This window comes from Limnohabitans sp. (genome assembly GCF_044361985.1).
Lineage (GTDB): Bacteria > Pseudomonadota > Gammaproteobacteria > Burkholderiales > Burkholderiaceae_C > Limnohabitans_A.
Window position 1 is genome coordinate 1 of sequence record NZ_JBIKHV010000004.1, and the last position, 55,392, is coordinate 55,392.

Sequence of the window (55,392 nt, forward strand, 5' to 3'; positions counted from 1 at the left end):
CGGCCCATGGCCAGCATTTGCTGCTCGCCACCGGACATGGTGCCCGCCAGCTGGTCCTTGCGTTCACGCAAACGCGGAAAGATGGTGAACATCTTCTCGATGTCATTGGCAATCTCTGCGGTGTCCGAACGGATGTAAGCACCCATCTGCAGGTTTTCGGTGATGGTCATCCGTGTGAACACACCACGGCCTTCAGGCACCATGGCCAGCCCTTGTTTGACCAGGTCCCAGGGGCCCTGGCCCTGGATGCTCTTGCCCATGTACTCGATGTCTCCCGCTTGCAGAGGCAAAGTGCCGGTGATGGCTTTCATGGTGGTGGTTTTGCCTGCACCGTTGGAGCCGATCAGCGACACCAGTTCGCCTTCGCGCACTTCGAGGCTCACGCCCTTGACTGCCTGGATGCCGCCGTAGCCAACTTGCAGATCTTTGACTTTCAAAAGGATGTCGGCCATCTCAGTGTCCTCCCGTGCCCAGATAGGCTTCAATCACTTTTTCGTTCTTCTGCACATCGGCAGGCGTGCCTTCGGCAATTTGCTTGCCGTAGTCGAGCACAGTCACACGGTCACACAAACCCATGACCAGCTTCACATCGTGCTCGATCAGCAAGATGGTCCGGTTGTCCTTGCGAATCTGGTCAATCAGTTCGCGCAGTTGCACTTTCTCAGTCGCATTCATCCCCGCAGCAGGTTCGTCCAGGGCGATCAATTGCGGATCGGTGGCCAGCGCACGTGCGATTTCCAGACGGCGCTGGTCACCATAGGACAAAGTACGGGCCTTGTAGTCGGCGTACTTGCCGATGCCCACATAGTCGAGCAACTCTTGCGCACGCTGGGCGATCGCGGCTTCTTCAGCCTTGAAACTCGGTGTGCGAAAAATCGCGCCCAGCAAACCCGAATGGGTGCGCACATGCCGGCCCACCATCACGTTTTCGAGGGCCGTCATTTCTGCAAAAAGTCGGATGTTCTGGAAAGTGCGGGCGATGCCCGCTTTGGCCACTTCGTGCACAGCCGTGGGCTGGTAGGGCTTGCCTGCCAGCTCAAAGCTGCCGCTGTCTGGGGTGTAAAGGCCCGTGATGACGTTGAAGAAAGTGGTTTTGCCCGCTCCGTTAGGACCGATCAAGCCATAAACCTGGCCCCGCTGGATGGTGATGCCCACATCAGAGAGGGCTTGCAGGCCGCCAAATTTTTTGGAGATGCCCCTGACGTTAAGAACGGTGTCTTGGTTGGATGATGGATTCAAGGTGGGCTCCTTCATTTCGTCGTGAGCGATTTGCCATGCTCAGGCGAAGGCCACAAGCCGCGAGGGCGCATCAACATGATCACGATCATGGCCAATGCCACCAACAGCTGGCGCATGATGGAGGCGTCCAGGCGTCCTCCGGTGATCTCCTGCAAAGGTCCGGCCACATACCGAAGCACCTCCGGCAAGGCGGACAACAGAATGGCGCCCAAAATGACACCTGGCAAATAGCCCAGACCACCCAACACCACCATGGCGATGATCATCACCGACTCCATCAGGCTGAAGGACTCGGGCGAGATGAAACCCTGGAAGCCAGCAAACATCGCGCCGGACACCCCCCCAAAAGTGGCCCCCATGCCAAACGCCAGAAGCTTGAGGTTCCGGGTGTTCAGGCCCATGGCCTTGGCCGCGATTTCGTCTTCACGGATCGCCATCCAGGCGCGACCAATGCGGGAAACTTCAAGTCGATGCGAAATCAAGATGGTGACCAGCACCAAGCTGAGAAACAGGTAGTAGTAGAGCGAGACCGAGGCAATTTCAAAATCACCGATCATCAGTTTCTTGCCCAGATTCAGGCCAAAAATGGAGATCGGATCGATCTGATCGAGACCCTTGGGACCGTTGGTGATGTTCACCGGGTGGTCCAGGTTGTTCATGAACACGCGGATGATTTCACCAAACCCCAAGGTGACGATGGCCAGATAGTCGCCTCGTAACTTGAGCGTGGGCGCTCCCAACAACATGCCGAACAAACCCGCCAGCGCGGCCCCCACAGGAACGATCAGCCAGATGGGCATGTGCATGCCAGAAGGAAACATGGCTGCAATCCACTCGAACGTATTGGTCAGGTGGGGTGACGACAGCAGGCCATACATATAAGCGCCCACTGCAAAGAAGGCGACGTAACCCAAGTCCAGCAAGCCGGCATAGCCCACCACGATGTTCAGACCAATGGCCAACAAGATGTAAAGCAAGGCCATATCGGCGATGCGCACCCAGGCGTTGCCAAAAATCTGAAGGACCAAGGGCAGGGCAATGAGGGCGGCCCCAATCAGAATGTATTGAAGTGTTTTGTTGTGTTTCATGGCTGTTTCACCTCCATCAAGCGCGATCGGCCACACGTTCACCCATGAGGCCCGAAGGGCGCAGGGTCAACACGATGATCAACACAATGAACGCAAAAATGTCGGTGTAGTGACTGCCCAGCACACCGCCCGTCAGTTGCCCGATGTAGCCCGAACCAATGGCTTCGATCAGACCCAGCAAAATGCCGCCAATGACCGCACCTGACAAATTGCCGATGCCGCCAAAAACCGCCGCAGTAAAGGCCTTCAGGCCAGGTAAAAAGCCCATGGCATGTTGCGCTGTGCCGTAGTTGGAAGCGTACATCACGCCCGCAATGGCCGCCAGGATGGCACCAATCACAAAGGTGGCAGAAATCACCATATCGGGCTTCACACCCATCAAGCCTGCTACGCGCGGATTCTCAGCGGTGGCACGCATGGCACGGCCCAAACGTGTGTAGTTGACCAACCACATCAAGATCGCCAAGGAAACGGCTGTCACAGCCAAAATCATGATCTGTGTGGGCGTGATGACCACACCGCCCATGTTGATGGGCGTGCTCGACAGCAATGTGGGATAAGCCTTGTAGTTGGGCTTCCAGATGATCATGGCCAGCGTCTGAAGCAAGATACTCACACCAATGGCCGTGATAAGAGGGGCCAGCTTGGGGCTGTTGCGCAATGGCCTGTAGGCAATTTTTTCTATCGAAAAATTCAGAATGACGGCCACCACGCAGGCGATCAGGGTGGCCAAGATCAGGATGATCCAGCCCGGCGCACCGGGCATGGCGTCTCGCATCATGCCGATGGCTGTCCAGCTTGTGAGAGCCCCCACCATGAGCACTTCTCCGTGCGCAAAGTTGATCAGGTTGATGATGCCGTAGACCATGGTGTAGCCCAGGGCCACCAAGGCGTACATGCTGCCCATGACCAGGCCGTTGATGACCTGCTGCAAGAAGACGTCCATATATTTCTCCGTGTTTTGACCTGCTCTTAGCGGGTCTTGGCGTCGGTTGTTGTTGTCACACCGGGAATCACCTTGTGAGTTTGTCCCGATCACTAGCAAAAAACCCGCCAGAAAAGCGCAGTGTCTGGCGGGGTGGCCGGATTGTAGTGAAAGAAAGTGCCCTGTCCCGTTTGAATAAGCTCAGGACTTACCCTGTGGATGAATTTCGTTTTCGCAGTTCTAACAGTCTGTTCGCAATTTTTATTTCCAGACCCCTTTGCACCGGCCTGTAAAAGCCGGGTTCGGCCATGCCATCGGGCAAGTAGCGCTCCCCCGCAGCAAAGCCATCTTCTTCATCGTGGGCATAGCGGTAGCCTTTGCCGTAGTCCAGGTCTTTCATCAACCGGGTCGGGGCATTGCGCAGGTGCATCGGCACAGGGCGAGTGCCGTCTTTTTTGACAAAGGCCTTGGCCTCGTTGAAAGCCTTGTAGGCTGCATTCGATTTGGGCGCCATCGCCAGGTAGATGACGCACTGCGCCAAAGTCAACTCGCCCTCGGGACTGCCCAGGCGCTCATAGACATCAGCGGCATCGAGGGCCATGCGCAAAGCACGCGGATCGGCCAGGCCCACATCTTCACTCGCCATTCGGATCAACCTGCGCGCGAGGTAACGCGGGTCTGCACCACCATCGAGCATGCGGACGAACCAATACAGCGCGGCATCTGGGTCAGAACCCCGTACGGACTTGTGCAAGGCGCTGATGGTGTCGTAGAACTGCTCTCCGCCTTTGTCGTAGCGGCGCATGCGTTCGCCCAGCACACGCATCAGCCAAGCGTCGGTCACGGGGTCGACGCCCTCTTGCTTGGCCGCCATCGACAAAGTTTCCAGCGTGTTGAGCAAGCGCCTGGCGTCACCATCGGCATAAGCCAGCAAGCGTGCCAAAGCCTCCGGCTCTAGGTCAGGAATCGCGTTGATGGCGCGCACACGAAGCACGATGTTTTGCAAGTCTTCTTCAGACAAAGGCTGCAGCACATACACAGCAGCCCGCGAGAGCAAGGCCGAGTTGACTTCGAAAGAGGGGTTTTCCGTGGTGGCGCCGATGAAAGTGAACAAGCCACTTTCCACATGCGGCAAAAATGCGTCCTGTTGACTTTTATTGAAGCGGTGCACCTCGTCCACAAACATGATGGTGCGCTGAGGGTGCAACCCGGTGCGCACGGCCTCGGCTTTGTCGACGGCCTCACGGATGTCTTTAACGCCACCCAGCACCGCGCTGATGCTCAGAAATTGGGCATCAAAGGCATCTGCCATCAAGCGGGCGATGGTGGTTTTGCCTACGCCTGGAGGACCCCACAAAATGCAGCTGTGCGGCTGACCCGACTCAAACGCCAGGCGCAAAGCCATGCCCTCGCCCAATAAATGCTGCTGGCCAAACACCTCTCCCAGGTGTCGCGGGCGCAAGCGCTCAGCCAAGGGGGCATGGGGCGACAAGTTAACCGCTTTCATCCAACCCTTTCGTGCTTCAGGGCCTGATCACATCAACGCCCGCTGGGGCCTTGAACAAAAATGTGCCTGCGGGTAAAACCGGGTTGATTTCAAAGGCCGAAAACGTCAGCACCGAACGCTGTCCCAGGCTGTCCTGCACGTCCAGCACGGCCAGTTCGGGTCCTGCGGCGGTAGCTCGCAAGCCCACCAACACCGAGCGAATTTGTCCGTCTGGCGATTGTGGTGTGGCACGTACCCACTGCAACCCATCCCGCTCGGGCTCTGGCGCGAATTGGAAATCGGCTTTCAGGGCCTGTAAGTCAGCGGCTGCCGTCAACAAGGCAGCCGGGGTTGAACCCAGCACCAGAGATTGCTTGCGTGCCGTGACTTGGTTCAGCTCCACATCGTGCAACCAAAGGGTCTGACCATCGGCAACCAAGGTTTGCACAAAAGGCTTGCGGTAATCAAAACGGAATTTTCCAGGCCGATGAAACTCAAAACTGCCACTCGATGTTTTAGCCCGAGGCGTCTGCCCAGCGCGGCTGGGCGAAGTGACGACCTGGACGAACTGCGCACGCCCACTGCGGGCCTGCTTCATGAACTGCGCCAACAGGTCCAGTCCATCGGCTTGCACCGGAACCATAAAGACCAAAGCCCCACAAACCAAAAAGCACCTGCCCAGAAATGCCATCGCGGTGCGACGCACGCAGAAAATTAAATGCATAGTGGTCACTCGGCCCTTGCAGGGACCAGAATTTCTCGTTGGCCGCTGCCGCTCATGCTACTGACCAAGCCGGCTTTTTCCATGTCCTCTACCAAGCGGGCTGCGCGGTTGTAGCCGATCTTGAGGTGTCGCTGCACCAGTGAAATACTGGCTTTTCGGTTTTTCAGGACCACTTCAACTGCTTGGTCATACATCGGGTCTTTTTCATCATTTTCGCCCTCGCCGAGCATGCCGCCATCGTCGTCCGCTGTGCCGCCTTGCAACACGCCCTCGATGTAATCGGGCTCGCCCTGGCTTTTGAGGTAACTCACCACCCGATGCACTTCTTCGTCGCTCACAAAAGCGCCGTGCACACGGATCGGAAAACCTGTCCCAGAGGGCATGTACAGCATGTCACCCATGCCCAGCAGGGCTTCGGCCCCCATCTGGTCCAGGATGGTGCGGCTGTCGATCTTGCTGGACACCTGGAACGCGATCCGGGTCGGAATATTGGCCTTGATCAGACCCGTGATCACGTCCACGCTGGGACGCTGGGTGGCCAAAATCAAGTGAATGCCCGCAGCACGGGCTTTTTGGGCCAATCGGGCAATCAACTCTTCGATTTTCTTGCCCACCACCATCATCAAATCGGCCAGCTCGTCGATCACCACCACGATGTGCGGCAAACGCTTGAGCGGCTCAGGATCATCAGGCGTCAGGCTGAAGGGGTTGTAAATGAACTCTTCACGGGCTGTGGCTTCGTCGATCTTGACGTTGTAGCCCGCCAGATTGCGCACGCCCATTTTGCTCATCAGCTTGTAGCGTTTTTCCATCTCGGCCACACACCAGTTCAGACCGTTTGCAGCCTGCCGCATGTCGGTGACCACCGGGGCCAGCAGATGTGGAATACCTTCATAGACTGACATCTCCAGCATCTTGGGGTCGATCATCAGCAAGCGCACATCACGTGCCTCGGCCTTGTAGAGCAGCGACAAAATCATGGCGTTGATACCCACCGATTTGCCCGAGCCGGTGGTACCAGCCACCAGCACGTGTGGCATCTTGGCCAGATCGGCTACCACCGGGTTGCCGATGATGTCTTTGCCCAGACCCATGGTCAGCATGGACTTGGCTTCGTGGTAAGTCTGCGATCCCAAAATTTCGCTCAATTTGATCGACTGTCGCTTGGCATTGGGCAACTCCAACGCCATGAAGTTTTTACCGGGTATCGTTTCAATGACACGGATGGACACCAGACTCAGCGAACGTGCCAGGTCTTTGGCCAGATTGACCACCTGTGATCCTTTGACACCTGTGGCAGGCTCGATTTCGTAGCGTGTGATCACCGGGCCTGGGGCTGCTGCCACCACACGCACCTCGACCCCAAAGTCCTTGAGTTTTTTCTCGATCAACCTGCTGGTCATCTCCAGCGTTTCAGGAGACACCGTCTCTTGACGGGTCGAAACGCTGTCCAACAAATCCACCTGTGGAAGTTTGCTGTCTGGCAGCTCAGTGAACAATGGTTTTTGGCGCTCCTTGACCACCCGATCACTGCGCGGCACGTTCATGACCGCCGGCTCAATCACCATCGGTGTTGCGTGAGGCATGGGCAAAGGCACTGGCTCCAAATCAAGCTGCCCATCGGGTGCCAGGGGCAAATGGTCCATGTCCCATTGAGGTTCGATGGCTTGCATGGGCATGGATTTTTCACGTTCACGCAAAGCTTTTTGGCCCAATGCCAGATCTTCCTGGATTTCACGCTTCACATGGCGGGACTGAATCAGACCATCAATGCGGGCTCCGACAGACTCGGCCAACTGGCCCCATGAAAAGCGAAAGACCATGGCTGCCCCCGCCACCACCAGCGCGATGCCGATCAATGCCGCGCCGGTAAAGCCAAACCATTGCACACTGATTGCGCCCACCCAATACCCCATCACGCCACCACTGTGCCCTGGCAGATGTGCCTCCAGGCGGTACAAACGGGCCCATTCAATGCTCGCACTGGCTGCCACCAAGACCACCAAGCCAAGCCAAAAAATCCAACGGTTATGCCGCCAGTCATCCGCTGAAGGAAACTCGACGTCATCCGAAGGGCCGCGCATCCAGCGGGCCAAGCCCACCAGCCAGGCACGGGCAGCGGCAGCCAGACACCACCAGGCGGAATAGCCAAACGCAAAATAAGCCAGATCCGCCAACCAGGCCCCTGCAGGGCCAATCCAATTGCGTACACCTTGCCCGCTGCCAGAGGTGGACCAAGCGGGATCGGCAGCTTGATAACTGAGCAAGGCCAAAAGGCACAGCAAGAGTAAGGCGCCCCCCATCAGCAAGCCGATTTCTTGTGCAAATCGCGCCCAGAAAGACTGTGGTGCATCCAGCGCCTTGGCCTGGACCGCAGGGTTGGTCAATGTGTGCAGTGAATAGGTCATAAATTAGCCCTCAAGCTTACCCGATCAAGCAGCCATTGCGGCATTGCTCACCCCTTGCTGAGACCCTGACAACATCTTGCCTTTGGGGGTTTCTTACAATCACACCCACCAACACGCTACCTGCCTTTCGTCTTTAACCCAACTGCATAACCCGATTGCCAACATGTCTGCCACTACCAAACACGCCCAAGTCTTGATCCTCGGCTCCGGCCCTGCTGGCTACACCGCCGCTGTGTACGCGGCCCGCGCCAACTTGAAACCACTGCTGATCACAGGCATGGCCCAAGGTGGTCAGCTCATGACCACCACCGAAGTGGACAACTGGCCAGCTGACGTTCATGGCGTGCAGGGCCCGGAATTGATGCAACGCTTTCAGGAACACGCCGAGCGCTTCAACACCGAAATCGTGTTCGACCACATCCATACCGTCAAGCTCGACCAACGCCCCTTCACCCTGATCGGTGACAGCGGCACTTACACCTGCGACTCGCTGATCATTGCCACGGGGGCTTCGGCCAAATACCTGGGACTGCCCTCTGAAACAGCCTTCATGGGCCGGGGCGTCAGCGGCTGCGCCACTTGCGACGGTTTCTTTTACCGAGACCAGCTTTGCTGCGTGGTCGGCGGCGGCAATACCGCTGTCGAAGAAGCCTTGTACCTGTCCAATATTGCCAGCAAGGTCTACTTGATCCACCGCCGTGACAAATTCAAGGCCGAGCCCATCCTGGTGGACAAGCTGATGGAAAAAGTCGCCGCAGGCAAGATTGAGCTCAAGACCTTCCAGACCCTGGAAGAAGTGCTCGGTGATACCTCGGGCGTGACGGGTGTACGCCTGAAGAGCACCGCGGACGGCAGCCTGCAGGACATTGAACTCAAGGGCTGCTTCATTGCCATTGGTCACTCCCCCAACACCGACATCTTCCAGGGGCAGCTGAGCTTGGAAAACAACTACATCGTGACCCAAAGCGGCCTGAAGGGCTTTGCAACCCAAACTTCTGTGCCCGGTGTGTTTGCCGCTGGCGATGTACAGGACCACGTCTACCGCCAAGCCATCACCAGCGCAGGCACTGGCTGCATGGCCGCACTGGACGCTCAGCGCTTTCTGGAACAGAACAACGGTTGACGACGATACGCCAGGGGGCGATGCACAAGTAACCAGAACTCGACAACGAACCCCAGCAAAGTCCGTGTGGGTGCCTGCCGGGGTGATGTGGCAAAGCGAAGCGCATGTGAACCCCGGCACGCGCCCACACCACCGCACCACCGTGGGTCAAGCTCCTCCCCATTTGTCAAAAACGGAAAGCTTAAGCGTCAAAAGCCCAGCTTTCTGGCTATAATCCAAGGCTTTGCTGCTTTGACCTGGGCTTTTCACCCAGTCTATTGAATGCAGTGATTTGGGATACCGCCACCCATCTTGGCGAGGTGAGGCTGGAGCGCCAGGCCCCATGCAAGTCTGCATGAGACCCATCGGCACCAGCTGTTTAAAAGTATCGGAGTGTCCTCATGGCACGCGTTTGCGAAGTAACGGGCAAAGGCCCAATGACGGGAAACAATGTTTCCCATGCCAACAATAAAACCAAGCGCCGGTTCTTGCCGAACCTGCAATACCGTCGTTTCTGGGTTGAAACAGAAAACCGTTGGGTGCGTCTGCGCGTTTCCAGCGCCGCTCTGCGCCTGATCGACAAAAATGGCATTGATGCCGTTCTCGCAGACCTGCGCGAACGTGGCCAAGCCTAAACCCAGAACATTAGGAGTCATACACCATGGCAACCAAAGGCGGACGCGAAAAAATCAAGCTGGAATCCACAGCTGGCACTGGTCACTTCTACACGACCAGCAAAAACAAGAAAACAATGCCCGAGAAAATGTCGATCATGAAGTTCGACCCCAAAGCTCGCAAGCACGTTGAGTACAAGGAAATCAAGCTGAAGTAATTCAGTCTGAACTTGGCATTCCAAAAAACCCGCTGTGTCCACAGCGGGTTTTTTTTGGCCCAGCGCAGCCACCCGGCAGACACTTTTTTCAGGCCCCATCGCCCAAATGTAAACAGGGCCCGAAGGCCCTGTCTGTCTGAACGCTGTGAAAGAGCGCTTGAGCGTCAGGCGACTTGGCGAACAGCACGCAGCTTCACCGAGAAGTCGCGCAAAGCAGCGATTCCACTTTCCTCGGCACGGCGGCACCAAGCCTGCAGATCAGCCGCCAGTTGCTCACGCGAGTGCGAGGTGTTGAGCCAGATCTGACTGAGTTCTTCACGCATTTGTACCATTTTGTCGAGCACTGGGCTGGCTGCTCGGGCTTGCCTGAGCTGCGCTTGGGCCGAAGCAGGAACCTTGGCGCTGTCACGATGCAACCAGCGCTGCGCCGCCTGCAATGCATTCGCATCCAGCTTGAGCTTGCTGGCTTCTTGCTGCATCACGGTGCGCACATTGCGGGCATACCCAGCCATGACTTCGTAGCGGTTGGCAATCAAGGCCTCAAGCGTCTTCTCATCAGCCACCGGACGGATATCACCGTATGCCAGACGGGGCGGGGTTTTCTTAACAGTAGCCAGCCCCATGGTTTCAAGAATCCGGATGTACAACCAGCCGATGTCGAATTCGTACGGTTTGACCGAAAGCTTGGCCGATGTGGGGTAAGTGTGGTGGTTGTTGTGCAGCTCTTCGCCACCAATCAGGATGCCCCAAGGAGACACGTTGGTGCTGGCGTCATGCGCCTCAAAATTACGATACCCCCAATAGTGCCCAGCACCGTTGATGATGCCTGCGGCCGTGATCGGGATCCAGGCCATCTGAACAGCCCAGACGGTCAGGCCCAAAAATCCGAACAAAGCCACATCAATGATCAGCATCAGGGCAACGCCTTGCCACGAAAAACGGGTGTAAAGGTTGCGTTCCAGCCAATCGTCTGGCGTGCCATGTCCAAAGCGCTTCAGCGTCTCTTGGTTCTTCGATTCCTTGCGGTAAAGCTCGGCACCGGTCAACAACACAGTTTTGATGCCGTACACATGCGGGCTGTGAGGATCTTCAGCTTGCTCACATTTGGCATGGTGCTTGCGGTGAATGGCCGCCCACTCTTTGGTCACCTGGCCCGTGGTCAGCCAGAGCCAAAAACGGAAAAAGTGTGAAGGAATCGCGTGCAAATCCAAGGCACGGTGCGCTTGGTGACGGTGCAGAAAAATGGTCACGCTGGCGATGGTGATGTGGGTCAGGCCCAAGGTGATCAACAGCATTTGCCACCAGGCAAGGTCGAACAGGCCATGGCCCATCCACTGAATCACGGCATCCAAAAAGGCCCAATCAGGCAATAACATGCGTTTGTCTTTCTACTGACGCCTGATTTCAGGCAATTCGTCAATTTTAAGTTTATCGCCATCTAAAAGACAGCAATTTCGACCGAATCCAAAGGAAATGAAGCAGAAAATTTACTTTCTGACCCATGCTGCGGCAAAAAAACCGTCCGTTGCATGGCGATGAGGCCACAACCTCAGGAACGTACCACCAGGCGCGGCATCGGGCTTGGCATCGCCCGATGGCGCAGGTGTGCACAAACTGGCGGCGTCCACCACCTTCAGCCGCTCCAGTTCCTCGGCCACATTCAAGGGAACAAAGTCGGGGTTGGCGGCGCCAAAGGCTTGCGCGATCTGCTCATTTTCTTCCGGCAATACGCTGCAAGTGGCGTAGACCAAGCGACCGCCGGACTTGACCAGCCGGGAGGCGCTTTGCAAGATAGCAGTTTGCTTTTCGGTCAACTCTTGAACAGCTTGGGGCTTTTGGCGCCATTTCAAGTCGGGGTTGCGTCGCAAGGTGCCCAAGCCCGAGCAAGGGGCATCGACCAGCACACGGTCGATCTTGCCCGCCAGACGCTTGACGCGGTCATCGCGTTCATGCGCGATGGCCGCCGGATGCACGTTGGACAAGCCGCTGCGGGCCAGGCGGGGTTTCAGCGCATCCAGGCGATGGCCAGACACATCAAAAGCGTACAGGCGCCCGGTGCTGCGCATGGACGCGCCCAAAGCCAGCGTTTTACCGCCAGCGCCCGCACAAAAATCCACCACCATTTCACCCCGATGTGCATCCACCAGCAAAGCCAACAATTGAGAGCCTTCGTCTTGCACTTCGATGGCGCCGCGGGTGAAGGCCTCGGTGCGCTGCAAGGCAGGCTTGGTCTCTAGCCGCAAACCCCAAGGCGAGTAAGGCGTGGGTTTGGATGCGATGCCTGCTTGTGCCAACTCTTTTTGAATCTCGCTGCGTTTGGATTGCAGCATGTTGACCCGCAGGTCCAGTGGCGCCGGTTGTTGCAGGTTCTCGGCCAATGCCCAGAAATCTTCTCCCAACTGGGCTTGCAGGGCTTGCGCCATCCACTCGGGCAGATTGTGGCGGTGCGGGGCCATCAGGGCATCGGCAGGTATGGCATCGCAACTGGCAAGCCATTTTTTTTCTGTCTCGTTGAGTGCGACAGCCAAAAAGTCGCGTGGGCCGAAAAACCCCAAAATCGCCAGCTTGCGTTCTTTGGAGCCTGTGCCCGAGCGGGCCAACTGCTCAAACAGCAGTTTTTTGCGCAACACGGCAAAAGCCGTTTCAGCCAAGGTGGCACGCTCACGGGGGCCAAGGGCACGGTGTTCGCGAAAATAGCGCGACACCACGGAGTCAGCAGGATGTTCAAATTGGAGGCACAGCCTGACCAGATCGGCACAGGCGTCTAAAAGGGCTTTTGGATGCATGGTGCCTATTGTCCCATCCCAGCCCTTACAGAATTAACCCTACCCGAGAAAGCGCCCATGTCCGAGCCAATGCCACCATTCATCGAAACACCCAAAGGCCTTTACCGCCATTACAAAGGCGGCCTGTACCGAGTATTGGGCACGGTGCGACACAGCGAAGACCTGCAGCCCATGACCTTGTACCAAGCCCTTTATGGCGAGCAGGGCCAGTGGGTTCGGCCCGCCGCCATGTTTGCGGATGTGGCCGAATTCAACGGCAAGTTGCAAGCCCGATTTGAACGGATCGGTGATTGAAAGTGCCCACCGACAGGCACGTTTAGGCCCGGCTTGAGTCTATGGAGCGTAAAAAATGGGCCACAGCACGTGGATAAATGAGGTGTTCTTGCGTGAGCACCCGAGCCGCCAGGTCGTTGGCCGTGTCCCCGGACAAGATGGGCACCACCGCCTGAGCCAAAATGCCGCCATGGTCCAACTGGGGGGTGACTTGGTGCACCGTGGCGCCGGCAAACTGGCAACCTGCATCGATGGCCCGCTGGTGCGTGTCAAGCCCCGGGAATGCGGGCAGCAGGGACGGGTGGATATTGAGCAGACGCCCCGCGTAATGCGCCACAAAAGCAGGCGTGAGGATGCGCATGAAGCCGGCCAACGCTACCAAATCCGGGGAAAACCGGTCGATTTCAGCGATCAAGGCGGCATCGAATGCTTCGCGACTGTCGAAAGCCTTGTGGTCCAGCACACCCGTGGCAAGGCCATGGGCTTGGGCCACACGCAAGCCCTGGGCATCGGCCCTGTTGCTCAAAACGGCCACCACGCGGGCGTTCAATCGTTCGGCCCAATGGTCTTGCTCGGCAGCGTGCGCGATGGCCGCCATGTTCGAGCCCGAGCCGGAAATTAAAATGACAATGTTTTTCATGCAGGGCTGAATTATCCCCGCACACTGGCGACAAACTGGCTTTTGTCACCCCAAGGACAGGCTGCCTCGCAAGCCGCATGATAAAAAGCACGACCGTTTGTTTTTGATGGCGCTGCCTCCAACCGACACCCCACCACCCCACCGGAGAAAGTTCCCCATGGATTTGGCATTCACCCCCGAAGAGCTCGCATTCCGCGACGAGATTCGCACCTGGGTCAAGGACAACTTGCCTTCAGACCTGGCCCGTAAAGTGCACAGCGCCATGCGCCTGACACGCGAAGACATGCAGCGCTGGGCAAAAATATTGGGCAAAAAAGGCTGGCTGGGCTGGGGTTGGCCCAGCCAATTTGGCGGTCCGGGCTGGACGGCCATTCAAAAACACCTGTTTGAAGAAGAGTGCGCTCTGGCTGGTGCACCCCGCGTTGTTCCTTTTGGCCCCGTGATGGTGGCGCCCGTGATCATGGCTTTCGGCAATGCCGAGCAACAAAAACGCTTTTTGCCCGGCATCGCCAGCGGCGAAGTCTGGTGGAGCCAGGGTTACAGTGAGCCGGGCTCAGGCTCGGACCTCGCATCGCTGAAAACCCGCGCTGAACGCGTGGGTGACAAATACATCGTGAACGGCCAGAAAACCTGGACCACCCTGGGTCAATATGGTGAATGGATCTTCTGCCTAGTGCGAACCAGCAACGAAGGCAAGCCACAAACCGGCATCTCCTTTTTGCTGATCGACATGAAGACGCCCGGCATCACTGTGCGACCCATCAAACTGCTGGACGGCGAGTGCGAAGTCAACGAAGTCTGGTTTGACAACGTCGAGGTGCCTGCAGAAAACCTGGTGGGCGAAGAAAACAAGGGCTGGAACTACGCCAAGCACCTGCTGGCGCACGAGCGCACCAATATTGCCGACGTGAACCGGGCCAAGCGCGAGCTCGAGCGCTTGAAGCGCATCGCCAAGGCCGAAGGGGTTTACGACGACCCGCGCTTTCGCGACGAAATCGCCAAGCTCGAAGTCGACATCGTGGCCCTCGAAATGCTGGTGCTGCGGGTGCTGTCGGCCGAGAAGTCGGGCAAAAATTCGCTGGACATCGCAGGCCTGCTGAAGATCAGGGGCAGTGAAATCCAGCAGCGCTACAGCGAGCTGATGATGCTGGCTGCTGGCCCCTTTAGCCTGCCCTGCATTTTTGAAGCCATGGAATCAGGATGGCAAGGTGATTTCCCTGGCGGTGTGCTGGCCAATGCACCACTGGCTGCCAACTACTTCAACATGCGCAAGACCACCATTTATGGCGGCAGCAATGAAGTGCAACGCAACATCGTCGCGCAAACCGTGCTCGGCTGACCCGAAAGGATTTCAAAATGGATTTCGATTTTTCTGACGACCAGGAACAGCTGCGTGATGCAGTGCGCAAATGGGTGGACAAGGCCTACAACTTCGATCGCCGGCGCGCCATTGTGGCTGCTGGTGGTTTTGACCGCGCTGCCTATGGCGAGATGGCCGAGCTGGGTCTGACCGGTCTGTATGTGAGCGAAGAAAATGGCGGCATGGGCATGGGCCCGACCGAAGCCATGGTCACCATGGAAGAGCTTGGACGCGGCATCGTGATCGAACCTCTGACCCAGACCTTGATCGCCAGCGCGACACTGCAAACCCACGCCCCAGCGGCCTTGCAAGCCGCCTGGCTGCCCCGAATGGCTTCAGGTGAAGCGATCGTGGTGCTGGCCTATCAGGAGCGTGGTGCCCGCTACCAACTGGACCGTTGCGCCGCACAGGCCATCGAATCGGGCAGTGCCTGGACCGTGAGCGGCACCAAAAGCTTGGTGGCCGTGGGCGACCAGGCCGATGCTTATTTGCTGCCTGCCACTGTCAACAACCAGATCGCACTGTTCTTGGTGGAACGAAATGCCAGTGGAGTGAACACACAAGCCTACATCACACAAGACGGCTCACGCGCCGCCGAAGTGGTGCTCCACCAGGCATCGGCGCAGCTTGTCACACTGAACGGCCTGAGTGCCCTCGAAGAAGCCGTGGACATTGGCATGGCTTGCGCCTGCGCTGAAGCTGTGGGCGTGATGGACAAGACTTTGGCCATCACCGTGGACTACATGAACACGCGCAAACAGTTTGGTGTCGCCATCGCCAGTTTTCAGGCCCTGCGCCACCGCGTGGCTGACATGAAAATGCAACTGGAGTTGGGCCGCTCCATGAGCTACTACGCCAGCTTGAAGCTGAGCGCACCCAAGGAAGAGCGCCGACGCGCCATGGCCCGTGCCAAGTACCAACTGGGCGTGTCCATGCGCTTCGTTGGCCAGCAAGCGGTGCAACTGCACGGTGGCATTGCCGTGACAGACGAGTACATCGTCAGCCACTACTTCAAGAAACTGACGCAACTGGACATGGCGTTTGGCGACACATTGCACCAACTGGGTGAAGTGTCCGCACGCATGCAAGACAGCGCTGGGGTGTTTGCCTGATCAGCTCTTGCGGACTTGTCAAAAACAAGGGCTCCAACAGGAGCCCTTGTTCATTTCAGCACCGTCATTTCAGCGCCTTCATTCACGGGCCTTCATTCGGGGTCACGCACCCGCAAAAAGCTGGCAAAACGCGGCAGGCCAGAGGATGTGCGGTCTCGGTAGCGGTAAGTGACCCAAGCGCCGATAGGCGGTGGTTCACGGCGCTGTGCATCGCTCAATCCCGATCCCAAAGCAAACCGCTGGCCTGAGGACATCTTCACGATCAACGCACCCGTCTGCCCCTTTAATCGCCCCTTGCCGGGTTGGTGTCCCACCACCTGACCTTCTTCGTCGGGTTCAGGCTTGAGCTTGTACAAGGCATCTGTGCGTCCTGGGTGCCACAGTGCATCGGACCGGTGCAACACCAGGCCCTCACCCCCTTGGCTCACGGTTTGTTTTAAACGCGTCTGCAATGCCAAGGTGTCTGTCACCACATCCTGCGTGACCGCCATCAGCCAGGACACATGCTTTGACGCCAGAGTCGATTGAACAAAGCGCACGCGCTCTGCAAAAGGGGCTGCATGGCCTGGTGCATCAAACACCAGGTATTTCACAGCGCGCCACGCCGCGTCATCGGGCACCTCTTTGCGCACCACGCCCGACAAGAGGTCAAACTGCCCCCGCCCGATCCAGAGTTCTCCATCCAGCGCCACTTCCGGCAAAGCCGCCACAAACCAGGACGGCGCCGACAGGACACGCCCGCTGCGAAAACGCACGACCTGACCATCCCAGATGGCGCGCACACCATCGAATTTTTCGCTGACGAAAAAACCTTGGGGTGATCGGCTGGGCGGCCAAGACGTGGCCAATTGCGCCCGCGATTTTCCTTGCGTAGACACCCGTTCATTCTGGGCCCAGGCAAGGCACGGCAGCCATGGGCCGATGAGCAGCGAACCCAAAGCATGGCGTCGGTTCAGCCCCTGCGCTTTAGGGTGTGAATCCACCTGTTGGGTGACTGATGCATTTTCAAATTCACGGGTCGGCATGGTGGGTCTCCCAGAAGGCTACAAGCGTCTTAAGCTTGGCCTTTTGTTTTCAAAAAACCCATGATGCGGCGGTTTGCACGCCAGCGCAAGCGGAAATGCAAAACCCTGGGGATCAACCCATCAAGCGGGAGTTTTTAGGCACATGGGCCATCAAAAAAGCCATCTGATCAGACAGGATGCGGCGGTTGCGAAGGATGAAGTCTTCCCACAGGCTGGGGATATAAGGTGCATACAGCAAAGGCATGCGGGCCTGCTCAGGGGTTCGACTGCTTTTGCGATGGTTGCAAGAGCGGCAGGCTGTGACCACGTTCATCCAGTGATCAGGGCCGTTCTGGCACAAAGGAACAATGTGTTCGCGGGTGAGCACCGACTCATCAAAATGCCCGCCGCAATAAGCGCAAAGGTTGCGGTCACGTACAAACAGTTTGGTATTGGTCAGGCCCGGGCGCATGCCAAAAGGGTTAATGCGTGGCACGCCCTGGGTCCCGATGATGCTGTTGACCGTGATGATGGACTGGCGGCCAGTGAGCGCGTTGTGCCCGCCATGAAAAACGGCCACTTGCTGCCCCGCTTCCCAGCGCACTTCGTCGGCTGCGTAGTGGGTGACTGCCTGCTCAAGTGAAATCCACGATTGCGGCAGCCCTTGGGCTGAGAGTTTCAAAACCTTCACAAAAGCCTCCATCCAACAGTACAAGGACCACTGACACGAAAAGTTCTGTCTCGATCCTGTCAAGCACGGCCCAAAAGCAGTCGCTATCGCAAGCCACAAAAGGGCACGGCCAGGAGGATCGGGCTCAGTCACAATATACCCTCTTACTTTGACAAAACCGTTGCAGTTGGCGCCACGCCAGCAAGACGGGCCAACACCCAAGCGACATGAAGGTTTTCCGCGGATTTCATCACCCTGATCTGGCTGCTGCCTGCGCCCTGACCATCGGCAACTTTGACGGCGTGCACCGGGGTCACCAGGCCATGCTGGCGCTGCTGCGCAGCGAAGCCGCACACCGGGGGGTGCCCAGTTGTGTCATGACTTTTGAGCCCCACCCCCGTGACTACTTTGCCCAGCTGCTCAAAAAACCTGAACTGGCCCCCGCCCGCATCGCCACATTGCGCGACAAACTGCGCGAGCTCGAGCGCTGCGGCGTGGACCAGGTGGTCGTTTTGCCATTTGACGCCCGGTTGGCCAACCAGTCGCCTGAGGACTTCATCCAGAAAGTCCTGATTCAGGGCCTGGGCGTACGCTATGTGCAGGTGGGAGATGATTTCAGATTTGGCGCCCAGCGCTCGGGCGATTACGCCATGCTGGATGCCGCCGGTCAGCGGCTGGGTTTCGATGTGGCCCGCATGAACAGCTATGAAGTCCACGGCCTTCGCGTGTCCAGCTCGGCCGTACGCAAAGCCTTGGCCGATGGGCAACTGCAAACCGTGCAAGCCCTGTTGGGTCGGCCCTACAGCATCAGCGGCCATGTGGTGCACGGGCGCAAGCTCGGGCGCGAACTGGCCGCCACCGAGCCGGGGGCGGGCGATGGCTTTCGCACCCTGAACCTGCGGTTTTCGCACTGGAAACCCGCTGCCAGCGGCATCTTTGTGGTTGAAGTCCACGGTCTGTTGGGCCGCCCGCTAAACGGTGTGGCCAACCTTGGCATTCGGCCCTCTCTGGACCCAAATGACATCAACGGTGGACGGGTGCTGCTGGAGACCCATGCCTTTGACTGGCCCGCAGAACTGGGGGCTGAAGGGGGCTACGGTAAAATCGTTCGTGTGGATCTGCTGCACAAACTACACGACGAACTCAAATACGACGGTCTGGACGCCCTGACAAAGGGCATTGCCAACGACTGCGCGCAAGCACAGGCATGGTTTGCTTCGCGCCAAGGCCACAATGCCCAATCGATGAGCCGCCAAACCACCCGCGACCGAATTTGACGCTCCGGCCCTCGTTTGCTGCCTTTCGACAGGCTCAGAGCGAACGACCCCAACGGCCGCTCCCCTTTTGATCTCTCCGAACACCCCAGAGTTCGGGCTGAGCTTGTCGAAGCACTTCAGGCCCCAAGTACCTTATGACCGAACAAAGCACTGACTACCGCGCCACATTGAACCTACCGGACACGCCCTTCCCCATGCGGGGGGACCTGCCCAAGCGCGAGCCCAACTGGGTCAATGACTGGAACGAAGGCGGCCTGTACAAAAAGCTGCGCGCTGCCCGCCAGGGCGCCCCCCTGTTTGTGCTGCACGACGGCCCTCCCTATGCCAACGGCAAACTGCACATCGGTCACGCCCTCAACAAGGTCCTCAAGGACATGATCGTCAAGAGCCGCCAGTTGTCAGGCTTTGACGCGCAGTACATCCCCGGCTGGGACTGCCATGGGTTGCCAATCGAAAACGCGATCGAAAAGCTGCATGGCCGCAACCTGAGCCGGGATGACATGCAGGCCAAAAGCCGCGCCTTTGCCACCGAGCAAATTGAGCAACAACGCGAAGACTTCAAGCGCTTGGGCGTTCTGGGCGACTGGGAACGCCCGTATCGCACCATGGACCCGACCAATGAAGCTGGGGAAATCCGCGCCTTCAAACGCGTGGTCGAACGCGGCTTTGTGTACCGCGGGCTCAAGCCCGTTTACTGGTGCTTTGATTGCGGCTCATCCCTGGCCGAATTCGAGATCGAATACCAGGACAAAAAAAGCGAAACCCTGGATGTGGCCTTCGAGGCCGATGACGCCGTGCAACTGGCGGCCGCCTTTGGCCTGAGCGCTTTGCCCGTTGGCCAAAGCGCGTTTGCGGTCATCTGGACCACCACCGCCTGGACCATCCCCGCCAACCAAGCCCTGAACGCTCACCCCGAGCTGAGCTATGCCCTGGTGCAAACCGACAAAGGGTGCCTGGTGCTGGCCGAATCGCTGGTGGAAAAATGCCTGGAACGCTTCGGCCTGCAGGGCGGGCAAGTGCTGGCCACCGCCATGGGCACCCAACTCGGCGGTCTGAATTTCCGCCATCCGCTGCACGACGTGGACGCAGGCTACCAGCGCCTGTCGCCGGTGTACCTGGCCGAGTACGTCAGCGACAGCGATGGCACTGGGCTTGTCCATTCTTCGCCTGCCTATGGCGTGGATGACTTCAACTCATGCATCGCCCATGGCATGAAGTACGACGATATTTTGAACCCGGTGCAAGGCAACGGCACCTACGCAGCCGACTTCCCGCTGTTTGGCGGGCTGCACATCTGGAAAGCCATTCCTGTGGTGCTGGATGCCCTGCGCAACGCGGGCCGACTGCTGTCGACCGTGACCATCACCCACAGTTACCCGCACTGCTGGCGCCACAAAACGCCCGTCATTTACCGCGCGGCGGCCCAGTGGTTTGTGCGCATGGACGAAGGCGTTGGCGTGTTCACGAAGGACAAAGCCGCCAAGACCCTGCGCCAGCTGGCGCTGGATGCCATCGAGCAAACCCGGTTCTACCCGGAAAACGGCAAGTCACGTCTGCGCGACATGATCTCCAACCGGCCTGACTGGTGCATCTCGCGCCAACGCTCGTGGGGCGTTCCCGTGCCGTTTTTCCTGCACAAAGACAGCGGCGAATTGCACCCGCGCACCATGGCCATCCTGGACCAGGCCGCGGCCATTGTTGAAAAAGGCGGCATCGAAGCCTGGAGCCGCGTGACCGTAGAAGAGATTCTGGGCGCAGCCGATGCCCCCCACTACACCAAGAGCACCGACATCCTGGAAGTATGGTTCGACTCAGGCTCGACCTTTCAGCATGTGCTGCGCGGCAGCCACAAGGATGCTTATGGTGTGCCACCTTTTCACAGTGAAGGGCCCGAGGCCGACTTGTACCTGGAAGGGCACGACCAGCACCGAGGTTGGTTCCACAGCTCGCTCTTGCTGGGCTGCGCCCTTTATGACCGCGCTCCTTATCGCGGTTTGCTGACCCACGGTTTCGCCACCGATGGCCAGGGCCGCAAGATGAGCAAATCACTGGGCAACACGGTCGATCCGCAAACCGTGACCAGCAAGCTGGGTGCCGAAATCGTGCGACTTTGGGTGGCCAGCACCGATTATTCGGGCGACCTCAACATCGACGACAAGATCCTGGCCCGCGTGGTGGATGCCTACCGCCGCATCCGCAACACCCTGCGCTTTTTGATGGCCAACGTGAGCGACTTTGATCCAGCCACTGACACGGTGCCCGATGACCAGCTGCTCGAGATCGACCGCTTTGCCCTCAGCCGCGCGGCCGAGTTGCAAGCCGACATCCTGGCCCACTTTCAGGTTTATGAATTTCACCCGGTGGTCTCCAAGCTGCAAATCTACTGCTCGGAAGACCTGGGGGCGTTTTACCTGGACGTCCTGAAAGACCGCCTGTACACCACTGCGCCCAAAAGCCTGGCCCGGCGCAGCGCGCAAACCGCGCTTTACCGCATCACCCATGGCATGCTGCGCTGGATGGCACCTTTCCTGTCCTTCACGGCCGAAGAAGCCTGGCGTACATTCGGCACCTCCGAATCCATCTTCATGGAAACCTTCAGCGAATTCGGCACACCCGATGCCTCGCTGTTGGCAAAGTGGGCGCGCATTCGCGAAATCCGCGATCTGGTCAACAAGGACATCGAGAACCTGCGTGCAGCAGGCCAAGTGGGTGCGTCACTGCAGGCCGACATCACGCTGCATGCGCCTGCCGCCGACCATGCCTTGCTGGCCAGCCTGGGGGCGGACATCAAGTTCGTGTTCATCACCTCCAAAGTGACTTTGCACGCGGGTGAACAACTGGCGGTGAGTGTCGCCGCTAGCCAGTCCGTCAAATGCGAGCGCTGCTGGCACTACACCGACGACGTTGGCCAGCATGCCGACCACCCCACGATCTGTGGCCGCTGCGTGAGCAACCTGCACGGCGTTGGCGAAATCCGCCAGATCGCCTGATCTGTAACCCCCGAAAAGCATATGGCCATCTCCAAAAAATTCGGTCAAAACGGCACCAGCAAAAGCCAGGGCTTGGCGCTCTGGCTCGGTATCGCCCTGTTGGTTTTGCTGCTTGACCAGTTCACCAAAGTGCTGGTTCTGGGCGCTTTCCAATTGGGCGACAGCACCCCGATCACCTCGTTTTTCAATTTGGTTCGGGTGCACAACCACGGCGCAGCCTTCTCGTTTTTAGCTGGGGCAGGTGGATGGCAACGCTGGTTTTTTACCGGCATAGGCTTGGCGGCGGCCATCTTCATGGTCTGGATGCTGCGTGCCCACCCCGGCCAAAAACTCTTCAGCCTGGCCATCTCGCTCATCTTGGGCGGCGCCATTGGCAACGTGCTCGACCGACTGCTGCATGGCTACGTGGTCGACTTTCTAGACTTTTACTGGGGCGCCTGGCACTTCCCGGCTTTCAACGTGGCCGACAGCGCCATCAGTGTGGGCGCTGCGCTGTTGATTCTGGACGAAATTTTGCGGGTGCGGCGTGGGCGTTGACTGAGCCCAATAAGCATTTGGCCTGCTCCAAGCCCACACAGAGCCGATCTCATGTAAGCTGTTACACCTGATTTTTTTAAACGAGGTGCCCCATGCCCGGATTGCTGCCCCACATCGACCCCGATGGTCTGCTCGAATTTTCGGTGGTCTACACCGACCGCGCCCTGAACCACATGTCCCACCGCTTTCAGGGCGTGATGACCGACATTTCCGGTTTGCTCAAAAAAGTCTACAGCGCCCACAGCGTGGCACTGGTCCCAGGCAGTGGTACCTTTGGCATGGAGTCGGTGGCTCGACAATTTGCTTCCGGCAAACATGTCATGGTGGTTCGCAATGGCTGGTTCAGCTACCGCTGGACGCAGATTTTTGACATGGGCCATATCCCGGCCAGCCACACGGTACTCAAGGCACGCCGCATTGCCGAAAGTTCACAAGCAGCCTGGGCACCAGCGCCAATCGCCGAAGTGCTTGCAGCCATTGCGCGAGAAAAACCTGCCGTGGTGTTTGCCCCTCATGTGGAGACCGCGGCCGGCATGATGCTTCCCGACGATTACCTCAAGGCCATGGCCGATGCGGTGCACGCCATAGGCGGGCTGCTGGTGCTGGATTGCATCGCCTCGGGGGCCATGTGGGTCAACATGCAAACCACAGGCGTGGATGTGCTCATCTCGGCGCCTCAAAAAGGCTGGAGCAGTTCACCCTGCTGCGCCATGGTGATGATGAGCGCACGCGCGCGTGAGGCAATCGATGGCACCACCAGCACCACTTTTTCAATGGACCTTAAAAAGTGGCTGCAAGTGATGGAAACCTATGAGGGCGGTGGCCACATGTACCACACGACCTTGCCCACCGACGCGCTGCTGCACCTGCGCGAAGCCATGCAAGAGACCGATGCCTATGGTTTTGACAAGGTGCGCGAAGAACAAATGGCCTTGGGCCGTTCAGTGCGCCAGTTGCTGGCAGAGCGCGGCTTTCCCAGCGTGGCGGCCCCTGGGTTTGAAGCGCCCGGCGTGGTGGTCAGCTACACCACCGACCCCGACATCCAGTCCAGCAAAAAGTTCCTGGCCGAAGGCCTGCAAACCGCTGCTGGCGTGCCGCTGCAATGCGACGAGCCCGCCGACTTTCGCACCTTCCGGCTGGGCCTGTTCGGTCTGGAAAAGTGGCACAACGTGCCGCGAACGCTGCAGCAATTGCGCGATGCGCTCGAAACCATCGCCCCGAAGGCCAAGCTGGCGGCTTGATCCTGGGCGTTCTTCGCTCAATAAAAAAACCGCTGAACCCAAAGCTCAGCGGTTTTTTTCACAGGGTCATGCGCTCGGCACCAAAGCGCCAAGGCCCTGCCGTCACAGCGTGATGATGGTGCAGCCGGTGGTTTTGCGCGCTTCCAATGCCTTGTGCGCTTCCTGAATCTGCGACAGTGGGAACGTCTGGTCGATGTGGATTTTCACCTTGCCACTGACCACCGCGTCAAACAATTCATCGGCCATCTCCTGGGTGTTTTCGCGTGTGGTGATGTGATTGAACAGGGTCTGTCGCGTCACGTAAATTGATCCTTTGGCGCCCAGAATACCCGGCGCAAAAGGTGCCACAGGGCCTGATGCGTTGCCAAAGCTGGCCAACAAACCAAACGGTGCCAGGCAATCCATGGACTTGTCCCAAGTGTCCTTGCCCACCGAGTCGTACACCACCTTGACGCCCTTGCCGCCGGTGATCTCTTTCACTTTGGCCAGGAAGTCTTCGGTCGAGTAATTGATGCAAAACTCCGCACCATTGGCTTTGGCCAATGCGCACTTGGCATCGCTGCCTGCGGTGCCGATCAGGCGCAAGCCCAAAGCCTTGGCCCACTGGCATGCGATCAAGCCCACGCCCCCTGCAGCGGCATGGAACAGCACAAAGTCACCGGCTTTCAGGCCACCCTGTGGCCAAGTTCGCCTGAGCAGGTATTGCGCCGTCAGCCCCTTGAGCATCATGGCTGCGCCGGTCTCGAACGAGATGGCATCGGGCAGCTTGCAGACGCACTTGGCAGGCATCACACGCACTTCGCAATAACTGCCGGGTGGCTGGCTGGCGTAGGCGGCGCGATCGCCCACTTTCAGGTGCGTCACGCCCTCGCCCACGGCTTCGACCACGCCCGAGGCTTCCATGCCGAGCTTGAGCGGCATGGGCAAGGTGTACAGGCCACTGCGCTGATAGACGTCGATGAAATTCAGGCCAATGGCTTTGTGGCGAATGCGAATCTCACCGGGGCCGGGTTCGCCCACGTTCACGTCAACAAATTTCATGACTTCCGGGCCACCGTTCTGGTCAATCTGGACTGCTAGGCTCATCGAATTCTCCTGTGGGGTAAATGCAAGCAAAGCTTGACTTTGCCATGAAACCCATGCTTTCGTGCAAAGGACAAGCCTTCGGAGGGACAGGTCGGCGACAGCGGGAAAACCCGGATGCCGATACAGTGCCTCATGTCTCAAAAACTATCGCCAATGACGGCATTGTTGCTGACGGTGCCCCCCGTGCTGTGGGCAGGCAATGCCGTGGTGGGTCGCCTGGTCAGCGATCTGGTGCCCCCCATCACACTCAACTTGCTGCGTTGGGCCGTGGCCTTGGTTATCTTGCTGCCACTGGCCTACTGGGTTCTTCGCCCCGGCAGCGGCCTGTGGCAACACTGGAAGCGCTTTGCCCTGCTCAGCCTGCTGGGTGTGGGCTGTTACAACGCCCTGCAATACCTGGCCCTGCAAACCTCGACCCCGCTCAACGTGACCCTGGTGGCGGCCAGCGGCCCGGTGTGGATGCTGGCCATCGGAGCGCTGTTTTTTCAGGCGCCTGTGCGACGCGCACAAATCCATGGCGCCATGCTGTCCATCTTGGGCGTGCTGGTGGTGCTGTCCCGGGGCGATTGGGCGCAGCTCATGGCCGTGCGGCTGGTGGCCGGTGACTTGTTCATTTTGCTGGCCACTGCCTGCTGGTCCTGGTACAGCTGGCTGCTCAGCCGCAAGGACGAGCCGGAGGCCATCCGCCAAGACTGGGCGGCGTTCTTGCTGGGCCAAGTGGTTTTTGGTCTGGTTTGGTCGGGCCTGTTTGCCGGCATGGAATGGGGCCTGACCGACGCCCGCATCACCTGGGGCTGGCCACTGATCAGCGCGCTGGCCTTTGTGGCCATAGGTCCTGCCGTGCTGGCCTACCGCTGCTGGGGTCTGGGCATTCAGCAGGCGGGGCCAGCGGTGGCGGGGTTCTTTGCCAACCTCACGCCGCTGTTTGCCGCCATCTTTTCGGCTGCATTTTTAGGCGAGTTGCCACACCTTTATCACGGGCTGGCATTTGCGCTCATCGTCGGTGGAATATGGGTGTCGTCTCGGCGCTAGAGCGGGACAGTGCGCCGTCGAATCGGCGCAAAGGACCTTAAAAAGTCCCCGAATACGCCCCGCCATCGGCCAGCACGTTTTGCCCCGTCATGTACGCGGCTTGCTGGCTGCATAAAAAAGCACAGATGGCGCCGAACTCCTGAGGGTTGCCGTAGCGGCCTGCCGGGATTTGGGCTTGCTGAATCACGCGCAACTCTTCCACCGTCTTGCCTGCTTTTTGCGCCATGGCGGGCAGTGTGGCGCGAATGCGGTCGGTGTCAAACTTGCCAGGCAACAGGTTGTTGATGGTCACACCTTGCGCAGCGATTTTGCTGCGCGAGGCACCGGCCACAAAACCTGTCAAACCACTGCGTGCGCCGTTGGACAAGCCGAGCACATCAATGGGTGCCTTGACGGCGCTGGAGGTGATGTTGACGATGCGGCCAAAACCACGTGCCGCCATGCGGTCAACCGTGGTCTTGATGAACTCGATGGGCGTCAGCATATTGCCGTCGATGGCCTTGATCCAGGCATCGCGGTCCCAATCGCGAAAGTCACCAGGTGGCGGGCCGCCTGCATTGGTCACCACGATGTCGTAGTCCTTGCCGGGGCCACCTGCCACGTTCCAGATGGCTTCCCGTCCCGCTTCGGTGGTGATGTCCACCGCCACGCCAATGAGTTGCACTTGGCCACCGGTTTCCACCCGCAAATCGGCCACGGCCTGGTTCAACAGCTCGGCGCCCCGCGCCACCATGACCACGTTCACGCCTTCCAGCGCCAGCGCTCGGGCACAACCCCAGCCCAGGCCCTTGCTTGCGCCACCCACCAAAGCCCACTTGCCTGCGATGCCTAAATCCATGTTGATCTCCTGAAGTTCATGTTGTGCGGCGCACTGGCCGCGTTACCCAAAATACGCCACTCAGAACCAATGCGGTGCCCGCAATGATCCAGATGTTGAAAGGCTCGTCCAGCAACCACACGCCCATCAGCAATGTGGACATCGGGCCGATCATGCCGGTTTGTGCGGTCAGCCCTGGCCCGATGCGTTCAATCGCCATCATGACCAGCAGCACGGGCAGCACAGTACACACGGTGGCATTGAGCAAGGACAGCCACAGCACCTGCTCGGGCACCTGCGCGCTGGCCATGGGCCTGAGCAGCACAAACTGCAGGATACAGAAAAAACACGCCACGGTGGTCGCTAAGCCCGCCAGGCGCAAAGCGCCCAGGCGCTGGACCAATTGACCGCTGTAGGTCAGGTAAGCGGCATACGTGATGGCGCTGAGCAAAACCAAAAAAGCCCCAAAAGCCGCATGCGTTCCGGCCAGGCTCACCTCGTGGCCGAACACCAGCAGGACGCCCGAATAACTGATGACCATGGCCACACCCTGACGCTGACTGATGCGCTTTTTAAACAGGACCCAGCCCAGCACCAGCACCAGCGTGGGGTTAAGGTAAAGGATCAACCGCTCCAAGGAGGCGCTGATGTATTCCAGCCCCCAAAAATCCAGAAAACTCGACAGGTAATAGCCGCAAAAGCCCAAGCCCAACACGCCCAGCCAGTCACGCGGTGTCAGTGGCGCTTTGCCGCGGCCGGCCCACCAGGCCATGAGCACGAACAAGGGCAATGCAAACAGCATGCGGTACATGATCAGGGTGACAGCATCCACACCATGGCGGTAAGCCAGCTTGACGATGATGGCTTTGCCACTGAAAGCGATGGAGCCTGCAACGGCCAAAAGCAAACCGGTCGTCACATGGGAGGTTTTTTGAGACGACATGGTTCAACGCCCAGTTCGAGCCAGCACCCAAACCAGCAAGTCTTCGGCTGCCAACTCCGGTGTGTTCGCGTGGTTGGCGCGCACCACCAGGTACCGGCGGTCAGGACGGGCGGGCAATTTTTGATACATGTCGGTTGATGCCGCCCCGTGCAGTGGGTCCAGCGTGTCAATGGCCCAAAACGCGGGCACTGGCTTTTGAGCGCTCTGTGCGCTCTGTGCGCTCTGTGCGCTCAGCGCCATATTGCCCCAGCCCCGTGGGTTGAAATAACTCCACAACGCATCAAAAACCCACAGCCTGACCATCTCGGCGTGGGTCGCTGGCGGCCATGTAGCCTTCCACGCCCGGATCGCCCATGCGCCAGATGAACTGGCCAGCACCAAAGTCTTGGTAAGAGTCGTTGATGATGTCCAACTGGTGCCCGCGCGCCATCAGGTCCTGCACGGTTTGACCGTTCATGGCAGCTTCCACGTTGATGTTCAGACCGGTGTTGTAGCGCCAGCGCGGCGCATCACAGGCAGCTTGCGGGTTTTGCTGGTAGTCCAGCATGCGCACCAGGGTTTGCATGTGCCCCTGGGGCTGCATGTTGCCACCCATCACGCCATAGCTCATGACCGGCTGGCCATCTTTGGTGAGGAAAGCCGGGATGATGGTCTGGAATGGCCGCTTGCCCGGCGCAACCAGATTGGCCATGTTCGGACCCTTGGGGTTGGTGCTGAAACCATGACCCCGGTTTTGCAGACTGATGCCGTAACTCGGCTCCACAACACCCGAACCAAAGCCCATGTAATTGCTTTGGATGAAGCTGACCATCATGCCTTTTTCATCAGCCGCCGTGAGGTAGATGGTGCCGCCTTTGACCGGATTGCCCGCCTGAAAGTTTTGCGCCTTGCGCATGTCGATCAGCTTGGCTCGGCTGGCCAGATAGGCCGGGTCAAGCATCTGCTCTGGCGTGACCTCCATGTAGCGCTGATCGGCCACGTAGCGGTACACGTCGGCAAAAGCAAGCTTCATGGCTTCGATTTGCAGGTGCTGTGAATCCACCCCGTCCACCGGGTGGCTGGCCAAGTCAAAGTGGGACAGGATGCCCAAGGCAATCAAGGCAGCGATGCCTTGTCCGTTGGGCGGAATTTCGTGCAGGGTATAGCCCCGGTAGTTTTGCGCCACCGGCTTGACCCACTCCGGCTTGAAATCGGCCAGATCTTTGGCGGTGATGCTGCCGCCATGCTCTTTCGCAAAGCGTTCAATGGCCTCTGCGATTTCGCCTCCATAAAGGGCCTGGCCCTTGGTCGCTGCAATGGCCTTAAGACCCTTGGCCGCATTTTTAAACTGGAACAACTCGCCCACTTCGGGGGCACGGCCCCAGGGCAAAAAGCTTTGGGCAAAGCCGGGCTGCGACCGCAACTCGGGGGTGGCTGCTGCCCACTTTTGCTGCACCACCACAGGGATCAGATAACCCCGCTCGGCCACCTCAATCGCGGGCTCCAGCAAGTCGGCAAAAGGCAGCTTGCCAAAGCGCTCGCTCATGCTGACCCACCCGGCCACGGCGCCAGGCACTGTCACCGAATCGAAACCCCGCTTGGGTGGGGTTTGCACATCAGCGCCGTATTTCCGGTGAAAGTAATCGGGCGTCCATGTGGCCGGTGCCGGGCCTGAGGCATTCAGCCCGTGCAGCGCCTTGCCGTCCCACAAAATGGCAAACGCATCGGAGCCCAAGCCGCAGCTGACCGGCTCGGTGAGGGTGATGACCGCAGCAGCGGCAATGGCAGCATCCACCGCGTTACCACCCTTGAGCATCATGCGCAAACCAGCTTGTGCGGCCAAGGGATGTGATGTGGACACCACATTGCGCGCAAACAGCGGCAGGCGGGTGCTGGTGTAGGGGTATTGATTTTGAAAATGCATGTCAGTCCAGCGTGATCTTGCGCTCGGTGATGGTCTTTTTCCATTTGGCCGATTCTTTGGCCAGCATGGCGGTGAATTGGGCGGGCGAACCGCCCACGGGCTCGATGCCAAAGCGTTGCAGCTTGTCGATGACTTCAGGGTCTTGCAACACCTGGTTGGCAGCGGTGTTCACCCGGCTGACCACTTCAGGCGGCAAGCCCTTGGGACCAAACAGGCCAAACCAGGTGGTGGACTCGTAACCGGGCAGCACATCGGCGATGGGCGGGACACCTGGCGCCAAAGGCGTGGCTTTGAGCGATGTCACACCCAGGGCACGCAAACGGCCATCCCGCACATGCGGCAAGCCGGTGGGCAAACTGTCAAACAGCACATCGACCTTGCCACTGACCAGATCCGGAATGGCCAAGGCCGTGCCTTTGTAGGGAATGTGCACTACAAACAGCTCGGCTTGCGCCTTGAACAACTCGGCCGTCAACTGGACGATGGTGCCGTTGCCGCTCGAAGCGTAGTTCAGGCGGCCCGGGTTCTTTTTGGCGTAGTCGATCCATTCCCTGACGGTTTTGGCAGGTGAACTGTTGGGCACCAGCATGATGCTGGGGGCATTGCCTACCTGGCTGATGGGTGTGAAGTCGCGCACAGCGTCGTAGGGCATGCGCGGGTTCAGGTTGGGACCAATCGAGTGCGTGCTGGATGTGGAGAGCAGCAAGGTGTAGCCATCCGGCAAAGCCTTGGCCGCCAGGTCTGAGCCCAGGGTGCCGCCTGCGCCGGGGCGGTTTTCAACCACCAAGGCGGCCCCCATTTTTTCGCCGAGTTTTTGCGACAGCGTGCGGGCAAACAAATCAGTGGCGCCCCCGGCAGGGAAAGGGACGATCAGGCGCACGGGTTTGGTCGGGTAAGACTGTGCATGCGCTGGATTCAGACACACAAAAGCCATGAACATGGCCAACAGGCTTGGGGTTAAATCTTGTATCTTCATGAAGTTTGCTCTGGCAAATGACAGGTCCGGCGACCCGAGTGAAGTTATTTTGGCAGACCTCTGCCACTGGCTAGCGCCCACAAGTGACATGCACATGCAGGATGCACAACAAAAACGGCCTCCGAGGAGGCCGTTGGTGTGCTTCAACCGTCAACCGATCACTCTTCGACGAAAGCCTCTTGGCGCTTTGATTTGATCGATGGCAAGGCCACGATGATCAGCAAAAGCACCGCAACAGCCAACAAGCTGGCCGACAAAGGACGCGTGACAAAGACACTCCAGTCACCCCGCGACAGCAGCATGGCGCGACGCAGGTTTTCTTCCATCATGGGGCCCAAAATAAAACCGAGCAACAAGGGGGCTGGCTCCATGCCGAGCTTGATGAAGGTGTATCCGATCACACCGAACATGGCCACCATCCAGATGTCCCAGGTGTTGTTGTTGGTGGAGTAAACCCCGATGGCGCAGAACAGCACAATGGCGGGGAACAACCAGCGGTAGGGGACCGTCAAGAGTTTGATCCAGATGCCGATCAAGGGCAGGTTCAAAATGATCAGCATGGCGTTGCCGATCCACATGGAAGCGATCAGACCCCAGAACAACTCAGGGTTGCTGGTCATCACCTGCGGGCCAGGCTGGATGTTGTGAATGGTCATCGCACCCACCATCAAGGCCATCACGGCGTTGGGTGGGATGCCCAGCGTCAGCAAGGGGATGAACGAGGTTTGCGATGCAGAGTTGTTGGCCGACTCAGGAGAGGCCACACCACGGATGTTGCCTTGCCCGAAGGGCACCTCGCCCGGCTTGAGCTTGGTTTTCTTTTCGATGGTGTAGGCCGCAAAGGCCGCCAGCAAGGCACCGCCACCGGGCAAGATACCCAAAGCAGAGCCCAGCGCTGTGCCACGCAAAATGGCAGGCACCATGTTTTTGAAGTCCTCGGCATTGGGCATCAAGCCCGTTACTTTGGCGGTGAAAACCTCACGGTCTTCTTCAGGCTTGGCCAAGTTGGAGATGATCTCTCCGTAACCGAACACACCCATCGCGATCACGATGAAACCCACCCCATCGGTCAACTCGGGGATGTCGAAGCTGAAACGGGCCACACCTGAATTCACATCGGTACCGATCAGGCCCATCAGCAAGCCCAACACGATCATGCCCACCGCCTTGATCAAGGAGCCCGAAGCCAGCACAACGGCGCCGATCAAACCCAACACCATCAGCGAAAAGTATTCAGCGGGGCCAAACTTGAAGGCCACCTCGGTCAGCGGACCGGCAAAGGCCGCGAGGATCAAGGTGCCCACACAACCAGCAAAGAATGAACCCAGCCCCGCAGCGGCCAATGCCGGACCTGCGCGGCCTTTTCGGGCCATTTGGTAGCCGTCGATCATGGTCACAACAGATGAGGCCTCACCGGGCAGGTTGACCAGAATGGCCGTGGTTGAACCACCGTACTGGGCGCCGTAATAGATACCGGCCAGCATGATCAGTGCAGCCACAGGGGGCAATGCGTAGGTGGCGGGCAGCAGCATGGCGATGGTGGCCACAGGCCCCACGCCCGGCAAGACGCCGATCAAAGTACCCAGCAAACAGCCGATGAAAGCGTAAATCAGGTTTTGAAAAGTAAACGCCACTCCAAAACCAAGGGCAAGGTTGTCAAACAGTTCCATGAATTATTTCTCCTCAACCGGTAATGAACGTGGGCCAAACTGGGAACTGCAATTTAAGCAGCATCACAAAAGCACCGTAGCAGCCGATTGAAAGGACAGTGGCCAGAATCAGAACTTCTTTGAGTTTGAAGGTCTCACCGGCCAGACTGACCACCAAGGTGGTGCCGAAGATCGCCGCGATCAATCCCATGGCGGGCACACCCAAGTTGGGCAAGCCACCCAGCAAGATGCCAAACAACACGTTGCCAGCGATGATGTAAAACAAGGGCTTCCAGGCCCAGGCTCCGATCTTGTCACCGTCCTGGGTCTCGACCGTCAAGGACTTGAACATGACGAACGCACCGATCAAGGCCAGCAAAAAGCCCAGCAGCAGAGGGAAGTACCCAGGCCCCATGCGTGCCCCGGTGCCCACGTTGTAGTTGGTGGCGCCAATGGCGAAAGCAGCACCTGCGACCGTGTAGAACAGTCCGGAAAAAAAGTCTTTTTGACTCTTGATGTTCACGAGAAATCTCCTCTGATTGAGTTGGCATGATTCTGCGTGAACAAGTCCGCAGGGGGGATGTGGGTTACACCTACAAGCCAGGGCTTTCAGAACCATGGTTTACCCTAGGTCCGAAGTGACGATTGGGTCAATTTCGAAAGCCAGCGCGATCATTTGGTGAGCGGCTTGAACACCTTGAACCATTTCTGTGCGGGCAGACCCCATTTGTCTTCAATGGCAGTGGCGGCCGACATCAAGGCTTCGCGCGAGGGCCTGCTGGCGGTGCGTTGAGCCAACACGATGGCATTGCCTTCGCGGGTGGGCTTGAAGGCCCAGACGGCGTCTTCGCCAAATGCTGCACAGATTTTTTCCACGCTCTCGGCATAGCTCGAGGAACGGCCAAACAGGTTCACCGTCATGCAGCCTTGTTGGCTCAGCAGTTCACGGCAATGGCGGTAAAAATCGGGTGTATCGAGCACCGGGGCAGCGGCCTCTTCGTCGTACAAATCAACCTGCAATGCATCGACTGTGCCGCGCCATTCATCCGACTGAATTTCCAATGCCGCATCGGCCAGTACCACGCGCAGGTGCTGGTCGTCAGGCGGCAAACGAAACCAGCCCCGACAGGCGTGCAACACCGCCGGGTTCAACTCGATGGCCGTACACGTCATCTTGAGTTTTTTGTAGCAAAACTTGGTGATGGTGGCCGCACCCAAACCCAGTTGCATGGCATGCGCGCCCTTGACTTCTTCAGGCGGAAAGAACAGCAGCCAGGCAAACATGCGCTGCACATATTCCAGCTCGATGTCGTAGGGCCTGTCCAGAAACATCGAGCCCTGAATCCACTCAGTCCCCAGGTGCAGGTAACGGATTTCCCCGTCCTCGGAAAAATTGACTTCAGGCAGTTCGATGGGTTTTTTTCGGCTCATGGGGTCAGGACCGCCCGCCAGGCGGTGAGTTTTAGTTCAAAGGTCCAGCATGCATTCGCCGGACGGGTCGATGGTAGGCGATACAAGCGGGCAACCGCAGACAATGGGTCAAGCGCACATTTGCCGCCAGCCCAGGCCCCGTCATAAATGGGCCAATTTAGGCAACACCCGCAGCGCATTGCAGCAGGTGGCAGCAGCCAACTCAGGCAGCGGCAGGCCCCGCAAATCGGCCAACAACTCCGCGATTCGTGGCAACTCTGCAGGGCTGTTGCGGCCTTGGCTAAGGCCCTGTGCCCGTTGTTCGGCCGTCCGGTAGAGCCAGTGCGGTGGCATGTCGGGCGCATCGGTCTCCAGCACGAGGGCACTCAGTGGCAAATCGCCAGCCAGACGCCGCAACTGCAAGGCCCGGTCATAACTCAGCGTGCCGCCAAAACCCAGCGCAAAACCCATGTCTACAAACGCCTGTGCCTGCTGCACGCTGCCATTGAAGGCGTGGGCGATGCCCGACCCTAACGGGTTCAGACGCAAGCCTTTGAGCAAGAGGTCCGCAGAGCGTCGCACATGCAAGATGACAGGCAAATCGTGTTTTTGCGCCAGCTTCAGCTGAGCCAGATAAAACGTCCATTGGCGCTCGCGCATGCTCGGGGTGCACAGCTCGGGCACAAAAAAATCCAGCCCGATCTCGCCCACCGCCACCAGCCTGGGGTCGTCACGGCGCTCCGCCAGAGCCTCGTCCAGCGCTTGCACGTCTTCGGGCTGGGCCTGCGGCACGTGCAGCGGGTGAATGCCCAGTGCGTAGGCATCGCCATGGCGCCAGGCCAGCTGCGCCACTTGGCCCCAATCGGCACGCTGCACCGCTGGCAGCACGCAACGTGTGACACCCACCTGACGAGCTTTTTGGCGCACCGCATCGCGGTCGGCGTCAAACTCGGCCGCGTCCAGGTGGCAATGGGTGTCGATCCACATTCCTCAAACCCGACTCAAGTGGCCGCTTGCAGCACACCCTTGACCAGGTGCAAATGCCGGTCACAACGCGCGGCCAGTTGCGTGTCGTGGGTCACCACCACAAAAGCGGTGCCGCGCTCACGCGCCAGTTGCATCATTTGCTCAAACACGCCATCGGCGGTCTCACGGTCCAGGTTGCCCGTGGGTTCATCGGCCAGCACGCAAGCTGGCTCATTGACCAAGGCACGGGCCAGCGCCACACGCTGGCGTTCGCCGCCCGACAGCTCCGAAGGCCGGTGGTGCAGGCGTTCACCCAAGCCCACACGCTGCAGCCATTGCGTTGCCAGCGCCGCCGCTTCGGTGCGATCTTGCCTGCGAATCCACAACGGCATAGCCACGTTGTCCAGCGCACTGAACTCGGGCAACAAATGGTGAAACTGGTACACAAAACCTAGATAGCGGTTGCGCCACAGGCCTTGCTCTGCCGCGCTCAAGGCCGACAGCAACTGGCCCTTGAGTTGCACCGAGCCTTGGGTGGGGGCATCGAGTCCGCCCAATAAATGCAGCAATGTGCTTTTACCCGAACCCGAAGCGCCCACGATGGCCAGCGTTTCGCCGGCACGAACCTCCAGGTCCACCCCTTGCAGCACGGTCACATCCAGACGGCCTTCGCTGAAACGCTTGGTCAAGCCTTGGGCTTTCAAAACGATCTCACTCATAACGCAGCGCCTCTGCAGGATTGACCTGGCTGGCGCGCCAGCTGGGGTAAAGGGTGGCCACAAAGGCCAGCACCAAAGAAATGAGCGCCACGGGCCAGATGTCACTGGCCAGCGGCTCGCTGGGCATGCGGCTGATCAGGTAAATGTCACGCGGCAAAAAGCTGGCATTGAACAGTGTTTCCAGCGCGGGCACGATCACGTCGATGTTAAAGGCCACCAGCAGGCCCAGCAACAAGCCGCTCATCGTGCCGATCACACCCACTGTGGCGCCTTGCACCACAAAGATCCCCATGACGCTGCGCGGGCTGGCCCCCAGAGTGCGCAAGATCGCGATGTCAGCCCGCTTGTCGGTGACGGTCATCACCAGCGTGCTGACCAGGTTGAAGGCTGCCACCGCCACGATCAGCGTGAGGATGATGAACATCATGCGTTTTTCGACCTGCACGGCTGCAAACCAGGTTTTGTTTTGCTGTGTCCAGTCGCGCACGAAAAAAGACGGCCCTAAATCCAGTTGCAAATCGCGTGCGACCTCCCGGGCAAGGTGCAAGTCCTTGAGCTTTAAACGCACCCCGCTGGGGCCTTCGAGACGGAACATGCGGGCAGCATCGTCCACATGCATCAAGGCCAGCGCCGAGTCGTATTCGTAATGGCCTGATGAAAATGTACCCACCACGCCCATTTGCTTCATTCGGGGCACCACGCCTGCCGGCGTGACTTGGCCTGAAGGCGACACCAGGGTCACTGGGTCACCGGTCTGTAGACCCAGATTGCTGGCCAAGTCGCGGCCCAACACCAGGCTGAAGGCCCCCGACTGCAAGCGGGACAACACGCCCACCTGGGTCTCCGACGTCAGGTCGCTGACTTCGGGCTCCAGCGCCGGATCGATGCCCCGCACCAGCACGCCCTTCATGTCTTCGCCCCGCGCCAGCAAAGCCTGCGCCGTGATGAAAGGGGCCGCACCCACCACCTGGGGGTGCGCCTTCAGGCGGGCCAGCAAAGCCGGCAAGTCGGCTACCGCAGCGCCATCTGTGGCATAGACCTCGATGTGCGAGACCACGCCCAGCATGCGGTCACGCACCTCTTTTTGAAAGCCGTTCATCACGCTCAACACAATGATCAGTGCCGCCACCCCCAGGCCAATGCCCATCATGGACACGCCAGAGATGAAGGAAATGAAGCCGTTGCGCCGGGTGGCGCGGCCTGCGCGCGTGTAACGCCAACCCAGCACCAGTTCGTAAGGGATGTTTTTGAAAATAGACATAGGTCGCTATTGTGACCAATCGATCGGTGACCGTGTCCGCCCGCGCAGCAAAGCCTGCGGCTGGGTAGCCTTGGCGGTTTTCTGCGCGAAGAACCGTCAGCTTTTTCGAGCCCGTTGTTATGCAGGGGGCGTGCGCATTTCAAAAGCCTTGCACGCCATGCGTTTAAGCTCTCAGTTTTGACAACGCCTTGCACGGCGCTCCAGCCTGTTGCCCCCATTGTCCAGCCCATGAACCACCCTGCCCTGCCTTTGTTTCCCGGTTTTGCGCACCAGCAGATCGAAGTCGCCCCAGGCCTGCACATCTCGGCCATGCTGGGTGGCCAAGGCCCTGGCTTGTTGTTGTTGCACGGGCACCCGCAGACCTTGGCGATCTGGCACAAGGTGGCCCCCACTTTGGCCCGCCACTTCAGCGTGGTGGCGGCCGACCTGCGGGGTTATGGCGACTCGTCCAAACCCGAGGGCGGCCCGGACCATGCCGCTTATGCCAAGCGCAGCATGGCGCAAGACCAAGTGGTTTTGATGCAGCGCTTGGGCTTTGACCAATTTCATGTGCTGGCGCATGACCGAGGGGCCCGTGTGGCCCACCGGCTCGGCATGGACCACCCGAAGGCGGTGCGCCAGATGGTATTGCTCGACATCGCGCCCACGCTGGCCATGTACGCCCAAACCACCGAGGCCTTTGCACGGGCTTACTGGCATTGGTTTTTTTTGATCCAAGCGCAACCCTTGCCCGAACGTTTGATTCAGGCCGACCCGGCCGCCTACGTGACCGATGTCATCGGCAAGCGCAGCGCCGGGCTGGCCCCGTTCGATGCGCGGGCGCTGGCCGAATACCAGCGCTGCTTGGCCCTGCCGGGCGCAGCCCACGGGCTGTGCGAGGACTACCGGGCCTCGGCGGGCATTGACCTGGTGCACGACCGGGAAGACACCGCCAAGGGGCGGCGGCTGGAGATGCCCATTCAAGTGCTGTGGGGCGAGCAAGGCGTGGTGCAGCGCTGTTTTGACCCGCTCAAGGAATGGCAAAAAGTGGCCAAGCAAGTCAGCGGCCAGGCCATGCCCTGCGGCCACTACATCGCCGAAGAAGCCCCTGACGCCTTGCTGGCGCAGGTGCTGCCGTTTTTGAACCAGACGCCCGCATGAGCCAACACAACCGGCGCGGCATTCTCACCATGACCGGGGCCATGGTGTTTTTTGTCGTCAACGATGCGCTGGTCAAGTGGGTCAGCACCGACCTGTCCACGCCGCAACTGATTTTTGTGCGCGGCGTCATGACCACCGCCTTGTTGCTGGCCTTGGCGGCCTGGATGGGCCAATTGAGCTTGTGGCGCAGCGCGCTCATCACCCGCTCGGTGCCCACCCGGGCCCTCGTCGACAGCCTAGCCTCCTTCACCTACCTCACGGCGGTGTTCCACATGCCGCTGGGCAATGCCACGGCGATCAACCTGGCCGGTCCCTTGTTTTTGACGGTGCTGGCGGTGTTCTTTTTGCACGAACGGGTGAGCCTGGGCCGCTGGGCTTTGATCTTGTTGGGCTTTGCAGGCGTGCTGCTGGTGGTGCAACCGCGTGCGGGCGAATTCAACGCCTACGCTTGGCTGTGCCTGTTGGCCGCCATGCTGCACGCCGGGCGCGATTTTTTGACACGCCTGGTGCCCGCCCAAGTCCCCTCTTTGCTGATCACCTTGTCCACCGCCATCATGGTGACGCTGCTGGCGGGGGTGTGGAGCCTGTTCGAGCCTTGGCGAGCCATGAGCGCGACGCACATCGGGCAGTTGTTCGCTGCGGCCATGTGCTTGGCAGCGGCTTACCACCTGCTCACGCTCAGCATGCGTTTGGGCGACATGAGCGTGATCGGGCCTTTTCGCTACAGCGGCTTGCTGATGGCGCTGCTGCTCGGATACCTGATGTGGGGCGATGTGCCCAACGGGCTGGCTTGGTGCGGCATTGCACTGGTGGTGGCCGCGGGTTTGGGCTTGCTGCAGGCCGAGCGCCTGCGCAAGCAGGCCTTGCTGGCCATGGAGTGAGCGGCACACGGCCATACCTGCTGGCTTTGCACGCTAGCGACAGGCCACAGCCAGCGCCTGATCAATGTCCCACAGGATGTCGTCCAGATTTTCCAGGCCGACTGAGATGCGCACCATGTCGGGTGGCACGCCTGCGGCCAGTTGCTGGGCTTCGTCGAGTTGGCGGTGGGTGGTGCTGGCGGGGTGACTGATCAGGGTGCGGGTGTCCCCAATGTTGACCAGATGGCTCATAAACTGCGCCGACTCGATGAACTTGACCCCTTGGGCCAAACCGCCTTTCACGCCAAAGGACAACAGGCCCGAGGCACCGCGCATCTGGCGCATCAGCAAGGCGTGTTGCGGGTGATCGGCCAGGCCCGGGTAATTGACCCAGGCCACGCGTGGATCAGCTTGCAGGTATCGGGCCACACCCAGCGCGTTCTCGCAGTGCTTTTGCATGCGCAAGGGCAGGGTCTCGACGCCTTGCAATATTTGCCAGGCGCTCATGGGGCTGAGCGCGGCGCCAAAAACGCGCAGGCTTTCCATGCGGCAGCGCATGGTGAAGCCAAAGTCGCCAAAGGTCTCGTAAAACTTCACGCCGTGGTAGCCCTGCGAGGGCTCGGTCATACCCGGAAATCGGCCGTTGTCCCACGGAAACTTGCCCCCTTCAACCACCACTCCACCCAGCGTGGTGCCGTGCCCCGCCAGGTATTTGGTGGCCGAATGCACCACGATGTCGGCGCCCAGCGCCAGCGGGTTGCACAGCAGTGGGCTGGGCACCGTGTTGTCAATGATCAGGGGCACGCCATGCGCGTGGGCCACATCGGCCACGGCGGCGATGTCCAGCACCACCATGCTCGGGTTGCCCAGGCTTTCAGCGTACACAGCTCGGGTATTGGGCCGCATGGCAGCCGCAAAAGCCTCGGGCTGGGTGGCATCAACAAAGCTGGTTTCGATGCCGAACTTGGCCAGACTCACAGCCAGCATGGTGACCGAGCCACCGTACAAAGCGCCAGCGGCCACCACATGGTCACCTGATTGCAAGAGGGTCATCAAGGCCATGGTTTCAGCTGCCATGCCTGACGCACTGGCCACGGCGGCACGTCCGCCTTCCAGCGCGGCCACCCGCTCTTCGAGCACCGCCACCGTGGGGTTGCTCAGGCGCGAATACACATTGCCAAAAGTCTGCAGGTTGAACAGCGAAGCCGCATGCTCGGCGCTGTCAAACACGAAGCTGGTGGTTTGGTAAATCGGCAAAGCCCGGGCACCTGTGGCCGCATCGGGAATTTGACCGGCGTGGATGGCCAGGGTTTCAGGGTGGAATTTACGGTCGGTCATGGTGGGCAAAAAAAATGTGGCTGGATGCCAGGGGAAGGGGTCCTTCAAACAGGGGCAGTACCGTGGTGATGCCCTTGGGAAAAGCTCACAACATTCGGCGCGCTGAGATGATGCCTGTGTTGACACCGACCCAGTTCAGGCCACCAAACAGGCGGGCATGTTCGATCTTGACGCAACGGTTCGTGACCGAATCCAGACCGGCCTGGCGTGCCAAGGCATCGGCCTCGGGGTTGGCCACGCCCAGTTGTTGCCACAGGCAAAGAGCGCCGATCTCTACAGCTTGCTGGGCAATCGGCAACACATCCTCAGCACGCCGAAAAACATCGACCATGGCCACCTTGAACGGGATGTCGTTCAGGCTGGCATAGCAGGTTTCCCCCAGCACCTGGCCCCCCGCGTATCGCGGGTTGACAGGCACGATGCGAAAGCCACGCGACTGCATGTACTTGGCCGCGAAATAACTGGGCCGATGCCATTCGGCTGACAAACCCACCACAGCGATGGTGCGGCAAGTGGTGAGAATGCGCCGCAGCGCGTGCAAATCATTGTTCATGGCATCTTGTTAAAAAAATCAACATCCTCAAGCCCATCAGTAAAGCGTCTGCCCACTGGCTTTCATCTTTCGGGAAGCCCAGGTGGCGCAAAGGGAAAGAAACAGGCACACCGCCATCACCCCCAAGTAATGGCCACTGACGTCAAAGACCGCGCCCGCCAGCACTGGCCCCAGCAGATTGCCCAATGCGGCACCACTGTAAAGGGTACCGACCACACTGGCCACCGATTTTCCACCGAAGTAATCCATGCACAGGGCTGGCAAAAGCGACACGATGCTGCCATAACTCAGACCAAACCAAAGGGCAAACAAGGCCAGCAACACATGCCCGCTGGCGGCCCCCCACAACAAATAAGAAGCCCCCATGGACAGTTGCATCAGCACCAGGGTTTGCGCACGTCCCATCCGGTCAGCCACCAGCCCGATCGCAAAGCGGCCCACCAGACTGCCCACGCCAATCAGCCCGACCAGACCGACGGCCAGCGCCTCACTCAGGCCCAGATCGCGGGCAGATGCCGACACATGGGCAAAAGGGATGAACATGACGGGCGAGGCCAGCACGGTGGCCAGGTAAAGCCAGCGGAATGTGGGGGTGCGCAACGTCTCACGCAACGTCAGGCCACTGGCTGAGCCCCCTGACCCGCCGTTTTTGCCCGAACCGTTGCTGGCAGGCGCGCGTCGCAGCAAGGCCGCTGCCAACAGGCCCAGCAGCAAAACCCCCAAGGCAAGGGCGCGCATCGCATCGCGCCAGGGCATGGGGCCAATGGCCATGGCCACCAGCACCGGAACTAACAAGGTGCCCGCACCCACACCCGAACTGGCAATGCCCCCGGCCAGCCCGCGGCGGGTGGTGAACCAGGGCTGGACACTGGCAATCGATGGCGTATAGACCAGGGCAATGCCCAAGCCCACCAGCAAGCCGTAACTGAGGTACACCGCCAGCAAGGAAGTGGCCCAACTGGTGGCCAACAGCCCCAGTGCAATCAGGACCATGCCCGCCGAGCACACCAGGCGGGGGCCGAATCGGTCGGCCAGCATGCCGCCGCCGGCGCCCAGGACAAAGTAAACAAAGCCCGACAGGCCAAAAATCCAGGACACCTCCGCCCGTTGTGCCGAGAATTCGGCTGCAAACGGTTCAAAAAAAGCCGCGAACGAATAAGACACCCCAAAGATCAGCGCCAGGCACACAAAGGTGGCCCAAACCACCACCCAGGCATAGGGGGTCTCTTTCATGCGGTCTCCTGTGTTGTTGAAGTTTGGGTCATTGTGCCTTTGAAAATGCAGCCAGCCGTGCACCGGTAAGTGCCTGACAAGATCAGCCTTTTTGAATCGGGTAAATTCCCAAAACGCCCATAATGATTTTTCAAATCGCTTCAAAAGCCCAGCCATGAACGCCACAGAACGTGACCAACTGCAGCAATTTCTGAGCGCTTTGCGCCAAACCCGCGCAGACCCCAAAGAACCGATGGCCGACGAACTCATCCGCCAGGCGGTCGCAAGCCAGGCCGATGCGCCTTACTTGCTGGTGCAACGTGCCATGGGCCTGGGCATGGCCCTCGATGCAGCGCAAACCCGCATCCAGCAATTGGAAGCGCAATGCGCGCAGCAACAGGCCCTGTTACAAGGAGCGCAAGCGCCTGTGCCAGCGTCCAGCGGCTTTTTGATGTCCGGCGCGCAAGCCTGGGGCAGAGGTTCAGTGACACCGGCCATGTCCCCCACAGCAACTGCGAGCAAGCCCATGTCCGCCCCTGCCGCGAGCACGCCTGCCTTGACACCCCAGCCCAGCGCGAGTCCGTGGGGCGGTGGTTTGATGGCCCAGATGGCCACCACTGCAGCGGGCGTGGTCGCCGGAGGCTTGTTGTTTCAGGGCGTTCAAAGCCTTATGGGGCACAACACGCCGACGCCGAATGCGGCATCTCCCCTGAGCAGCGCTCAGGAAGAGCCCTTGCAGGGTCTGGTGTCACCAGCGGCAGAGCCTGCCGATGTGGCGGATGCTGGCGATGTGTCCTGGGACCAGGGCGAAGACTGGGCCTGATGTATGAACAAACCCCAACCAAAACACCAATCCAAAAGTCTTGAAGACGTGGTCCTCAAGTTCATCGAGAGAAACAACCGGGCCATCTGGGCGGTGATTTTTGCCATCGCCCTGGCGGTGATTTATGGCGTGAACTCGCGCTGAAGCGCAGCCTCATCGTCCTTTAACGCAAGCCCCCATCGGACTTGCAAAACCGGGCTGAAGCGGCACGAAGCCATGATGGCTTTGTGAAACCATCGGCTTCAGCCGCCAAGGACCCCGCGGCACGAGTGGACTCGACCGGGCCTGCGACAATCAATCCCCATGCACCTGATCATTCCGTACGCAGCCAGCCACGCTTTCATGGACCCAGCAGCCTGGATTGGTTTACAACTGCCCCACTTGCACACATTGTTGAACCTGTCGCAGCGCCAATACGCGCTGAAAGACAACGAAGACGTGCCCCTGCACATGCCGCACGAACGCCTCCTGGCCAAGGCATTGGGCTGGGCGCAAGACAACGCCGCCCTGCCCTGGGCCGCCTGGCACAGCGCACAACAAGGCCACCCCAGCACCGCGCCACAAGCCTGGATGACGCCCTGCCATTGGCAAGTCGGCATGGACCAGGTGGTGCTGCTTGACCCAGCCAGCCTGTTTTTATCCGACGATGAATCACAGCAATTGCTACAGGCCATGCAAGCCTTTTTACAAGAAGACGGCTTGCAAGTGACCTGGCACAGCGCCCTGGCTTGGCACGCGCAAGGCGACATGCTGGCCGAAATGCCCACAGCCTCGCTCGACCGGGTCATCGGTCAAAACGTGAAACCCTGGATGCCTGACAGCCCCTCCGCCCGTCACGCTGCCAGACCCTTGCAACGCCTGCAAAGCGAGATGCAGATGCTGCTGTACAACCACCCAGTGAACGACGCCCGTGAAGCGCGCAGACAACACACCGTCAATGCATTCTGGCTGCACGGGGCAGGCACCCTGTCCGCCGGGTCTGGCGCGCCCGCTCAGCCTGTGACCCTGTCCGATGCCCTGCGCACAAGTGCCTTGCGCGGTGACCTGCAAGCCTGGCAGCAAGCCTGGAAACAGTTGGACGCGACCGCCGTGGCCGACTTGCTCGAGCACTTCAAAGTCACAGGTCAGGCCACGCTGAGCCTGTGCAGCGAGCACGCCGCACACACCTACGAGGCTGCGCCTGCCACTTGGCAGAAGCGAATCACTCGCCTGTTTCACAACACCACACCTGCAGCGGTACTGGCCGCCCTGATCACCCCATGAATTTGCTGACCCGAGATGTACCGCCCCGAAGCGCATGGGCGCTGGAACAAGCCGGCATCCACCCCCTGTTGGCGCGCCTTTACGCAGCACGCGGCGTACAGTCCAAAGCCGAACTGGACGACGCGCTGAACCTGCTGCTGCCGCCGACTGACATGCTGGGTACCACCGAAGCTGCCCGGCTGCTGGCCGACGCCATGGCTGCCAACAAGCGCTTGTGCATCGTGGCCGATTACGACTGCGATGGTGCGACCGCCTGCGCAGTGGCCGTGCGCGGCCTGCGCATGCTTGGAGCGCTCAACGTGTCCTATCTGGTGCCCGACCGGGTGATCGATGGCTACGGCCTCACGCCCACCATTGCCGAACGCGTGCATGCCCAGGGCGCCGATGTGCTGATCACCGTGGACAACGGCATTGCCAGCGTGGCGGGCGTTCAGGCCGCGCAAGCCCTGGGCCTGCAGGTGCTGGTGACCGACCACCATTTGCCGGGCAGCGAACTGCCCACAGCCGAAGTCATCGTCAACCCCAACCAGCCAGGCTGCGGCTTTGCCAGCAAATCGATTGCGGGGGTGGGCGTGATGTTTTACGTGCTGCTGGCCCTGCGGGCCGAGCTGCGCCAACGCGGCGTGTTTGATGCCGCTGAGCCAGCGCCTGGCCGCCCCCAGCTGGTGGGCGTGGGGGCACGCCCTCAGCCCAGGCTGGACGCCCTGCTGCCGCTGGTGGCGCTGGGCACCGTGGCCGATGTGGTGCGGCTGGACCCCAACAACCGCCGCTTGGTGGCGCAAGGCCTGCGCCGCGTGCGCGCGGGTACCCTGCCACCGGGCATGGCAGCCTTGATGCGTGTGGCAAGCCGCGAAACCGCCAAAGCCACCACCTTCGACTTTGGCTTTGCCCTAGGGCCGCGCATCAACGCCGCGGGCCGTTTGGCCGACATGACCCTGGGCATCGAATGCCTGCTGACCGACGATGCAGGCCGGGCTGACGAGCTGGCCAAACAGCTGGATGCCATCAACCGCGAACGCCGCGTGATCGAGGGCGACATGCGGGAAATGGCCATGGAAATGGCCGAGTCGCTGTTTGACGAAGGCGACGAACCGCCCCCCGCCATTTGCGTGTTCGACCCGGATTTTCACGAAGGCGTGGTGGGCATCGTGGCCTCGCGCATCAAGGACAAACTGCACCGCCCCACTTTTGTTTTTGCCGCGAGCAGTGCACCAGGCAAAGAACACGAACTCAAGGGCTCGGGCCGATCCATTGCGGGCTTTCACTTGCGCGATGCACTCGACCTGGTGGCCAAGCGTGCGCCAGGCGTGCTGCTGCGTTTTGGTGGCCACGCCATGGCCGCGGGCTGCACGATTGCCGAAGAACAGCTCGATGTTTTTGAAGAAATGCTCAACCAAGTGGCCCTAGAGTGGCTGGATGCAGCCACCTTGCAACGACGGCTGGAAACCGACGGACCGCTGCCCGCTGAATACCGCCGGGTGGACCTGGTCGAGATGCTGCACCACGAGGTCTGGGGCCAGGGCTTTGCGCCGCCCGTATTTTGCGAAGAGATCGAGGTGGTCTCGCAGCGCTTGGTGGGCGAAAAACACCTGTCGCTCAAGATGAAGCACCAGGGTCAACCGGTGGATGGCATCTGGTTTGGCCGCACCGAGCCACTGCCCTCCAAGGTGAAACTGGCTTATCGGCTGGACGCCGACGAGTGGCAAGGCCAAAAGCGGGTGCGCTTTTTGGTGGAAGGCGCCGAACTCTGAAGAACGCTGGGCATCAGTGTTTGGTCGCCACCTTGGCTTGCAGGGCGTTGAGCACCGGCGCAGAAACGAGGCCCGAAACATCGCCGCTCAATTTGCTGATTTCGCGCACCAGCGTGCTGCTGATGTGCTGCACACCGGCACTGGTGTGCAAGAAAACCGTGTCCACTTCAGGGGCCAGATGGCGGTTCATACCGGACATCTGGGTTTCATAGTCATAGTCGGTGACCGAGCGCAGGCCACGCACAATGACCTGAGCGTTTTGGGCACGCACAAATGCCACGATCAGCCCATCAAAAGGCTGCGCCTTCACATTGGGGCAATCGGCCAGCGCTGCTTGCACCAGCGCCAGCCGCTCCTCCAGCGAAAACAGGGTGTTTTTATGGTGCGCATGGGCTACGGCAATGATGACCTCGTCAAACATTTGCGCAGCACGTCGAATGGCGTCTTCGTGCCCCAGCGTGAGCGGGTCGAAGGTGCCGGAATAAACAGCGATGACTGCGGCTTTGGCGGATCGGCTCATGGCGATGTCCTTGAGGGGCTTTGGCAGGCTTGAGTGGGCTTCGGTGTCCAGATCGGGATTATGCGGCGCGTTGCAACAAATGGGCATGCACGGCGCCTGCCTTGAGGTGGCGAATGCATTGCAGACCCAATGCTTCCAGCGCCTCAGTGGTCCATTGCACGGGCGCTTCCAGATAAATCCAGCCGCCAGCGGGCACGGCCTTGGTGGCTGCTTTCAGGGCGGGTTCAAACCAGGGGCCGTCAAACGGCGGGTCAATGAACACCAGGTCGACACTGCCCGCAGGCAAATGCCCCAAAAGGGTCACGGCGTCACCGCGCTGTACGTTGACCATGCTGGCTTTCAAGCGCATGGCGTTGTCTTGCAAGTCGCGAACCAGCACGGCATCTTGCTCGATCATCAGCACATGAACTGCGCCGCGAGATGCAGCTTCCAGCCCCAGCACACCGGTACCGGCAAAGGCATCCACGCAGCGCCAGCCGCTCAGGTCCTGCCCAAGCCAATTGAACAACGTCTCACGCACGCGGTCAGGGGTGGGACGCAGACCGGGCTTATCGATCACTTTGAGCCGGGTGCGTCGCCACTGCCCCCCAATGATGCGGACCTCGTGCGAGGGCTCGCCTTTGGGTGCCCGGTGAACGGGTTTTTTGGCGGCAGGTTGACGGACTTTTCCGCTGGCAGGTGGCCGTGAAGTTTTCGATGTGCGCATGGGCTGCAAGTGTATAGGCCATGGCGCGCACCCAAGTGCTTTACAAAAGATCTAAGCCACAGCCACAAAAGACGTGCCAAAAAAAACCAGCACGAAGCTGGTTTTTTCTTGGGCCACGGGCCGGGCCTCAGAGACGACAAACCCTACTCACTTGGCTGGGACGGCTGGGGTCGCCGCTTTGACTTCGGCCTTGACTGCAGCTTGATCACCCTTGGCTTGGACTTTCGCTGCTTTCTTTTCAGATTTGGCAGCGGCTTTTTTCTCGGCTTTTTCAGCCTTGGTTTTGGCGTCGGATTTAGCGTCTTTCATCTCAGTTTTTGCCGGAGCAACGGCTACGGCCGGTGTTGCAATAACTGCAGGTGCTGCAGCCGGGGCTTGGGCAAACGCACCGGCAGCAAAGAAACCGGCAACGAGAGTGGCGAGCAGCTTGGTCATAAAAAAATCCCTTGATTCAGGTTGTCAGTTCAACACCTTGTTGAACTTGTCACTACAACGCGGCCCCAGGACGCGCTGATGACCGTTCGTGGGCCGCAGTTGTAACGCCATGTGTTTTCAAACAAGCTTCGACGCACAGCAGATGCAGCATCGCTGCACAAGTGGCCACATGGCAGCCTTGGGCCTGACCCTGCACATGCGGCACATGCCCCATTTCGCACCACATATTTGAGCGTTCAGGGCACTTGCCAATAATGCGACGCAAGTTGCTGGCAGGTCAATGCATCAGGGCTGTGCACCCACCACCACCGTGACCATCCGATCGGGCTGCAGCACGCGCGCCATGGCCTGGCGAATGCCCTCAACACTGACTCGCTCGACTTGCTGCGTCCAGGTGTCCAGGTAGTTGAGCGGCAAGCGGTTCCAAGCGATGTTGGCCACGTTGTCCAGCAGTTTTCTGTTGCTGTCAATGCGCAGCGCAAAACCACCCACCAGGTTGGATTTGGCAGCCTGTAACTCGGCCTCGGTCGGCCCCTCGCGCACAAAGGCTTGCACGACGTCTTTGGCCACGGTCACCGCTTGCGACGCCTGGTCAGGTCGGGTTTGCAAGCCCACAGTGAAGGCCCCAGCGTGCAGGCCCGGTGAAAAGTAGCTGTAAACGCTGTAGCTCAGGCCCCGCTTCTCGCGCACCTGCTCGGTCAGGCGCGAAACAAAACCGCCGCCACCCAGAATGTGGTTGCCCACCAGCAAGGCAAAAAAGTCGGGGTCGCTGCGCTTGTAACCGGGCTGACCAATCAGCACGTGGGACTGGGCCGAATCAAAAGGGATATTCAGGTTTTTCGCCTCGGCCAAGGGGGCCACTTCGGCCACGGAGGGCAAAGGCTTGCAGCCCGATTCACGCGGCCACTGCGACAGCAAACGCTGCACCAGGGCATCGGTCTGTGCGCGGCTGAGCGCACCCACCACGCTGACCGTTGCACGACAAGTCTGCAAGGCCTGAGCATGCAAGCTTTGCAGGTCTTGTGCACTGATGCGCGACAAGGATTCGGGTGTGGTGCGGTAGCCGTAAGGGTGCGGGCCATAGACCGCCGAGGCAAAGCGATGCTGCACCTGGGTGCCGGGCTTGGTCAGCGATTCACGGATCGAAGCACTCAGGCGCTCACGGTCACGCAGCCAGATCGCTTCGGGGAACGCCGGATGGGCCATTTGCCGGGCGGCCAAGGCCACCGCCTTGTCCAGCAGGTCGGGGTAACTCAGGCTGCGCAGCGAAAAACTCAGGCGGTCTGCGCCCGCGCTGGCGCCGAAACTGGCCCCCAGATCGGCCCAGGCTTCACCGATCTGGTTTTCGTCCATGGCTGGCGCATAGGGGCCCTGGGCTTTCGGGTGGGCCCGCATGCCATGGGCGATTTGCCCTGCCATGATCGAGGCCAGACCCGCCTGCCCTGCCGGGTCGCGACGGCTGCCTGCATCGAGGTCAATCTGAACATCGACCATGGGAATGGCGTGGCTCTCGACCAAGTAAACCCGCGCGCCGCTGGGCTGCGTCCAGTGCTGAATGGGCAAGGCCGCTTGCGCCCAGCTCGAAGCGGCATACAACGCGAGCAGCAAGCTGGATCGCAGCAGCGCGTTCGGGGCCATCGACAGGGAAGGGATCAAGGACATTTTGTTGGGGACTTTCATGACAACGCGCTCGCTCAATGCCTGGCGCCTGGCACAGCACGCCGGGCGCGGGGCTGCCCCGACACCGGCTGGGGCCGCAAAATCGCCACCGTGAGGCTGTCGTCACCGAAATACTTTTGCGCGACTGCTTGCACCTGCGCAGGGGTCACTTGGCGAAGTCGAGAAATCAGTTGAGCGCCATGGTCAGGCGGCAAGCCCAACGTCCAGGCCACACCCAGTTCGCGGGCCTGGTTGAAAACCGAGTCGAGCTTGTAGATCTCGCTGGCGACCCACTGGGTCTTGACGCGTTGCAGCTCGGCTTCGGTCACGCCTTCGGTGGCTACGCGCTGAATTTGGGCGCGCAAGGCAGCCTCCAGGGTTTCAGGACTTTGGCCCTGGGCGGGCACACCGTCCAAGTAAAAGAACTGCGGGCCACGGCCTATCAAGCCATTGTGCGCCCCGACACTGTCGGCCAAGCGCTTGTCACCCTGGGTCAGGGCTCGCTCCAGGCGCGCACCGCTGTAACCGTCCAACACCGCCGCCAGCACCGTCAAAGCCAGGGCATCGTCGTGCTCGGGGGTCACATCCAGGCTGGCCAGACGTGGCACCTTGAAAGCCAAAGCCACGTAAGACTGCTCGGCGGGTGCTTTGAACTCGAAGCGGCGCAAACCCTGCTGCAGCGGCTCTTGCCGGGGCTTGCGCTCGGCCAAAGGCCTGGCCGCAATGGCACCGTAATATTTTTCTGCCAAGGCCTTCACTTGCAGCGGATCAACATCACCGGCCACCACCACAATGGCATTGCCAGGCGAGTACCACTTGCGGTAAAAATCACGTGCATCTTGCGCCGTCATGGCCTCCAGGTCGCTCATCCAGCCCACGATGGGGCGGCGATAGGGCGAAGCCGACAAGGCCGTGGCAGACAGCATCTCGTGCAACTGCGCGCGCGGGTTATCGTCGGTGCGCAGGCGGCGTTCTTCCTTGACCACCTCCAATTCTTTGGCAAATTCGGCGTCAGGCCACTGGTTGTTAGCAAACCGGTCGGCCTCAAGGCGCATCACAGCCTCCAGTTGACTGGCAGGAATTTGTTGAAAGTAGCCGGTGTAATCCTTCGAGGTGAAGGCGTTTTCACGCCCCCCCAGAGCGGCAACGCGGCGCGAAAACTCACCTGCCGCTAAGCTGGGCGTCCCTTTGAACAGCATGTGCTCGAGCACATGCGCCACCCCGCTGGTGCCGTCCACCTCGTCCATCGAACCCACCCGCAGCCAGACCATGTGCACGGCAGTTGGGGCACGGCGGTCGGGTTTGACCCAGAGCGTCATGCCGTTAGGCAGGGTGAACGTGTGCACCTGGGCCGAGGGCACTGCACTTGACTGACGCTCAGTCCCAGCTGGCACCTTGCTGATTTGAGACGACTGTGCAGAGGCATGCCAGCCAGCCGTCGACAAGGCGATCGCCAGGAAAATGCCCAAGAGAATGTTCGGTTTCATAGAATGCATGATCCTTCAAATCCACGCCATGTTCAGTTTCTTCAAAAAAAAATCCCCTGCCGTTGAGGTCATATTGACCCCCGAGACCTCTATGAAGCCTGTTACAGCTTCGGCGCCGCTTGCTCAGCAGACTCTTGCTGTGGCTCCCGCCCAAGATGGGCAGCCATTCGAGGGCAAGGAACAGGTGGCCCCCGCTGCCCGTCAGGGCTGGCTCAACCGCCTAAAGACCGGTTTACGCAAAACCGGCGCCAGCATCACCACCGTATTCACGGGAACCCGGATCGACGACGATCTGTACGAAGAACTGGAAACCGCCTTGTTGATGGCCGATACCGGGGTGAAAGCCACCGAGCATTTGCTACAAGACCTGAAACGCCGCGTCAAAGAAGCCAAGGCCACTGAGCCGTCTCAGGTCAAAACCCTCCTTGCAGAGGCCATCACCGACCTGCTACAACCCCTGCAAAAGCCGCTGACCATTGGCAGCCACCAGCCCACCGTGATCATGGTGGCAGGCGTCAATGGGGCGGGCAAAACCACCTCGATCGGCAAATTGACCAAGCACCTGGCCGATGAAGGCCTGAGCGTGCTGCTGGCCGCGGCCGACACCTTCCGCGCGGCGGCCAAGGAACAACTGGCCGTCTGGGCCGACCGTAACACGGTCGAAATCGTCAGCCAGCAAGGCGGCGACCCGGCCGCTGTGAGCTTTGATGCGGTCAGTGCTGGCCGAGCGCGGGGGCGTGATGTGGTGCTGGTGGACACCGCGGGTCGCCTGCCCACTCAAGTGCACCTGATGGAGGAGCTGAAAAAAATCAAACGTGTGGTGCAAAAGGCCGACAGCACAGCCCCGCACGAGGTGCTGCTGGTGATTGACGGCAACACCGGCCAGAACGCGCTGGCCCAGGTGCGCGCCTTTGACGATACGCTGGGCCTGACGGGCCTGATCGTGACCAAACTGGACGGTACGGCCAAAGGAGGCGTTTTGTGCGCCATTGCCCGCGAAAGGCCCATTCCGGTCTATTTCATTGGCGTGGGCGAGCAACTCGAAGACCTGGAAACCTTCAACGCCCGCGAATTCGCACAAGCCCTGCTGAGTTGAGACTCCCGCTGAAGTGTCAGCCAGGGCACCGACTCCGCTCTCGGGTCAAAGCAAAATCATGGAAAACCCTAGGCCCAATTCGGCACAGGCCGCCAGCCATTAGCACTCGACGGTAGAGAGTGCTAAAATCTACACATTCTGAAAGGAGTTCTGGTATGAACATTCAAACTGGTTCGCCCACCACGGCCATCACGCTGAGCAATCCTTGGGCTGTGGTGCCCCCGCTCGGTCACCTTGACGCTTACATATCTGCGGTCAACCGCATGCCCATGTTGACCCTGGACGAAGAGCAGGAAGCTGCCCGACAACTCAAAGCGAATGAAGACCTCGAAGCAGCCCGCAAGTTGGTGCTCTCGCACTTGCGCTTGGTGGTGTCCATATCGCGCCAATACTTGGGCTATGGCTTGCCGCATGGCGACCTGATCCAGGAAGGCAACGTGGGTCTCATGAAAGCGGTCAAGCGATTTGACCCCGATCAGGGTGTGCGCTTGGTGAGCTACGCGATGCACTGGATCAAAGCCGAGATTCACGAATACATTCTGAAAAACTGGCGCATGGTCAAGGTGGCCACCACCAAAGCCCAACGCAAGTTGTTCTTTAACCTGCGCTCTATGAAGCAGGGCTTCAAGGCAGAGGCAGAGGCAGACGAAGGCACGCACCGCGACACCCTGACCCCTGACCAGGTCGATTCGATGGCCCGCAGCTTGAATGTCAAGCGCGAAGAAGTGCTGGAAATGGAAATGCGCATGTCCGGCGGCGATGTGCTGCTGGACCCGGCACCGTCCGACGACGGCGAGCTGGCCTTTGGCCCCATCGCTTACTTGGCCGATGTGAACCACGAGCCGACCGCCATGATCGAGGCACACCAGCGTGACGTGATGGCCAGTGATGGCCTGAGCACTGCTTTGGATGTGCTGGACGCGCGCAGTCGCCGCATCGTTGAAGAGCGCTGGCTCAAAGTGAACGACAACGGCTCGGGCGGCATGACACTGCACGACCTGGCCGATGAGTATGGCGTGAGCGCCGAGCGGATCCGCCAGATCGAAGTCGCAGCCATGAAAAAGATGAAGAAAGCCTTGGTCGAATTCGCCTGAAACCCTGAGCCGAAATCAACCCAAATTCGCCTAAGGCCATGGCTTGCGCATGGCATCACTTACCGCTGAGCAGGATCTTCGCATCAGCAGCCAAAGATGCTGCCCCACTGGCGTGGCGGTTGTAAAGGCGAACTCTGCCTTGGGGGTCAAAAGTAAAGCTGCCCGCCGAGTGGTCCATGGTGTAGCTGGTGGGTGTTTTGCCCTCGACTTTTTTATAGTAAATCTTGAAGTCCTTGGTGACCTTGGGCAGTTGCTCGGGTGTGGGGCGCAAGGCCACAAAGTCTGAACCAAAATTGGCCACATAGGCTTTCAGCAATTCGGGCGTGTCGCGCTCAGGATCCACCGTGATGAAAATGCTTTGTAGCCTGGCCCCATCGGCACCCAACAATTGTTTCGCTTCGGCCATCTCTTGCAAAGCGGTGGGGCAGACATCGGGGCATTGGGTGAAGCCAAAAAATACCACCACCACCTTGCCAGCAAAGTCTTTGAGGGTGCGCACCTGACCGTCCTGATCACTCAAAGACCAGCCTTGCGCATAGTCGGCACCGGTGATGTCCACACCGCGAAATGCTGGCTTGTCGTCAGCGCACCCCAGTAGCCCGCCGAGTGCGACAAGCCATGCCATCGCCAAGGCCCGTCTGGAAAAAGAACTGCGCTGAACCATGGTTGTGGCCTTAAAAAATGTAGTGGTCTAGCAGCAAAGCGGCAAACAGGGCGCTCAGGTGGATCAGCGAAAAGCGGAAGGTCTTGCGGGCCAGTTCATCCGAGTAACTGCGGAACAAAGCCACCGCATAGCCAATGAAGCCGACACTCAAAACGAGCGCTACGACCAAGTAGAGCCATGAACTCATGCCGTAAACAAACGGCATGAGGCAGGACGCCATCAAAACAATGGTGTACAGCAGGATTTGCAGCCGAGTGAATTCGTTGCCGTGCGTGACGGGCAGCATGGGCAGGCCCGACTTGCGGTAATCCTCGACTCGGTAGAGCGCAAGAGCCCAGAAGTGCGGTGGCGTCCACAAAAAGATGATCAGGAACAAGATCAATGCCTCTGGCCCGACTTGGCCCGTCATAGCGGCCCAACCCAGCACTGGGGGCATGGCACCACTGGCACCGCCAATGACGATGTTTTGTGGCGTGAGCGGTTTCAGAATCACGGTGTAGACGATGGCGTAGCCCACAAAGGTGGCAAATGTCAGCCACATGGTCAGCGGGTTGACCATCACATAAAGTACCGCCGAGCCCATGGCGCACAACACGCCTGAAAACAGCAGTGCCTGGCGGTCACTCAGCTCGCCCTTGGCGGTGGGGCGCCAGGCCGTGCGTTTCATTTTGGCGTCGATGGTTTTTTCGACCAGGCAGTTGAAGGCCGCAGCCGCACCCGCCACCAGCCAGATACCGATGCAGGCCCACAGACCCAGCTTGAGTTCGAGCAGGCTTGGGACGCCTGGAACAGCCAGCACCATGCCAATCAGGGCACAAAATACGATCAGTTGCACCACGCGTGGCTTGGTCAGCGCGTAGTACTGGCGCCAGGCGGAGTTTGGCAAATTGGCAGTGGCGGCGGTCATGCGGCAGGCCTTGGTGAGATGGGTGAACGAGAAAAAGCTTCCGCCCGACTGATGCTGAGCGCCCAGGTCAGGGTGATCACCATGGCGGCAGCGCCACCCGTGTGCAGCACAGCAGCCAACAAAGGCCAGCCGAGGACGACATTGCTCAGGCCTGTGGCGAACTGCAGAGCCGACAGTCCTAGCAACCATTGGCCAGCAGATCGAAGACCTGGCTGCAGACGCAAACGCCAACCGCACCAGACCAGCACCGCCAACACCAGCCAAGCGGCTGAACGGTGCACAAAGTGGATGGACGACAAAGCCACAAAGGGCAGGAGCTGACCATCGGGTGCATAACCCAACTCGCGCCACACACTGAAACCTTGCCAATTCATCTCGGGTACCCATTGGCCATTGCAGGTCGGAAAGTCGGGACAGGCCAGCACAGCGTAGTTGGTGCTGACCCAACCGCCCAAGGCAATTTGAAGCCACAACAAAGCAAAGCCTGCCCACAATCCCCTGTACAAGGCTGCTGGCAAGGGTCGAGAGCCAGCGCCGTCATAACGCACAGCCTGCGCCATGAGCAGGGCCAACAAGCCTATACCAAACATCAGGTGCAAAGTAACGATAGCCGGAAACAGCTTCATGGTGACGGTGAGCGCGCCAAAAGCGCCTTGCAGGCAGACCCACACCAGTGTGAACGTGGGCCACCATGGGCTGACGCCGCGGCTTGCTCGGCGCAACCACCAAGTCATGCTGGCGAGGGTCAAAATCAACACCCCCACCCCAGTGGCTAGGTAACGGTGAACCATCTCGATCCAAGCTTTGCCGTGGGTGACGGGGCCAGTGGGCATGGCGGTCTGGGCCGCAGAAATTTCGCTTTTGGCGCCGATAGGCGTCGCGCTGCCATAACAACCTGGCCAGTCAGGGCAGCCCAGCCCAGAGTCAGTCAGCCGCGTGAATGCCCCAAAGAGCACCAGGTCAAACGTCAAAAACAAAGTGATCAAAGTCAGGGCTCTCAAACGCCCAGAGGGTGTGGCGCTGCGCTGTTGCCACAGCCACCAGCCCAATGGCACAGCGGCCACAGCCAGGCCAACGGCCATCAGCTGAAAGACGGGCGCCAGGTTGTAAAGGTCGACTTCGCCCATAATCAGCGCCCCGCCTCGTCCCAAGACGATGAAGCCTTGAGCAAACGATCCAGATCGCGCTTGGCTTTGGAGGCACTGGGCACATCCATGTTGGCAGGAAAACGCATCATGAAGTTGCCCATCGGGTCAATTACATACAAGTGGTCTTGCAGTTGCTGGCCCTGTGCAGGGCTGATCCAGCTTTGCAGCGTGGCCTGGTCCAGCCGCAACACGTGTGCCATGCTCAGAGCGGGCAACAAGATTTCGGCCACGGGCGCATCGTCAGTGATCAGCCAGACACGGTCGAGTCGATCTTTTTCAC

At 59.6% G+C, this 55,392-nt stretch carries 55 protein-coding genes (1 of these 55 only partly in view); 19 read left to right on the plus strand and 36 right to left on the minus strand.

The window, feature by feature from the left end; genetic code table 11:
* From ACIQ3A_RS01475 to ACIQ3A_RS01505, 7 genes are all read right to left on the minus strand, one after another.
* Positions 1-452, minus strand: a 452-nt coding sequence (locus ACIQ3A_RS01475) for an ABC transporter ATP-binding protein (RefSeq protein ID WP_396429983.1), incomplete at its 3' end; no start/stop codon positions are given.
* A 1-nt stretch (position 453) separates the two neighbouring features.
* Complete coding sequence (locus ACIQ3A_RS01480; protein WP_396429984.1) at positions 454-1,239, minus strand: ABC transporter ATP-binding protein; 786 nt, start codon at positions 1,237-1,239, stop codon at positions 454-456.
* A gap of 11 nt (positions 1,240-1,250) precedes the next feature.
* Positions 1,251-2,327 carry an ABC transporter ATP-binding protein gene (locus tag ACIQ3A_RS01485; RefSeq protein WP_396429985.1) on the minus strand — a complete coding sequence of 359 codons (1,077 nt, stop codon included), beginning with the start codon at positions 2,325-2,327 and terminating at the stop codon, positions 1,251-1,253.
* A 16-nt stretch (positions 2,328-2,343) separates the two neighbouring features.
* Positions 2,344-3,273: a branched-chain amino acid ABC transporter permease gene (locus tag ACIQ3A_RS01490; RefSeq protein ID WP_396429986.1), complete on the minus strand. Its 930-nt coding sequence runs from the start codon at positions 3,271-3,273 to the stop codon at positions 2,344-2,346.
* 187 nt (positions 3,274-3,460) lie between these two features.
* A complete protein-coding gene (locus tag ACIQ3A_RS01495) occupies positions 3,461-4,759 on the minus strand; it encodes a replication-associated recombination protein A (RefSeq protein ID WP_396429987.1) in 1,299 nt (432 codons plus the stop codon).
* Positions 4,760-4,775: 16 nt separating this feature from the next.
* Positions 4,776-5,381, minus strand: coding sequence for an outer membrane lipoprotein carrier protein LolA (locus ACIQ3A_RS01500; RefSeq protein ID WP_396430054.1), 606 nt, complete (start codon positions 5,379-5,381; stop codon positions 4,776-4,778).
* An 86-nt stretch (positions 5,382-5,467) separates the two neighbouring features.
* Positions 5,468-7,870, minus strand: coding sequence for a DNA translocase FtsK (locus tag ACIQ3A_RS01505; protein ID WP_396429988.1), 2,403 nt, complete (start codon positions 7,868-7,870; stop codon positions 5,468-5,470).
* Between the two features lie 163 nt (positions 7,871-8,033).
* Between ACIQ3A_RS01505 and trxB the strand changes: the two genes are divergently transcribed.
* The 3 genes from trxB (at position 8,034) to rpmG (ending at position 9,804) form a co-directional block, all read left to right on the plus strand.
* A complete protein-coding gene (trxB, locus tag ACIQ3A_RS01510; RefSeq protein ID WP_396429989.1) occupies positions 8,034-8,993 on the plus strand; it encodes a thioredoxin-disulfide reductase in 960 nt (319 codons plus the stop codon).
* A 380-nt stretch (positions 8,994-9,373) separates the two neighbouring features.
* A complete protein-coding gene (gene rpmB / locus ACIQ3A_RS01515; protein WP_108405578.1) occupies positions 9,374-9,607 on the plus strand; it encodes a 50S ribosomal protein L28 in 234 nt (77 codons plus the stop codon).
* A 26-nt stretch (positions 9,608-9,633) separates the two neighbouring features.
* Positions 9,634-9,804: a 50S ribosomal protein L33 gene (rpmG, locus tag ACIQ3A_RS01520; RefSeq protein ID WP_006298735.1), complete on the plus strand. Its 171-nt coding sequence runs from the start codon at positions 9,634-9,636 to the stop codon at positions 9,802-9,804.
* A gap of 164 nt (positions 9,805-9,968) precedes the next feature.
* Here rpmG and ACIQ3A_RS01525 read toward each other — a convergent pair whose 3' ends face one another.
* On the minus strand, positions 9,969-11,180 hold the full coding sequence (locus ACIQ3A_RS01525) for a fatty acid desaturase (RefSeq protein ID WP_396429990.1): 1,212 nt from the start codon (positions 11,178-11,180) through the stop codon (positions 9,969-9,971).
* Positions 11,181-11,291: 111 nt separating this feature from the next.
* Positions 11,292-12,590, minus strand: coding sequence for an RsmB/NOP family class I SAM-dependent RNA methyltransferase (locus tag ACIQ3A_RS01530; RefSeq protein WP_396429991.1), 1,299 nt, complete (start codon positions 12,588-12,590; stop codon positions 11,292-11,294).
* 57 nt (positions 12,591-12,647) lie between these two features.
* On the opposite strand from ACIQ3A_RS01530, the gene ACIQ3A_RS01535 reads away from it, so the two are divergent.
* On the plus strand, positions 12,648-12,884 hold the full coding sequence (locus ACIQ3A_RS01535) for a DUF1653 domain-containing protein (protein ID WP_396429992.1): 237 nt from the start codon (positions 12,648-12,650) through the stop codon (positions 12,882-12,884).
* 22 nt (positions 12,885-12,906) lie between these two features.
* Here the strand turns inward: ACIQ3A_RS01535 and purN are convergent, their stop codons facing one another.
* Positions 12,907-13,503 carry a phosphoribosylglycinamide formyltransferase gene (purN, locus tag ACIQ3A_RS01540; RefSeq protein WP_396429993.1) on the minus strand — a complete coding sequence of 199 codons (597 nt, stop codon included), beginning with the start codon at positions 13,501-13,503 and terminating at the stop codon, positions 12,907-12,909.
* A gap of 157 nt (positions 13,504-13,660) precedes the next feature.
* Between purN and ACIQ3A_RS01545 the strand changes: the two genes are divergently transcribed.
* Positions 13,661-14,842, plus strand: a complete 1,182-nt coding sequence (locus tag ACIQ3A_RS01545) for an acyl-CoA dehydrogenase family protein (RefSeq protein WP_396429994.1) — start codon at positions 13,661-13,663, stop codon at positions 14,840-14,842.
* Between the two features lie 17 nt (positions 14,843-14,859).
* Positions 14,860-15,975, plus strand: a complete 1,116-nt coding sequence (locus ACIQ3A_RS01550) for an acyl-CoA dehydrogenase family protein (protein WP_396429995.1) — start codon at positions 14,860-14,862, stop codon at positions 15,973-15,975.
* Between the two features lie 92 nt (positions 15,976-16,067).
* On the opposite strand, the gene ACIQ3A_RS01555 is transcribed toward ACIQ3A_RS01550, so the two are convergent.
* Entirely contained in the window at positions 16,068-17,000 is a 933-nt protein-coding gene (locus ACIQ3A_RS01555) for a DNA ligase (RefSeq protein WP_396429996.1), read from the minus strand.
* Positions 17,001-17,112: 112 nt separating this feature from the next.
* Positions 17,113-17,670, minus strand: coding sequence for an HNH endonuclease (locus tag ACIQ3A_RS01560; RefSeq protein WP_396429997.1), 558 nt, complete (start codon positions 17,668-17,670; stop codon positions 17,113-17,115).
* 206 nt (positions 17,671-17,876) lie between these two features.
* Between ACIQ3A_RS01560 and ACIQ3A_RS01565 the strand changes: the two genes are divergently transcribed.
* The 4 genes from ACIQ3A_RS01565 to ACIQ3A_RS01580 all read left to right on the plus strand — a co-directional run bounded on the left by ACIQ3A_RS01565 (position 17,877) and on the right by ACIQ3A_RS01580 (position 23,694).
* Positions 17,877-18,926, plus strand: coding sequence for a bifunctional riboflavin kinase/FAD synthetase (locus ACIQ3A_RS01565; protein ID WP_396429998.1), 1,050 nt, complete (start codon positions 17,877-17,879; stop codon positions 18,924-18,926).
* A gap of 134 nt (positions 18,927-19,060) precedes the next feature.
* Positions 19,061-21,916, plus strand: a complete 2,856-nt coding sequence (gene ileS / locus ACIQ3A_RS01570; protein ID WP_396429999.1) for an isoleucine--tRNA ligase — start codon at positions 19,061-19,063, stop codon at positions 21,914-21,916.
* Positions 21,917-21,937: 21 nt separating this feature from the next.
* The gene (gene lspA, locus ACIQ3A_RS01575; protein ID WP_396430000.1) at positions 21,938-22,453 is read left to right on the plus strand and encodes a signal peptidase II; all 516 of its coding nucleotides are present in this window, start codon (positions 21,938-21,940) and stop codon (positions 22,451-22,453) included.
* Between the two features lie 92 nt (positions 22,454-22,545).
* Complete coding sequence (locus ACIQ3A_RS01580) at positions 22,546-23,694, plus strand: aminotransferase class V-fold PLP-dependent enzyme (RefSeq protein WP_396430001.1); 1,149 nt, start codon at positions 22,546-22,548, stop codon at positions 23,692-23,694.
* A gap of 102 nt (positions 23,695-23,796) precedes the next feature.
* Here ACIQ3A_RS01580 and ACIQ3A_RS01585 read toward each other — a convergent pair whose 3' ends face one another.
* Entirely contained in the window at positions 23,797-24,780 is a 984-nt protein-coding gene (locus tag ACIQ3A_RS01585; protein WP_396430002.1) for a quinone oxidoreductase family protein, read from the minus strand.
* 132 nt (positions 24,781-24,912) lie between these two features.
* Here ACIQ3A_RS01585 and ACIQ3A_RS01590 point away from each other — a divergent pair, with 132 nt between their 5' ends.
* Complete coding sequence (locus ACIQ3A_RS01590) at positions 24,913-25,812, plus strand: DMT family transporter (RefSeq protein WP_396430003.1); 900 nt, start codon at positions 24,913-24,915, stop codon at positions 25,810-25,812.
* Between the two features lie 37 nt (positions 25,813-25,849).
* On the opposite strand, the gene ACIQ3A_RS01595 is transcribed toward ACIQ3A_RS01590, so the two are convergent.
* The 11 genes from ACIQ3A_RS01595 to ACIQ3A_RS01645 all read right to left on the minus strand — a co-directional run bounded on the left by ACIQ3A_RS01595 (position 25,850) and on the right by ACIQ3A_RS01645 (position 36,456).
* A complete protein-coding gene (locus ACIQ3A_RS01595; protein ID WP_396430004.1) occupies positions 25,850-26,650 on the minus strand; it encodes an SDR family oxidoreductase in 801 nt (266 codons plus the stop codon).
* A 16-nt stretch (positions 26,651-26,666) separates the two neighbouring features.
* Positions 26,667-27,572: a DMT family transporter gene (locus tag ACIQ3A_RS01600; RefSeq protein WP_396430005.1), complete on the minus strand. Its 906-nt coding sequence runs from the start codon at positions 27,570-27,572 to the stop codon at positions 26,667-26,669.
* Between the two features lie 3 nt (positions 27,573-27,575).
* On the minus strand, positions 27,576-27,875 hold the full coding sequence (locus ACIQ3A_RS01605) for a hypothetical protein (RefSeq protein ID WP_396430006.1): 300 nt from the start codon (positions 27,873-27,875) through the stop codon (positions 27,576-27,578).
* Positions 27,853-29,475 (minus strand): gamma-glutamyltransferase family protein, encoded by a 1,623-nt coding sequence (locus ACIQ3A_RS01610; RefSeq protein ID WP_396430007.1) that lies wholly within the window; start codon positions 29,473-29,475, stop codon positions 27,853-27,855. Before ACIQ3A_RS01610 ends, ACIQ3A_RS01605 begins: the two co-directional genes overlap by 23 nt.
* Before the next feature lies 1 nt (position 29,476).
* Positions 29,477-30,415, minus strand: a complete 939-nt coding sequence (locus tag ACIQ3A_RS01615) for a Bug family tripartite tricarboxylate transporter substrate binding protein (RefSeq protein ID WP_396430055.1) — start codon at positions 30,413-30,415, stop codon at positions 29,477-29,479.
* Between the two features lie 194 nt (positions 30,416-30,609).
* Positions 30,610-32,121: a tripartite tricarboxylate transporter permease gene (locus ACIQ3A_RS01620; protein WP_396430008.1), complete on the minus strand. Its 1,512-nt coding sequence runs from the start codon at positions 32,119-32,121 to the stop codon at positions 30,610-30,612.
* Positions 32,122-32,134: 13 nt separating this feature from the next.
* Complete coding sequence (locus ACIQ3A_RS01625) at positions 32,135-32,623, minus strand: tripartite tricarboxylate transporter TctB family protein (protein WP_396430009.1); 489 nt, start codon at positions 32,621-32,623, stop codon at positions 32,135-32,137.
* A gap of 149 nt (positions 32,624-32,772) precedes the next feature.
* Entirely contained in the window at positions 32,773-33,531 is a 759-nt protein-coding gene (locus ACIQ3A_RS01630; protein WP_396430010.1) for a spermidine synthase, read from the minus strand.
* Between the two features lie 141 nt (positions 33,532-33,672).
* Complete coding sequence (locus tag ACIQ3A_RS01635; RefSeq protein ID WP_396430011.1) at positions 33,673-34,497, minus strand: TatD family hydrolase; 825 nt, start codon at positions 34,495-34,497, stop codon at positions 33,673-33,675.
* Between the two features lie 14 nt (positions 34,498-34,511).
* The gene (gene lolD, locus ACIQ3A_RS01640; RefSeq protein ID WP_396430012.1) at positions 34,512-35,195 is read right to left on the minus strand and encodes a lipoprotein-releasing ABC transporter ATP-binding protein LolD; all 684 of its coding nucleotides are present in this window, start codon (positions 35,193-35,195) and stop codon (positions 34,512-34,514) included.
* On the minus strand, positions 35,188-36,456 hold the full coding sequence (locus ACIQ3A_RS01645) for a lipoprotein-releasing ABC transporter permease subunit (RefSeq protein ID WP_396430013.1): 1,269 nt from the start codon (positions 36,454-36,456) through the stop codon (positions 35,188-35,190). Before ACIQ3A_RS01645 ends, lolD begins: the two co-directional genes overlap by 8 nt.
* Positions 36,457-36,684: 228 nt before the next feature.
* On the opposite strand from ACIQ3A_RS01645, the gene ACIQ3A_RS01650 reads away from it, so the two are divergent.
* Both ACIQ3A_RS01650 and ACIQ3A_RS01655 read left to right on the plus strand, forming a co-directional pair.
* Complete coding sequence (locus ACIQ3A_RS01650) at positions 36,685-37,596, plus strand: alpha/beta fold hydrolase (RefSeq protein WP_396430014.1); 912 nt, start codon at positions 36,685-36,687, stop codon at positions 37,594-37,596.
* Positions 37,593-38,477 (plus strand): DMT family transporter, encoded by an 885-nt coding sequence (locus ACIQ3A_RS01655; protein WP_396430015.1) that lies wholly within the window; start codon positions 37,593-37,595, stop codon positions 38,475-38,477. Before ACIQ3A_RS01650 ends, ACIQ3A_RS01655 begins: the two co-directional genes overlap by 4 nt.
* 33 nt (positions 38,478-38,510) lie before the next feature.
* Here the strand turns inward: ACIQ3A_RS01655 and ACIQ3A_RS01660 are convergent, their stop codons facing one another.
* From ACIQ3A_RS01660 to ACIQ3A_RS01670, 3 genes are all read right to left on the minus strand, one after another.
* The gene (locus ACIQ3A_RS01660) at positions 38,511-39,794 is read right to left on the minus strand and encodes an O-acetylhomoserine aminocarboxypropyltransferase/cysteine synthase family protein (protein WP_396430016.1); all 1,284 of its coding nucleotides are present in this window, start codon (positions 39,792-39,794) and stop codon (positions 38,511-38,513) included.
* Positions 39,795-39,879: 85 nt separating this feature from the next.
* On the minus strand, positions 39,880-40,347 hold the full coding sequence (locus tag ACIQ3A_RS01665) for a CoA-binding protein (protein ID WP_396430017.1): 468 nt from the start codon (positions 40,345-40,347) through the stop codon (positions 39,880-39,882).
* A 36-nt stretch (positions 40,348-40,383) separates the two neighbouring features.
* Positions 40,384-41,580 carry an MFS transporter gene (locus ACIQ3A_RS01670; protein ID WP_396430018.1) on the minus strand — a complete coding sequence of 399 codons (1,197 nt, stop codon included), beginning with the start codon at positions 41,578-41,580 and terminating at the stop codon, positions 40,384-40,386.
* 154 nt (positions 41,581-41,734) lie between these two features.
* On the opposite strand from ACIQ3A_RS01670, the gene ACIQ3A_RS01675 reads away from it, so the two are divergent.
* The 4 genes from ACIQ3A_RS01675 to recJ all read left to right on the plus strand — a co-directional run bounded on the left by ACIQ3A_RS01675 (position 41,735) and on the right by recJ (position 45,396).
* A complete protein-coding gene (locus tag ACIQ3A_RS01675; protein ID WP_396430019.1) occupies positions 41,735-42,382 on the plus strand; it encodes a DUF2076 family protein in 648 nt (215 codons plus the stop codon).
* A 3-nt stretch (positions 42,383-42,385) separates the two neighbouring features.
* Positions 42,386-42,526, plus strand: a complete 141-nt coding sequence (locus ACIQ3A_RS01680; RefSeq protein WP_396430020.1) for a hypothetical protein — start codon at positions 42,386-42,388, stop codon at positions 42,524-42,526.
* Positions 42,527-42,685: 159 nt separating this feature from the next.
* A complete protein-coding gene (locus ACIQ3A_RS01685) occupies positions 42,686-43,645 on the plus strand; it encodes a hypothetical protein (RefSeq protein WP_396430021.1) in 960 nt (319 codons plus the stop codon).
* The gene (gene recJ / locus ACIQ3A_RS01690; protein ID WP_396430022.1) at positions 43,642-45,396 is read left to right on the plus strand and encodes a single-stranded-DNA-specific exonuclease RecJ; all 1,755 of its coding nucleotides are present in this window, start codon (positions 43,642-43,644) and stop codon (positions 45,394-45,396) included. The genes ACIQ3A_RS01685 and recJ overlap by 4 nt, the downstream gene beginning before the upstream one ends.
* A 13-nt stretch (positions 45,397-45,409) precedes the next feature.
* On the opposite strand, the gene coaD is transcribed toward recJ, so the two are convergent.
* The 5 genes from coaD to ACIQ3A_RS01715 all read right to left on the minus strand — a co-directional run bounded on the left by coaD (position 45,410) and on the right by ACIQ3A_RS01715 (position 50,203).
* Complete coding sequence (coaD, locus tag ACIQ3A_RS01695) at positions 45,410-45,916, minus strand: pantetheine-phosphate adenylyltransferase (RefSeq protein WP_396430023.1); 507 nt, start codon at positions 45,914-45,916, stop codon at positions 45,410-45,412.
* A 58-nt stretch (positions 45,917-45,974) separates the two neighbouring features.
* Positions 45,975-46,622 carry a 16S rRNA (guanine(966)-N(2))-methyltransferase RsmD gene (rsmD, locus tag ACIQ3A_RS01700; protein ID WP_396430024.1) on the minus strand — a complete coding sequence of 216 codons (648 nt, stop codon included), beginning with the start codon at positions 46,620-46,622 and terminating at the stop codon, positions 45,975-45,977.
* A gap of 147 nt (positions 46,623-46,769) precedes the next feature.
* Positions 46,770-47,057 (minus strand): cell envelope biogenesis protein TolA, encoded by a 288-nt coding sequence (locus ACIQ3A_RS01705; RefSeq protein ID WP_396430025.1) that lies wholly within the window; start codon positions 47,055-47,057, stop codon positions 46,770-46,772.
* A gap of 285 nt (positions 47,058-47,342) precedes the next feature.
* Positions 47,343-48,737: a M16 family metallopeptidase gene (locus tag ACIQ3A_RS01710; protein ID WP_396430026.1), complete on the minus strand. Its 1,395-nt coding sequence runs from the start codon at positions 48,735-48,737 to the stop codon at positions 47,343-47,345.
* A gap of 14 nt (positions 48,738-48,751) precedes the next feature.
* Positions 48,752-50,203, minus strand: a complete 1,452-nt coding sequence (locus ACIQ3A_RS01715) for a M16 family metallopeptidase (RefSeq protein WP_396430027.1) — start codon at positions 50,201-50,203, stop codon at positions 48,752-48,754.
* A 28-nt stretch (positions 50,204-50,231) separates the two neighbouring features.
* On the opposite strand from ACIQ3A_RS01715, the gene ftsY reads away from it, so the two are divergent.
* A complete protein-coding gene (ftsY, locus tag ACIQ3A_RS01720) occupies positions 50,232-51,299 on the plus strand; it encodes a signal recognition particle-docking protein FtsY (RefSeq protein ID WP_396430028.1) in 1,068 nt (355 codons plus the stop codon).
* Between the two features lie 155 nt (positions 51,300-51,454).
* Entirely contained in the window at positions 51,455-52,393 is a 939-nt protein-coding gene (gene rpoH, locus ACIQ3A_RS01725) for an RNA polymerase sigma factor RpoH (RefSeq protein WP_396430029.1), read from the plus strand.
* 55 nt (positions 52,394-52,448) lie between these two features.
* On the opposite strand, the gene ACIQ3A_RS01730 is transcribed toward rpoH, so the two are convergent.
* The 4 genes in view from ACIQ3A_RS01730 to ACIQ3A_RS01745 are tightly spaced (at most 49 nt apart) and all read right to left on the minus strand, a layout consistent with a single transcriptional unit that may run on beyond the window.
* Positions 52,449-53,018, minus strand: coding sequence for an SCO family protein (locus tag ACIQ3A_RS01730; protein WP_396430030.1), 570 nt, complete (start codon positions 53,016-53,018; stop codon positions 52,449-52,451).
* Positions 53,019-53,067: 49 nt separating this feature from the next.
* Positions 53,068-53,964 (minus strand): heme o synthase, encoded by an 897-nt coding sequence (cyoE, locus tag ACIQ3A_RS01735; RefSeq protein WP_396430031.1) that lies wholly within the window; start codon positions 53,962-53,964, stop codon positions 53,068-53,070.
* Positions 53,961-55,091 (minus strand): heme A synthase, encoded by a 1,131-nt coding sequence (locus ACIQ3A_RS01740; RefSeq protein WP_396430032.1) that lies wholly within the window; start codon positions 55,089-55,091, stop codon positions 53,961-53,963. The genes cyoE and ACIQ3A_RS01740 overlap by 4 nt, the downstream gene beginning before the upstream one ends.
* Positions 55,092-55,093: 2 nt before the next feature.
* A protein-coding gene (locus ACIQ3A_RS01745) for a hypothetical protein (protein ID WP_396430033.1) crosses the window boundary here: on the minus strand, positions 55,094-55,392 show its final stretch. It continues 415 nt past the right edge of the window; 299 of the gene's 714 nt are visible here — the last part of the coding sequence; the start codon falls outside the window, past its right edge; the stop codon is at positions 55,094-55,096.

Excerpts from the sequence above, each read along its gene's own strand:
- ACIQ3A_RS01485 (WP_396429985.1), bottom strand. The coding sequence starts at position 2,327 with ATGAAACACAACAAAACACTTCAATACATTCTGATTGGGGCCGCCCTC.
- ACIQ3A_RS01490 (WP_396429986.1), bottom strand. The coding sequence starts at position 3,273 with ATGGACGTCTTCTTGCAGCAGGTCATCAACGGCCTGGTCATGGGCAGC.
- ACIQ3A_RS01495 (WP_396429987.1), bottom strand. The coding sequence starts at position 4,759 with ATGAAAGCGGTTAACTTGTCGCCCCATGCCCCCTTGGCTGAGCGCTTG.
- ACIQ3A_RS01500 (WP_396430054.1), bottom strand. The coding sequence starts at position 5,381 with ATGGTTCCGGTGCAAGCCGATGGACTGGACCTGTTGGCGCAGTTCATG.
- ACIQ3A_RS01505 (WP_396429988.1), bottom strand. The coding sequence starts at position 7,870 with ATGACCTATTCACTGCACACATTGACCAACCCTGCGGTCCAGGCCAAG.
- trxB (WP_396429989.1), top strand. The coding sequence starts at position 8,034 with ATGTCTGCCACTACCAAACACGCCCAAGTCTTGATCCTCGGCTCCGGC.
- rpmB (WP_108405578.1), top strand. The coding sequence starts at position 9,374 with ATGGCACGCGTTTGCGAAGTAACGGGCAAAGGCCCAATGACGGGAAAC.
- rpmG (WP_006298735.1), top strand. The coding sequence starts at position 9,634 with ATGGCAACCAAAGGCGGACGCGAAAAAATCAAGCTGGAATCCACAGCT.
- ACIQ3A_RS01525 (WP_396429990.1), bottom strand. The coding sequence starts at position 11,180 with ATGTTATTGCCTGATTGGGCCTTTTTGGATGCCGTGATTCAGTGGATG.
- ACIQ3A_RS01530 (WP_396429991.1), bottom strand. The coding sequence starts at position 12,590 with ATGCATCCAAAAGCCCTTTTAGACGCCTGTGCCGATCTGGTCAGGCTG.
- ACIQ3A_RS01535 (WP_396429992.1), top strand. The coding sequence starts at position 12,648 with ATGTCCGAGCCAATGCCACCATTCATCGAAACACCCAAAGGCCTTTAC.
- purN (WP_396429993.1), bottom strand. The coding sequence starts at position 13,503 with ATGAAAAACATTGTCATTTTAATTTCCGGCTCGGGCTCGAACATGGCG.
- ACIQ3A_RS01545 (WP_396429994.1), top strand. The coding sequence starts at position 13,661 with ATGGATTTGGCATTCACCCCCGAAGAGCTCGCATTCCGCGACGAGATT.
- ACIQ3A_RS01550 (WP_396429995.1), top strand. The coding sequence starts at position 14,860 with ATGGATTTCGATTTTTCTGACGACCAGGAACAGCTGCGTGATGCAGTG.
- ACIQ3A_RS01555 (WP_396429996.1), bottom strand. The coding sequence starts at position 17,000 with ATGCCGACCCGTGAATTTGAAAATGCATCAGTCACCCAACAGGTGGAT.
- ACIQ3A_RS01565 (WP_396429998.1), top strand. The coding sequence starts at position 17,877 with ATGAAGGTTTTCCGCGGATTTCATCACCCTGATCTGGCTGCTGCCTGC.
- ileS (WP_396429999.1), top strand. The coding sequence starts at position 19,061 with ATGACCGAACAAAGCACTGACTACCGCGCCACATTGAACCTACCGGAC.
- lspA (WP_396430000.1), top strand. The coding sequence starts at position 21,938 with ATGGCCATCTCCAAAAAATTCGGTCAAAACGGCACCAGCAAAAGCCAG.
- ACIQ3A_RS01580 (WP_396430001.1), top strand. The coding sequence starts at position 22,546 with ATGCCCGGATTGCTGCCCCACATCGACCCCGATGGTCTGCTCGAATTT.
- ACIQ3A_RS01585 (WP_396430002.1), bottom strand. The coding sequence starts at position 24,780 with ATGAGCCTAGCAGTCCAGATTGACCAGAACGGTGGCCCGGAAGTCATG.
- ACIQ3A_RS01590 (WP_396430003.1), top strand. The coding sequence starts at position 24,913 with ATGTCTCAAAAACTATCGCCAATGACGGCATTGTTGCTGACGGTGCCC.
- ACIQ3A_RS01595 (WP_396430004.1), bottom strand. The coding sequence starts at position 26,650 with ATGGATTTAGGCATCGCAGGCAAGTGGGCTTTGGTGGGTGGCGCAAGC.
- ACIQ3A_RS01600 (WP_396430005.1), bottom strand. The coding sequence starts at position 27,572 with ATGTCGTCTCAAAAAACCTCCCATGTGACGACCGGTTTGCTTTTGGCC.
- ACIQ3A_RS01605 (WP_396430006.1), bottom strand. The coding sequence starts at position 27,875 with ATGGTCAGGCTGTGGGTTTTTGATGCGTTGTGGAGTTATTTCAACCCA.
- ACIQ3A_RS01610 (WP_396430007.1), bottom strand. The coding sequence starts at position 29,475 with ATGCATTTTCAAAATCAATACCCCTACACCAGCACCCGCCTGCCGCTG.
- ACIQ3A_RS01615 (WP_396430055.1), bottom strand. The coding sequence starts at position 30,415 with ATGTTCATGGCTTTTGTGTGTCTGAATCCAGCGCATGCACAGTCTTAC.
- ACIQ3A_RS01620 (WP_396430008.1), bottom strand. The coding sequence starts at position 32,121 with ATGGAACTGTTTGACAACCTTGCCCTTGGTTTTGGAGTGGCGTTTACT.
- ACIQ3A_RS01630 (WP_396430010.1), bottom strand. The coding sequence starts at position 33,531 with ATGAGCCGAAAAAAACCCATCGAACTGCCTGAAGTCAATTTTTCCGAG.
- ACIQ3A_RS01635 (WP_396430011.1), bottom strand. The coding sequence starts at position 34,497 with ATGTGGATCGACACCCATTGCCACCTGGACGCGGCCGAGTTTGACGCC.
- lolD (WP_396430012.1), bottom strand. The coding sequence starts at position 35,195 with ATGAGTGAGATCGTTTTGAAAGCCCAAGGCTTGACCAAGCGTTTCAGC.
- ACIQ3A_RS01645 (WP_396430013.1), bottom strand. The coding sequence starts at position 36,456 with ATGTCTATTTTCAAAAACATCCCTTACGAACTGGTGCTGGGTTGGCGT.
- ACIQ3A_RS01650 (WP_396430014.1), top strand. The coding sequence starts at position 36,685 with ATGAACCACCCTGCCCTGCCTTTGTTTCCCGGTTTTGCGCACCAGCAG.
- ACIQ3A_RS01655 (WP_396430015.1), top strand. The coding sequence starts at position 37,593 with ATGAGCCAACACAACCGGCGCGGCATTCTCACCATGACCGGGGCCATG.
- ACIQ3A_RS01660 (WP_396430016.1), bottom strand. The coding sequence starts at position 39,794 with ATGACCGACCGTAAATTCCACCCTGAAACCCTGGCCATCCACGCCGGT.
- ACIQ3A_RS01665 (WP_396430017.1), bottom strand. The coding sequence starts at position 40,347 with ATGAACAATGATTTGCACGCGCTGCGGCGCATTCTCACCACTTGCCGC.
- ACIQ3A_RS01670 (WP_396430018.1), bottom strand. The coding sequence starts at position 41,580 with ATGAAAGAGACCCCCTATGCCTGGGTGGTGGTTTGGGCCACCTTTGTG.
- ACIQ3A_RS01675 (WP_396430019.1), top strand. The coding sequence starts at position 41,735 with ATGAACGCCACAGAACGTGACCAACTGCAGCAATTTCTGAGCGCTTTG.
- ACIQ3A_RS01680 (WP_396430020.1), top strand. The coding sequence starts at position 42,386 with ATGAACAAACCCCAACCAAAACACCAATCCAAAAGTCTTGAAGACGTG.
- ACIQ3A_RS01685 (WP_396430021.1), top strand. The coding sequence starts at position 42,686 with ATGCACCTGATCATTCCGTACGCAGCCAGCCACGCTTTCATGGACCCA.
- recJ (WP_396430022.1), top strand. The coding sequence starts at position 43,642 with ATGAATTTGCTGACCCGAGATGTACCGCCCCGAAGCGCATGGGCGCTG.
- coaD (WP_396430023.1), bottom strand. The coding sequence starts at position 45,916 with ATGAGCCGATCCGCCAAAGCCGCAGTCATCGCTGTTTATTCCGGCACC.
- rsmD (WP_396430024.1), bottom strand. The coding sequence starts at position 46,622 with ATGCGCACATCGAAAACTTCACGGCCACCTGCCAGCGGAAAAGTCCGT.
- ACIQ3A_RS01705 (WP_396430025.1), bottom strand. The coding sequence starts at position 47,057 with ATGACCAAGCTGCTCGCCACTCTCGTTGCCGGTTTCTTTGCTGCCGGT.
- ACIQ3A_RS01710 (WP_396430026.1), bottom strand. The coding sequence starts at position 48,737 with ATGAAAGTCCCCAACAAAATGTCCTTGATCCCTTCCCTGTCGATGGCC.
- ACIQ3A_RS01715 (WP_396430027.1), bottom strand. The coding sequence starts at position 50,203 with ATGAAACCGAACATTCTCTTGGGCATTTTCCTGGCGATCGCCTTGTCG.
- ftsY (WP_396430028.1), top strand. The coding sequence starts at position 50,232 with ATGTTCAGTTTCTTCAAAAAAAAATCCCCTGCCGTTGAGGTCATATTG.
- rpoH (WP_396430029.1), top strand. The coding sequence starts at position 51,455 with ATGAACATTCAAACTGGTTCGCCCACCACGGCCATCACGCTGAGCAAT.
- ACIQ3A_RS01730 (WP_396430030.1), bottom strand. The coding sequence starts at position 53,018 with ATGGCATGGCTTGTCGCACTCGGCGGGCTACTGGGGTGCGCTGACGAC.
- cyoE (WP_396430031.1), bottom strand. The coding sequence starts at position 53,964 with ATGACCGCCGCCACTGCCAATTTGCCAAACTCCGCCTGGCGCCAGTAC.
- ACIQ3A_RS01740 (WP_396430032.1), bottom strand. The coding sequence starts at position 55,091 with ATGGGCGAAGTCGACCTTTACAACCTGGCGCCCGTCTTTCAGCTGATG.